Source organism: Streptomyces triticagri (assembly GCF_003429565.1).
GTDB classification, from domain to species: Bacteria; Actinomycetota; Actinomycetes; order Streptomycetales; family Streptomycetaceae; genus Streptomyces; species Streptomyces triticagri.
In genome coordinates this window covers 1-55,279 of sequence record NZ_QUAK01000051.1, presented here as the reverse complement: position 1 = coordinate 55,279, position 55,279 = coordinate 1, and the positions used below count along the sequence as shown (strand labels likewise).

General features: G+C 72.1%; 54 protein-coding genes, 2 pseudogenes and 1 riboswitch (1 of these 57 cut by a window edge). Of the genes and pseudogenes, 25 read left to right on the top strand and 31 right to left on the bottom strand.

Annotated elements, in window-relative coordinates:
* The 3 genes from DY218_RS09720 to DY218_RS09710 all read left to right on the top strand — a co-directional run.
* A protein-coding gene (locus DY218_RS09720) for a glucosyl-3-phosphoglycerate synthase (RefSeq protein ID WP_128555526.1) crosses the window boundary here: on the top strand, positions 1 to 810 show its 3' portion. Its footprint begins 156 nt before the window's first position; the window shows 810 of its 966 coding nt (coding positions 157-966); its start codon lies beyond the left edge, outside the window; it ends in the stop codon at positions 808 to 810.
* Positions 811 to 848: 38 nt separating this feature from the next.
* Positions 849 to 2,999, top strand: a complete 2,151-nt coding sequence (locus DY218_RS09715; RefSeq protein WP_128555525.1) for a DUF7927 domain-containing protein — start codon at positions 849 to 851, stop codon at positions 2,997 to 2,999.
* 104 nt (positions 3,000 to 3,103) lie between these two features.
* Positions 3,104 to 4,510 carry an alpha,alpha-trehalose-phosphate synthase (UDP-forming) gene (locus DY218_RS09710; protein ID WP_128555524.1) on the top strand — a complete coding sequence of 469 codons (1,407 nt, stop codon included), beginning with the start codon at positions 3,104 to 3,106 and terminating at the stop codon, positions 4,508 to 4,510.
* Here the strand turns inward: DY218_RS09710 and DY218_RS09705 are convergent.
* From DY218_RS09705 to DY218_RS09680, 6 genes are read right to left on the bottom strand one after another with little or no spacing between them, the layout of a single operon-like run.
* Entirely contained in the window at positions 4,482 to 5,567 is a 1,086-nt protein-coding gene (locus tag DY218_RS09705; protein ID WP_128555523.1) for an LLM class flavin-dependent oxidoreductase, read from the bottom strand. The genes DY218_RS09710 and DY218_RS09705 overlap by 29 nt on opposite strands.
* 12 nt (positions 5,568 to 5,579) lie before the next feature.
* The gene (locus DY218_RS09700; protein ID WP_128555522.1) at positions 5,580 to 6,455 is read right to left on the bottom strand and encodes an ABC transporter substrate-binding protein; all 876 of its coding nucleotides are present in this window, start codon (positions 6,453 to 6,455) and stop codon (positions 5,580 to 5,582) included.
* A complete protein-coding gene (locus DY218_RS09695; protein ID WP_233521451.1) occupies positions 6,456 to 7,244 on the bottom strand; it encodes an ABC transporter ATP-binding protein in 789 nt (262 codons plus the stop codon).
* Positions 7,241 to 8,122 (bottom strand): ABC transporter permease, encoded by an 882-nt coding sequence (locus DY218_RS09690; RefSeq protein ID WP_128555521.1) that lies wholly within the window; start codon positions 8,120 to 8,122, stop codon positions 7,241 to 7,243. The genes DY218_RS09695 and DY218_RS09690 overlap by 4 nt, the downstream gene beginning before the upstream one ends.
* On the bottom strand, positions 8,122 to 9,144 hold the full coding sequence (locus DY218_RS09685; protein WP_128555520.1) for an NrtA/SsuA/CpmA family ABC transporter substrate-binding protein: 1,023 nt from the start codon (positions 9,142 to 9,144) through the stop codon (positions 8,122 to 8,124). The genes DY218_RS09690 and DY218_RS09685 overlap by 1 nt, the downstream gene beginning before the upstream one ends.
* A gap of 8 nt (positions 9,145 to 9,152) precedes the next feature.
* The gene (locus DY218_RS09680; RefSeq protein ID WP_128555519.1) at positions 9,153 to 10,250 is read right to left on the bottom strand and encodes an ABC transporter substrate-binding protein; all 1,098 of its coding nucleotides are present in this window, start codon (positions 10,248 to 10,250) and stop codon (positions 9,153 to 9,155) included.
* 650 nt (positions 10,251 to 10,900) lie between these two features.
* Between DY218_RS09680 and DY218_RS09675 the strand changes: the two genes are divergently transcribed.
* The gene (locus tag DY218_RS09675; protein WP_128555518.1) at positions 10,901 to 11,683 is read left to right on the top strand and encodes an IclR family transcriptional regulator; all 783 of its coding nucleotides are present in this window, start codon (positions 10,901 to 10,903) and stop codon (positions 11,681 to 11,683) included.
* Between the two features lie 46 nt (positions 11,684 to 11,729).
* Here the strand turns inward: DY218_RS09675 and otsB are convergent, their stop codons facing one another.
* Positions 11,730 to 12,614: a trehalose-phosphatase gene (gene otsB / locus DY218_RS09670; RefSeq protein ID WP_128555517.1), complete on the bottom strand. Its 885-nt coding sequence runs from the start codon at positions 12,612 to 12,614 to the stop codon at positions 11,730 to 11,732.
* Between the two features lie 47 nt (positions 12,615 to 12,661).
* Here otsB and DY218_RS09665 point away from each other — a divergent pair, with 47 nt between their 5' ends.
* Positions 12,662 to 12,919 carry a DUF3263 domain-containing protein gene (locus DY218_RS09665; RefSeq protein WP_128555516.1) on the top strand — a complete coding sequence of 86 codons (258 nt, stop codon included), beginning with the start codon at positions 12,662 to 12,664 and terminating at the stop codon, positions 12,917 to 12,919.
* Positions 12,920 to 13,252: 333 nt separating this feature from the next.
* On the opposite strand, the gene DY218_RS09660 is transcribed toward DY218_RS09665, so the two are convergent.
* Positions 13,253 to 14,548 carry an ABC transporter substrate-binding protein gene (locus tag DY218_RS09660; RefSeq protein ID WP_407703592.1) on the bottom strand — a complete coding sequence of 432 codons (1,296 nt, stop codon included), beginning with the start codon at positions 14,546 to 14,548 and terminating at the stop codon, positions 13,253 to 13,255.
* A gap of 182 nt (positions 14,549 to 14,730) precedes the next feature.
* Here DY218_RS09660 and DY218_RS09655 point away from each other — a divergent pair, with 182 nt between their 5' ends.
* The 4 genes from DY218_RS09655 (at position 14,731) to DY218_RS09640 (ending at position 17,320) form a co-directional block, all read left to right on the top strand.
* Positions 14,731 to 15,624 carry an SIS domain-containing protein gene (locus DY218_RS09655; RefSeq protein WP_128555514.1) on the top strand — a complete coding sequence of 298 codons (894 nt, stop codon included), beginning with the start codon at positions 14,731 to 14,733 and terminating at the stop codon, positions 15,622 to 15,624.
* Positions 15,625 to 15,828: 204 nt separating this feature from the next.
* Entirely contained in the window at positions 15,829 to 16,257 is a 429-nt protein-coding gene (gene arfB, locus DY218_RS09650; protein WP_128555513.1) for an alternative ribosome rescue aminoacyl-tRNA hydrolase ArfB, read from the top strand.
* Between the two features lie 8 nt (positions 16,258 to 16,265).
* Positions 16,266 to 16,733: a GNAT family N-acetyltransferase gene (locus tag DY218_RS09645; protein ID WP_128555512.1), complete on the top strand. Its 468-nt coding sequence runs from the start codon at positions 16,266 to 16,268 to the stop codon at positions 16,731 to 16,733.
* A complete protein-coding gene (locus DY218_RS09640; protein ID WP_128555511.1) occupies positions 16,730 to 17,320 on the top strand; it encodes a hypothetical protein in 591 nt (196 codons plus the stop codon). The genes DY218_RS09645 and DY218_RS09640 overlap by 4 nt, the downstream gene beginning before the upstream one ends.
* Here the strand turns inward: DY218_RS09640 and DY218_RS09635 are convergent.
* On the bottom strand, positions 17,310 to 17,894 hold the full coding sequence (locus tag DY218_RS09635; protein ID WP_128555510.1) for an ATP-binding protein: 585 nt from the start codon (positions 17,892 to 17,894) through the stop codon (positions 17,310 to 17,312). The genes DY218_RS09640 and DY218_RS09635 overlap by 11 nt on opposite strands.
* A gap of 281 nt (positions 17,895 to 18,175) precedes the next feature.
* Here DY218_RS09635 and DY218_RS09630 point away from each other — a divergent pair, with 281 nt between their 5' ends.
* The 5 genes from DY218_RS09630 to DY218_RS09610 all read left to right on the top strand — a co-directional run bounded on the left by DY218_RS09630 (position 18,176) and on the right by DY218_RS09610 (position 20,650).
* Positions 18,176 to 19,027 (top strand): helix-turn-helix domain-containing protein, encoded by an 852-nt coding sequence (locus DY218_RS09630; RefSeq protein WP_128555509.1) that lies wholly within the window; start codon positions 18,176 to 18,178, stop codon positions 19,025 to 19,027.
* Between the two features lie 9 nt (positions 19,028 to 19,036).
* Positions 19,037 to 19,228: a hypothetical protein gene (locus DY218_RS09625; RefSeq protein ID WP_128555508.1), complete on the top strand. Its 192-nt coding sequence runs from the start codon at positions 19,037 to 19,039 to the stop codon at positions 19,226 to 19,228.
* Between the two features lie 176 nt (positions 19,229 to 19,404).
* Positions 19,405 to 19,596 carry a hypothetical protein gene (locus tag DY218_RS09620; protein ID WP_128555507.1) on the top strand — a complete coding sequence of 64 codons (192 nt, stop codon included), beginning with the start codon at positions 19,405 to 19,407 and terminating at the stop codon, positions 19,594 to 19,596.
* 41 nt (positions 19,597 to 19,637) lie between these two features.
* Entirely contained in the window at positions 19,638 to 19,991 is a 354-nt protein-coding gene (locus DY218_RS09615; RefSeq protein ID WP_128555506.1) for a transcriptional regulator, read from the top strand.
* Complete coding sequence (locus DY218_RS09610) at positions 19,988 to 20,650, top strand: nucleotidyl transferase AbiEii/AbiGii toxin family protein (protein ID WP_128555505.1); 663 nt, start codon at positions 19,988 to 19,990, stop codon at positions 20,648 to 20,650. The genes DY218_RS09615 and DY218_RS09610 overlap by 4 nt, the downstream gene beginning before the upstream one ends.
* A gap of 25 nt (positions 20,651 to 20,675) precedes the next feature.
* On the opposite strand, the gene DY218_RS09605 is transcribed toward DY218_RS09610, so the two are convergent.
* Positions 20,676 to 21,197, bottom strand: a complete 522-nt coding sequence (locus tag DY218_RS09605) for a flavin reductase family protein (protein ID WP_128555564.1) — start codon at positions 21,195 to 21,197, stop codon at positions 20,676 to 20,678.
* Positions 21,198 to 21,765: 568 nt separating this feature from the next.
* Between DY218_RS09605 and cdgB the strand changes: the two genes are divergently transcribed.
* Both cdgB and DY218_RS09595 read left to right on the top strand, forming a co-directional pair.
* Positions 21,766 to 23,439 carry a diguanylate cyclase CdgB gene (gene cdgB / locus DY218_RS09600; RefSeq protein WP_128555504.1) on the top strand — a complete coding sequence of 558 codons (1,674 nt, stop codon included), beginning with the start codon at positions 21,766 to 21,768 and terminating at the stop codon, positions 23,437 to 23,439.
* Between the two features lie 195 nt (positions 23,440 to 23,634).
* On the top strand, positions 23,635 to 24,615 hold the full coding sequence (locus DY218_RS09595; protein ID WP_128555503.1) for a carbohydrate-binding protein: 981 nt from the start codon (positions 23,635 to 23,637) through the stop codon (positions 24,613 to 24,615).
* 18 nt (positions 24,616 to 24,633) lie between these two features.
* On the opposite strand, the gene DY218_RS09590 is transcribed toward DY218_RS09595, so the two are convergent.
* From DY218_RS09590 to DY218_RS09575, 4 genes are all read right to left on the bottom strand, one after another.
* Positions 24,634 to 25,485 carry a class II fructose-bisphosphate aldolase gene (locus DY218_RS09590; RefSeq protein ID WP_128555502.1) on the bottom strand — a complete coding sequence of 284 codons (852 nt, stop codon included), beginning with the start codon at positions 25,483 to 25,485 and terminating at the stop codon, positions 24,634 to 24,636.
* Between the two features lie 54 nt (positions 25,486 to 25,539).
* Positions 25,540 to 26,514, bottom strand: a complete 975-nt coding sequence (locus DY218_RS09585) for a 1-phosphofructokinase family hexose kinase (RefSeq protein ID WP_128555501.1) — start codon at positions 26,512 to 26,514, stop codon at positions 25,540 to 25,542.
* A gap of 305 nt (positions 26,515 to 26,819) precedes the next feature.
* Positions 26,820 to 27,974, bottom strand: a complete 1,155-nt coding sequence (gene nagA / locus DY218_RS09580) for an N-acetylglucosamine-6-phosphate deacetylase (protein WP_128555500.1) — start codon at positions 27,972 to 27,974, stop codon at positions 26,820 to 26,822.
* On the bottom strand, positions 27,974 to 28,963 hold the full coding sequence (locus DY218_RS09575; protein WP_128555499.1) for an ROK family protein: 990 nt from the start codon (positions 28,961 to 28,963) through the stop codon (positions 27,974 to 27,976). The genes nagA and DY218_RS09575 overlap by 1 nt, the downstream gene beginning before the upstream one ends.
* A 248-nt stretch (positions 28,964 to 29,211) precedes the next feature.
* Between DY218_RS09575 and DY218_RS09570 the strand changes: the two genes are divergently transcribed.
* Entirely contained in the window at positions 29,212 to 29,787 is a 576-nt protein-coding gene (locus DY218_RS09570) for a TerD family protein (protein ID WP_128555498.1), read from the top strand.
* A 72-nt stretch (positions 29,788 to 29,859) separates the two neighbouring features.
* Here the strand turns inward: DY218_RS09570 and DY218_RS09565 are convergent, their stop codons facing one another.
* The 4 genes from DY218_RS09565 to nshR form a co-directional block, all read right to left on the bottom strand.
* On the bottom strand, positions 29,860 to 31,359 hold the full coding sequence (locus tag DY218_RS09565; RefSeq protein ID WP_128555497.1) for a M1 family metallopeptidase: 1,500 nt from the start codon (positions 31,357 to 31,359) through the stop codon (positions 29,860 to 29,862).
* A gap of 61 nt (positions 31,360 to 31,420) precedes the next feature.
* Positions 31,421 to 32,632, bottom strand: a complete 1,212-nt coding sequence (locus DY218_RS09560) for a YncE family protein (protein ID WP_128555496.1) — start codon at positions 32,630 to 32,632, stop codon at positions 31,421 to 31,423.
* A gap of 116 nt (positions 32,633 to 32,748) precedes the next feature.
* Entirely contained in the window at positions 32,749 to 33,306 is a 558-nt protein-coding gene (locus tag DY218_RS09555; protein ID WP_128555495.1) for a GlcG/HbpS family heme-binding protein, read from the bottom strand.
* A 293-nt stretch (positions 33,307 to 33,599) separates the two neighbouring features.
* Positions 33,600 to 34,406, bottom strand: coding sequence for an NshR/TsnR family 23S rRNA methyltransferase (gene nshR, locus DY218_RS09550; protein ID WP_128555494.1), 807 nt, complete (start codon positions 34,404 to 34,406; stop codon positions 33,600 to 33,602).
* Between the two features lie 329 nt (positions 34,407 to 34,735).
* On the opposite strand from nshR, the gene DY218_RS09545 reads away from it, so the two are divergent.
* The 3 genes from DY218_RS09545 (at position 34,736) to DY218_RS09535 (ending at position 37,538) form a co-directional block, all read left to right on the top strand.
* Positions 34,736 to 36,079, top strand: coding sequence for a sensor histidine kinase (locus DY218_RS09545; protein WP_128555563.1), 1,344 nt, complete (start codon positions 34,736 to 34,738; stop codon positions 36,077 to 36,079).
* A gap of 95 nt (positions 36,080 to 36,174) precedes the next feature.
* Positions 36,175 to 36,786, top strand: a complete 612-nt coding sequence (locus DY218_RS09540; protein WP_128555562.1) for a response regulator — start codon at positions 36,175 to 36,177, stop codon at positions 36,784 to 36,786.
* Positions 36,787 to 37,040: 254 nt separating this feature from the next.
* On the top strand, positions 37,041 to 37,538 hold the full coding sequence (locus DY218_RS09535; RefSeq protein WP_128555493.1) for a hypothetical protein: 498 nt from the start codon (positions 37,041 to 37,043) through the stop codon (positions 37,536 to 37,538).
* Positions 37,539 to 37,569: 31 nt separating this feature from the next.
* Here the strand turns inward: DY218_RS09535 and DY218_RS09530 are convergent, their stop codons facing one another.
* Both DY218_RS09530 and DY218_RS09525 read right to left on the bottom strand, forming a co-directional pair.
* Complete coding sequence (locus DY218_RS09530; protein ID WP_233521450.1) at positions 37,570 to 38,262, bottom strand: pentapeptide repeat-containing protein; 693 nt, start codon at positions 38,260 to 38,262, stop codon at positions 37,570 to 37,572.
* Between the two features lie 93 nt (positions 38,263 to 38,355).
* Positions 38,356 to 39,243 (bottom strand): LysR family transcriptional regulator, encoded by an 888-nt coding sequence (locus tag DY218_RS09525; RefSeq protein WP_128555491.1) that lies wholly within the window; start codon positions 39,241 to 39,243, stop codon positions 38,356 to 38,358.
* Positions 39,244 to 39,447: 204 nt separating this feature from the next.
* Here DY218_RS09525 and DY218_RS09520 point away from each other — a divergent pair, with 204 nt between their 5' ends.
* The 3 genes from DY218_RS09520 to DY218_RS09510 all read left to right on the top strand — a co-directional run bounded on the left by DY218_RS09520 (position 39,448) and on the right by DY218_RS09510 (position 42,463).
* Positions 39,448 to 39,954, top strand: a complete 507-nt coding sequence (locus DY218_RS09520; RefSeq protein WP_128555490.1) for a nuclear transport factor 2 family protein — start codon at positions 39,448 to 39,450, stop codon at positions 39,952 to 39,954.
* A 198-nt stretch (positions 39,955 to 40,152) separates the two neighbouring features.
* Entirely contained in the window at positions 40,153 to 41,316 is a 1,164-nt protein-coding gene (locus tag DY218_RS09515) for an FAD-dependent oxidoreductase (protein WP_128555489.1), read from the top strand.
* A gap of 142 nt (positions 41,317 to 41,458) precedes the next feature.
* Positions 41,459 to 42,463 (top strand): zinc-binding dehydrogenase, encoded by a 1,005-nt coding sequence (locus tag DY218_RS09510; RefSeq protein WP_128555488.1) that lies wholly within the window; start codon positions 41,459 to 41,461, stop codon positions 42,461 to 42,463.
* Positions 42,464 to 42,473: 10 nt separating this feature from the next.
* Here the strand turns inward: DY218_RS09510 and DY218_RS09505 are convergent.
* The 5 genes and pseudogenes from DY218_RS09505 to DY218_RS09480 all read right to left on the bottom strand — a co-directional run bounded on the left by DY218_RS09505 (position 42,474) and on the right by DY218_RS09480 (position 45,288).
* Positions 42,474 to 42,720: pseudogene (locus DY218_RS09505) on the bottom strand (hypothetical protein).
* 339 nt (positions 42,721 to 43,059) lie between these two features.
* Entirely contained in the window at positions 43,060 to 43,590 is a 531-nt protein-coding gene (locus DY218_RS09495) for a hypothetical protein (RefSeq protein ID WP_128555486.1), read from the bottom strand.
* Positions 43,591 to 43,704: 114 nt separating this feature from the next.
* Positions 43,705 to 44,604 carry an aminoglycoside phosphotransferase family protein gene (locus tag DY218_RS09490; protein WP_407703593.1) on the bottom strand — a complete coding sequence of 300 codons (900 nt, stop codon included), beginning with the start codon at positions 44,602 to 44,604 and terminating at the stop codon, positions 43,705 to 43,707.
* 24 nt (positions 44,605 to 44,628) lie between these two features.
* Positions 44,629 to 44,943 carry a DMT family transporter gene (locus tag DY218_RS09485; protein ID WP_128555484.1) on the bottom strand — a complete coding sequence of 105 codons (315 nt, stop codon included), beginning with the start codon at positions 44,941 to 44,943 and terminating at the stop codon, positions 44,629 to 44,631.
* 10 nt (positions 44,944 to 44,953) lie between these two features.
* Positions 44,954 to 45,021, bottom strand: a riboswitch (guanidine-III (ykkC-III) riboswitch).
* A 60-nt stretch (positions 45,022 to 45,081) separates the two neighbouring features.
* Positions 45,082 to 45,288 carry a hypothetical protein gene (locus DY218_RS09480; protein ID WP_128555483.1) on the bottom strand — a complete coding sequence of 69 codons (207 nt, stop codon included), beginning with the start codon at positions 45,286 to 45,288 and terminating at the stop codon, positions 45,082 to 45,084.
* 135 nt (positions 45,289 to 45,423) lie between these two features.
* Here DY218_RS09480 and DY218_RS09475 point away from each other — a divergent pair, with 135 nt between their 5' ends.
* Complete coding sequence (locus tag DY218_RS09475) at positions 45,424 to 46,590, top strand: sensor histidine kinase (RefSeq protein ID WP_233521449.1); 1,167 nt, start codon at positions 45,424 to 45,426, stop codon at positions 46,588 to 46,590.
* A gap of 10 nt (positions 46,591 to 46,600) precedes the next feature.
* Positions 46,601 to 47,223, top strand: a pseudogene (locus DY218_RS09470) (response regulator transcription factor).
* Positions 47,224 to 47,251: 28 nt separating this feature from the next.
* Here the strand turns inward: DY218_RS09470 and DY218_RS09465 are convergent.
* The 6 genes from DY218_RS09465 to DY218_RS09440 form a co-directional block, all read right to left on the bottom strand.
* Positions 47,252 to 48,286, bottom strand: coding sequence for a glycoside hydrolase family protein (locus DY218_RS09465; protein WP_128555482.1), 1,035 nt, complete (start codon positions 48,284 to 48,286; stop codon positions 47,252 to 47,254).
* A gap of 64 nt (positions 48,287 to 48,350) precedes the next feature.
* Complete coding sequence (locus DY218_RS09460) at positions 48,351 to 49,631, bottom strand: TRAP transporter large permease subunit (protein WP_128555481.1); 1,281 nt, start codon at positions 49,629 to 49,631, stop codon at positions 48,351 to 48,353.
* Between the two features lie 4 nt (positions 49,632 to 49,635).
* Entirely contained in the window at positions 49,636 to 50,256 is a 621-nt protein-coding gene (locus tag DY218_RS09455; RefSeq protein ID WP_407703591.1) for a hypothetical protein, read from the bottom strand.
* Entirely contained in the window at positions 50,253 to 52,382 is a 2,130-nt protein-coding gene (locus DY218_RS09450) for a hydantoinase/oxoprolinase family protein (RefSeq protein WP_128555480.1), read from the bottom strand. The genes DY218_RS09455 and DY218_RS09450 overlap by 4 nt, the downstream gene beginning before the upstream one ends.
* A 136-nt stretch (positions 52,383 to 52,518) precedes the next feature.
* A complete protein-coding gene (locus DY218_RS09445; protein ID WP_128555479.1) occupies positions 52,519 to 54,129 on the bottom strand; it encodes an FAD-dependent oxidoreductase in 1,611 nt (536 codons plus the stop codon).
* Between the two features lie 76 nt (positions 54,130 to 54,205).
* The coding region (locus DY218_RS09440) for a LacI family DNA-binding transcriptional regulator (protein WP_233521448.1) at positions 54,206 to 55,279 on the bottom strand (1,074 nt) is incomplete at its 5' end.

Genomic DNA, 55,279 nt, shown 5'->3' with positions numbered 1-55,279 from the left:
TCGGCGGTCCGGCGCGAGCTGATGAGCCCGGCCGTGCCGCTGGTCGACGAGCTGGTGGTCGTCGACTCCGGTTCCACCGACCGTACGGCCGAGGTCGCGGCCGCGGCGGGCGCGCGAGTGGTGCACCGGGACGCGATCCTGCCGCGGATCCCCGCGCTGCCCGGCAAGGGCGAGGTGCTCTGGCGCTCACTCCTGGTGACCGGCGGCGACATCGTGTGCTTCGTGGACGCGGACCTCAGGGAATTCTCCGGCGACTTCGTGCGCGGCATCGTCGGTCCGCTGCTCACCGACCCGGACGTGCAGTTCGTGAAGGCGATGTACGACCGGCCGCTGGGCTCGGCCGCCGACGAGATCGACGGCGCCGGGCAGGGCGGCCGGGTGACCGAGCTGGTGGCCCGGCCGCTGCTCAATCTGCACTGGCCGCAGCTGGCCGGTTTCGTGCAGCCGCTCGGCGGCGAGTACGCGGTCCGGCGCTCGCTGCTCGAACAGCTCCCCTTCCCCGTCGGCTACGGCGTGGAGCTCGGCCTGCTCGTCGACGCGCTGCACACCGTGGGCCTGGACGCGCTGGCCCAGGTCGACGTCGGCGTACGCAAGCACCGGCACCAGGACAGCCGGGCGCTCGGCCGGATGGCCGCCGCGATCTACCGCACCGCGCAGCTGCGGCTCGCCCGCGGGCATCTGGTCCGGCCACGGCTCACCCAGTTCGAGCGGGGACCGGGCGGATTCGAGCCGCGCACCCGTCCGGTCGACACCGAGGAGCGCCCTCCGATGGGAAATGTCGCCGAGTACCAGGCGCGACGTGTGGCGTAGCCGCTGATTACTGCGTTTATTGCATAAATTCCGCCTTTATGTGGTTCAAACGGACAAATGGAAAGCGGCCGGGAGTCGCCGCACGCTTCACCGGGGCCCTGGCCGCCTCGGCCACCGCCGCGACGGCGCTCGTCGGCGCGGCTGCCTCGCCCGCATCCGCGGACGTGATCGAACCCTTCGCCAAGCGCTACGACGAATCCCTCTACGGCGATTTCAAGACCATCGGCAACACGGTCATGGGCTGCCCGACGACCCCCGCCGACATGGCGGCGCGCTGCGCCGTCGCGGCGAGCGGCGAGGGCTCCGACAACAACAACACCTTCGACATGCAGCGCGTCGACACCGCGGGCACCACCGCAGGATTCGGCTCCAGCACCGGCCAGGTCGAGATCCCGCCCGGCGCGGAGGTGGCGTACGCCCGGCTCTTCTGGGGCGGCAACGACGGCACGTACAAATTCGGCCGGAACCAGCTGCAGCGCTGCGACGTGTCGGGCGCGAACGTCGAGCGCTCGCCCGGCGACCCGCTCGCCGCGGTGCCCGAGGTGGGCGTCGCGGGCGGCGCCTCCGCCAAGGTCTCCCCGGAGAACCTGGTGCAGGACCCGACGACCACCAACGGCCCGCACTACTACACCGGCGAGGCCGATGTGACCTCGCTGTTCAGCGGCGTCACCGGCACCGGAGCGCCCGTCCCGGTCGCCGTCGGCGGCATCTGGGCCCCGAACGGCAAGGGCTGTGTGGCCGGCTGGTCGATGACGGTCGTCTACAAGTACGACGGCCCGAACGAGCAGTACGCGCCGGACCGCCGCAACGTCTATGTGTACGGCGGCCATGTGCTGCAGCGCTCCACCTCTCCGGCCACCACGGTGCGCGTCGACGGCTTCTACCGGACGGCGGGCAAACCGCGGGCGAGCGTCACGGCGTACGAGGGCGACTGGAACACGCCGGGCGACCGCTTCCTGGTCGACGGCGAGAACGTCACCGAGTCGCACACCGGCAACACCAACAACTTCTTCATCAGCGAGGACGACGGCTCGGTCGACCCCAGGTACCGCAACAACCTGAGCATCGACGCCAAGGAGTTCGACGTCCCCGAGGGCGCGATCCCCGAGGGCGCCACGGACGCCGATCTGACCTTCGAGACCAAGGGCGACACCTACGTCCCGTCCGCGCTGGCCTTCTCCGTGCCCGTGCCGGACCTGGAGGTCACCAAGACGGCGAGCCCGGCGAAGGTGCACCCGGGCGACACCGTGACGTACACGGTGAAGGCCAAGAATGTCAGCCGACTCCCGTACCCCAACGCCAAGTTGACCGACGACCTGACCGACACGCTGGACGACGCGACGTACAACAACGACGCGAAGGCCAGCATCGGGCAGATCAGCTACGCCGAGCCGAAGCTCTCCTACGTCGGGGACATCCCGGCCGGCGAGACCGCGACCCTCACCTACTCGGCGACGGTCGACGACCCGATGCGCGGCGACGGAAAGCTGCGCAACGACGTCGACGTGCTGACCCCGCGCTCCAACTGCGACGAGGACAGCACGGACCCGTCCTGCGGCGCGGCGCCCGAGGTCGACCCGTCGCCGCGTCCGGTGCCGGAGCTGACGGTGGAGAGCAGCCCGGAGGACGGCGAGATCCCGCCGTGCACCTCGACCACGAACACCGTGAAGATCAGCAACGAGAGTGCGGACCCCAGGATCGGCGCGGCCTTCGAGTGGCCGGTGCGCAAGGGCGGCAAGCCCGAGGCGAGCAGCGGCGAGATCGTCCGCGAGGGCGCGAAGTACGTGTGGCGCGGCGATGTCGCGGCGAAGAGCACGGTGACGATCACGCAGGAGGTCGAGGCGTCCTGCACCGCCGGCGAGAAGGTCGTGATCCCGGTGACGTCGCGGGTCGAGAAGACCAACTGCCCGTCCGCGGCGAAGCGCCCCGGGAGGGGCGCGGGGGCCTGCACGTCGGTGATCGTCACCGAGCGCGAGCAGCACCGTCCGCCGCCGGCGTCGGAGTCGCCTTCACCTTCGCCTTCGCTTTCTCCTGGTGACGGGCACCACGACGGTGGCGGGCACCACGACGGCGGCGGGCACCTTGCCGCTACCGGTTCCGGTGACAGCACGCTGCTGTACGGCGGGCTCGCCGTGGTGCTCACGGCCCTCGGAGCGTTGACCTTGGCGGTCGGCCGGCGCTCAAAATGAGCCCGTCCGGCGATTGAGGACGAGGCCGCCAGGCCGATGCCTGGAACCGGAGATCGACGCGAACGGACGTTTGCACCCGGCCCGCACCGGCTAGGTAACGCCACATGTCCGATCAAGCAGCGAAGCTGCTCGTAGCGTCGAACCGGGGCCCCGTCTCGTACCGGCTCACCGACACCCACCCCCGCACGCTGGAAGCAAAGCGCGGCGGGGGTGGACTCGTCTCCGGACTCTCCGCGATCGGCTCCGACGCCGCCGCCCTGTGGGTGTGCGCCGCGCTCGGCGACGGCGACCGCGAGGCCGTGGCCCGCGGCGTCGGCGAGCCCGGCGTGCGGATGATCGCGATCGACCCCGAGGTGCAGGCCGACGCGTACAACGGCATCGCGAACTCGGTCCTGTGGTTCGTGCACCACATGCTCTACCAGACGCCGCTGGAGCCGTCGTTCGGCCCGGAGTTCCGCCGCCAGTGGGCGCACTACGAGGCGTACAACCAGGCGTTCGCCGAGACCCTGGCCGCCGAGGCCGCCCCGGGTGCGGCGGTGATCGTGCAGGACTACCACCTCTCGCTCGTCCCCGGCCTGCTGCGCGAACTCCGCGGCGATCTCAGGATCGGCCACTTCTCGCACACCCCGTGGGCGCCCACCGACTACTTCCGGCTGCTCCCCGACGACGTGGCGCGGCAGCTCCTGCGGGGCATGCTCGGCGCGGACCGGCTCGGCTTCCTGACCCGCCGCTGGGCCGATGCCTTCACCGCCTGCTGTACGGACCTGCTGGGCCCGGACGCGCTCGACGGCACCGAGACCGGAGTGCACGGGCTCGGCGCGGACGCCGGCTTCCTGCGCGAGCGCGCACACCGCCCCGACGTCGACGAGCGGATCGCCGCCCTGCGCGAGCAGATCGGCGGCCCCGACCGGCGCACCGTCGTCCGCGTCGACCGCACCGAACTCTCCAAGAACATCGTCCGCGGCCTCCAGGCGTACCGGCTCCTCCTGGAGACCCGCCCCGAGTGGCGCGAGCGCGTCGTGCACCTCGCCTTCGCCTACCCGTCCCGCCAGGACCTGGCCGTCTACCGCGACTACATGACCGAGGTCTCCCGGGTCGCCGATGAGATCAACTCCACGTACGGGACACCCGGTTGGACCCCGGTGGTGCTGCATCTGGAGGACGACTTCGCCCGCTCCCTGGCCTCGTACCGCATCGCGGACGTCGCCCTGGTCAATCCGGTCCGGGACGGCATGAACCTGGTCGCGAAGGAGGTCCCGGTGCTCTCCGACGACGGCTGCGCCCTGGTCCTGTCCCGGGAGGCCGGCGCCGCGGCGGAGCTCTCGGACGACGCGCTCATGGTCAATCCGTACGACATCTCCGCCACGGCCGAGGCCCTCCACCAGGCCCTCTCGATGCCGGCCGCGGAGCGCACGGCCCGCACCGAACGCCTCGCGGCCGCGGCGACGTCCCTGCCTCCGCAGCGCTGGTTCCTGGACCAGCTCAACGCACTGCGCGGTCCCGCGACCTGAGCGCGGGCAGTACCGTCTCGGCCACTCGGTGCGCCTCCTCCAGGAGTGGATTGCCGGACAGGATGAAGGTGTCCACGCCCAAGTCCTGGTACTCCGCGAGGCGTTCGACGACCTGGGCGGTGGAGCCGACGACGGCCGTGCCGGGGCCCGGCCGGAACAAGCTCATCCCGGGCCACAGATTGGGATGCTCCTCCAGTTCCCGGGCGTGCGCGGGCACCTTGCCGCCGTGCTGGCGGAACTGCCGCTGCCAGCCGACCCCGTCCTCGTCCGCCCGCTCGCCGAGCTGCCGGGCGTACGTCTCGTGGCTGGTGACGTCGAGCAGTCGATCGGCCGCCCCCCAGGCCTCCTCCTCGGTGTCGCGGACGATCAGGTGGAGCCGCAGGCCGACGCGCAGGGTGCGACCGTACGCGGCTGCCCGATCGCGGACCCGGTCGAGCTTCTCCTTGAGCAGGTGCGGGGGTTCGCCCCAGGTCAGATACACGTCGACGTGTTCCGCCGCCATCTCGATGCCGGGGGCTGAGGAGCCGCCGAACCAGAGCGGGATGTGCGGCTCCTGCACCGGCCTCAGGTCGCGGAAGGAGGCCCCGGCGTCCTTGAGGTCGTAGAACTCGCCCTTGTGGTCGAAGACTTCACCGGCTGTGAGCCGCTTCACGATCGACCAGTACTCGGCGCTGAGTTCGTAGCGTCGGTCGTGCTCGACCTGGAGGCCGTACTCGCGCAGGGTGCGGGTCGAGCCGTTGACCACGTTGAACCGCAGGCGGCCACCGAAGAGGGTGTCGAAGCTCAGCGCCATCTTGGCCAGCAGCGTCGGCGAGATCAGGCCCGGGTGGACGGCGAGGAGCGGCTTGAAGCGGGTGCTGGTGGACGCTGCGAGCGCGCTGCCGAGCGGCCACACGTCGTAGAGATCGGTGGCGAGGAGCGCGCCGGTGAAGCCCAGGCGCTCGACGGAACCGGCGAGTTGCTGGAGATAGCCCAGGTCGACGGGTCTGCGTCCGGCCGGCTCCCAGGGATAGGCGCCCTCGCGCGGAATGATGTACCAGAGGAATTCGGAAGCCATGTCCGTCCTCCCTCAGCCCTTCGCGGCGGCGGACTGCGCGACCGCATGCGCCACGGTCACCGGGCGGTCGATGAAGCCGGTGCGGACGAATATGTCGGCCGCCTCCTGCTGCTCGGCGAGGAACTCCGCGTCGACCTCCTCGATGCGCCACGGCAGGGCCCGCAGCGCCTCCTCCCAGTCGTCGACCGTGCCGAGCTGGTGATCGGCTGCCAACTGTGCTGCCTCTCGGGTGTGTTCGGCAGCCCAGGCGTCGGCGCGGGCCAGCGCCCGGGTGAGCGCCTCGACGACATCGGGCCGCTGTTCGGCCAGGTCACGGCGGGTGAAGAACACCGAGCGGTCGCTGATCACCTCACCGGTGGGCACCAGGACCCGCAGCCCGCCGGCCCGGCGCGCGGCCGCCAGTTGCGGCCCCTGCGCGACCCAGGCGGCGATCTCGCCCTCGCGCAGCAGCTGTTCGCTGCCCGCGTCGCTGCGGACGGCGGTGATGTCGGAGGCGTAGGAGAGTCCGGCGTCGTCCAGGGCCTTGGCGATCAGATGCGTCTGCCAGGAGCCGATCGCCAGGTGCACGGTGGCGCCCTTGAGGTCGGCGACGGTACGCACGGGACCGCCCTCGGCGACGAGGAGGGCGCCGTGGTCGGGGCGCGGCGCCGAGACCGCGGTGTACACGAGGTCGTGACCGGCCGCCTGCGCGGTGACGGGCGGGGTCGAGCCGGTGCCCCCGAAGTCGATGACGCCCTGGCTGAGCAGCTCGCCGGTGCGGACGCCGTTGGTGTACGGGTGGAAGGCGGCCGTCTCGCCGACGGTGGCGAGTTCTTCGGCGGCGAAGTCGAGGTGGGAGAGGTGGGAGAGGGTCGGGTTGCTGTGGTGCACACCGATGGTGACGGTCATTCAGATCACTCCGGATTCGAGGGGTTCGGCGGGTTCTGCGGGTTCGGCGGAGGCTGCGGGTGCTGCTGCGGATCGAGCAGGTTCTACAGGTGGAGCAGCGACCTCCACCCCCAGGTCGCCGAGCAGTCGTCTGCGCAGCGCGGCGAAGTCCGGGTCCCCGGGATCGCGCGGCCGGGGCACGGTGACGCGCTCGTCGGTGACGAGGCGGCCGTCGCGCAGCACGCACACCCGGTCGGCGAGCCGTACGGCCTCCTCCACGTCGTGCGTGACCAGCAGTACGGCAGGCCGATGCGCCCGGCACAGCTCACCCACCAGGTCCTGCATGCGCAGGCGCGTCAGTGCGTCGAGTGCGGCGAACGGCTCGTCGAGGAGCAGTAGTTCGGGCTCCCGCACCAGCGCGCGGGCGAGCGCGACACGCTGTGCCTCACCCCCCGACAGGGTGGCCGGCCAGGCGTCCGCGTGCCGCTCGAGACCCACCTCGGCGAGCGCCCTGCGGCCGTGCCCGGCCCGGCCGCGCGGCAGGGCGACGGTCACATTGGCGAGCACCCGCTTGGAGGGCACGAGCCGCGGCTCCTGGAAGACGATGGTGCGCGCCTCCGGGACGAGCACCTCTCCCCCGTCGGCACCGTCGAGCGCACCGAGAATCCGCAGCAGCGTCGTCTTCCCGCTGCCACTGGCCCCGAGCAGCGCCACGAACTCGCCCCTGCGGATGGTCAGATCGAGCCCGTCCAGCACGGCCCGCTCCCCGAACACCCTGCGCAGACCCCGTACTTGTACGGCGGTACTCATCGGCCCGCCCCCGCTCCGGGACCCGCTGAGCGCCACGGCATCAGCACCCGTTCCAGGAACCGCACGATCCCGTCGGCCGCCAGGCCGAGCAGCCCGTACACCAGGATGCAGACGGCGAGGATGTCGGTGCGGGCGTAACTCTGTGCCTGGGACATCAGGTAGCCGATCCCCGCGGTGGCGTTGATCTCCTCGGCGGCGATCAGCGCGATCACGCTCAACGTCATCGAAAGGCGCAGACCGGCGAGCAGCGAAGGCAGCGCACCCGGCAGCACGACCTCGCGCACGATGCCGATCCGGCCGACCCCGAAGCTGCGCATCGCCTCGACCAGTTTGCGGTCGGTGTTGCGGACGCCGCCGGCCGTGGAGACGTACATCGGGAAGGTGGTGGCGACCGCGATCAGCAGGATCTTCGCGATCTCGTTGATGCCGAACCAGACCATGAACAGCGGGACGAGCGCCAGGAACGGGATGGTCCGCAGGGTCTGCAGCGAGGAGTCGAGCAGCTCGTCGCCGAGCCGCGTGAAGCCGGTGACGACGCCGAGGGTTAGGCCGGCGGCGAGGCCGATGAGCAGGCCGATCCCGGAGCGGGTCAGCGAGGTGGCGAGCGCGTCGGGCAGCTGGCCGTTGCCCCACAGCTCGCCGGTGGCCCGTACCACGTCGGCCGGCGAGGCCAGCACATCGGGAGTGAGCACCCCGGTCGCCGACGCCACCCACCACAGGGCGAGCAGTGCCAGCGGACCGAGGGCGCGCACGGTCACGGCGTACGTACGGGAACGGGCCCTGTGGGCGGGCGGACGCGGGGCAACCAGGCCGGCGGTGTCCGCAGCGGGCCCTTGCGCCTTGTGCCCTTCCCGGTACGGGAGTCGGGTCGCCGCCATCAGAGCTTCCCGATGTCGAGGACGTGATCGGCGACGGCGACCTCGGTCCTGGTGACCTTCTGCTCGGCGTAGAACTCGGCCGCCTCCTCGAAGCGTGCGATGTCCTTGCCGGTGATCGGCTCGACGGTGCCGCCCCGCCGGGTGAAGTCGATCTGTACGGACTTGGCCTTGCCGGTGAGTGCCTGCGGGCCGGCGTCGGTGTTGACGTTCAGATAGGCCGCCGGGTCCTTCTTCTGCTTGATGCTGGCCGCGTGCAGATATCGGTAGAGGGCCTTGACGACCTCGGGGTGCTGCTTCGCGAACTCGGTGCGCACGGCGGTGAGGCTGTAGTTGTCCGAGCCGACCGACTTGCCGTCGGTGACGAAGTGTGCCTTGCCGGTGCCGAGTTCGGCCACCGAGTAGGCGGCCCAGACCGCCCAGGCGTCGACCTTCCCGGTGTTGAAGACGGACGCGGTCTGGTCGGGCCGCAGGTACACGCGCTCCACCTTGCCGGCGGGGATGCCCTCCTCGGCCAGGGCCTTCAGGAGCAGGTACTCGCCGGTGCCGCCCTTGTTGACCGCGACCTTGCGGCCGACCAGGTCCTTCACCGAGTCGATGCCGGAGCCCTTGCGGGCCAGGATGCCCTCGCCCGCGCCGTCGGGCGCGGTGGCGGTGAAGAACTTGAAGCCGGGTGTCTGGACCAGCGAGGTGATGCCGGAGGTGATGGATCCGGTGGCGATGTCGAGCTGGTCGGCGTTCATGGCCTGCGCGGCCGGTTCGAAGGGGCCCGCGCTGCCCGTCCAGGCGACCTTGGCGTTCACCTTGCCGAGTGCCTTGTCGAGCGATCCGTCCTTCTTGCCGACGGCGAGCACCCCTGCGTTTCCGGGATCGGGGATGCGTACCGTGACCTGCTTGCCGTCCGCGCCGGAGGACGAGTCGGCCGCCGAGGTCCCGCAGGCGGTCAGGGAGGCGAGCGCGGCGACGGACGCGAGGGCGGCGACCGCGGTACGGGGAGCGCGTACGGGGATGTTGGGGATGCGCATGGGAGTCCTCAGGTGTCCTGGCGGGGCGGGGTCAGGGGATGGAGCAGAGGCCGGCCGGGAGTTCCGGCGTCCTGCAGCCGGGACGCGGCCGCCCGGCTCAGCGGCCCGGGATCCACCCACTCGTGCACGTCGACCGGCTCGGGCAGGAAGCCGTGGGCGCGCAGCGCCGCCTCCTGGCGGGCGAGCAGGGCGATCCGGTCCGGCGCGAGACCGGGGTGCAGCGTGCGATGGGTACCGGGACGGTAGGCGGCGAGCACACCGGCCGAACCGGCTCCGGTCTCGGCGCCGAGGATGCGGTTGACCTCGTCCGGGCGGTCCGCGGCCCAGTCGGCCGCGCGCAGCAGCACCGCGAGGAAGCGGTCGACGAGATCGGGGCGTTCGTCGAGCAGGTCCTGGTGGACGGTGATGGGGCGGGGCGTCCCGTTGTTCACGCGGTGTACGGGGTCGGGGAGCAGGTCGAGCTCGACGGCCACCTCGGCGCCGGCGTCGCGGGCCGCCTCGACGGCCAGGGCACCCTTCACGTAGACCGCGTCGACCTCGCCGCGGCGCAGGGCATCCAGTTCGGCCGTCCACTGGCCGGTGCGCCGGCCGGCCGGCACGTCGACCCGCACGGCGTCCTCGAGGCCGAGCCCGGCGGAGGCGAGCGCCCCCTCGAAGCCGCGCAGCGCCATGGCCTGCCAGAAGTCGATGTCCAGGTCGTGCCGCGGGATCGCGAGGCGTCGTCCGCGCAGGGCGCCGGCGCCGCGTATTGCGGAGCCCGGGGCGACGAGCACCGTCTGCCGCTCCTCGATCCAGGTCAGACCGACGAGCCGGGTCCGCTCCCCGCGTGAACGGGCCCACAGAGCAGGCACGTTGCCGCCTTCGCGGAAGAGTCCGGGCAGAGAGTGTGTGTAGTGGGTACGGCGGACGGCCGCGTCCACATCGGGGCCGACGTCCTGGAGGGATCGTACGGCGATGCCGTCGGCGGCGAACTCGTCGGCGAGCAGGTGCCGGTCGGCGGCGATACCGGTCGCGGTCGGGACGGGACAGCGGGTGTACCAGAGCGTTTCGGGGGATGCGGGGGTGGTACGGGGTGCGGAGTCGCGGGGTGCGGGGGCGATCGGCATGGGGCTTCCCGGGGGTTGGGTTGGGGGTGGGCTTCGGCTGCGCGGCCCACGGGTCGGTGGCCGCAGGGCCGGAGCGGGACGGGGTCCGGCGGGGCCGTTGGATCCAGGGGGGCGGTCGCGGGCTCGTCCCGGCGCAGGGGGTGTCGCCCGGTCCTGCCGGTACCGGGCCTGCGGCTGTGGGGCGAGGGCGGCGATCGGTCGGGCGTGACCGGTCGGGTGGCGGCGGTCACGCGGACGCAGTCACGTGTACGGCCCCGCGAGCGGGGCGCGGGCCGTAGAACGCTGAGGAGGCTCGCGGATCAGCGACAGCAGGCGCTGCAGACCCTGCCCAGGTCGATGTGGCGGCGCAGAGTGAGCCCGTACGGAGGGGGCGCGGGCGCGAGCGCGACGGAGACGATGACGGACAACGCGCTGCTCCCTTCGGCCTGCGACACCGGGCGACCGTCGGCCGGCGGCGATGGACGCAGCCTGGCACGGCCGCGGAAACCCGGCAAGCATCTTCCCATGATGTGGGATCGACTGTGAACTCAGTGTGTACTAGCGGGATATGGACCGGATTTCGCTGCCGTAATGTGGGATCGACCGTATGAGATCGACGCCGGGCCGTGACCGACGTCCGCGCACCGACCGGAAGGCCACAGGTGACACCCGTGAGACAGGCCGAGGCCGGGCAACCGCCCGCCGGAGCACAGGCGGTGCGCCGCGCCCTCGACATCCTGCACTGCTTCCACAACAACGCCCCCGACCTGAGCGCATCGGAACTCGCCGGCCGGCTCGGGCTCTCGACCTCGACCGCGCACCGCCTGGCCAGGACCCTGCTCGGCGCCGGATTCCTGGAGCAGGACGCCCGGACCGCGCGCTATCGACTCGGGCCCGCGGTCACCGAGTTGGGCCGTCTCTCGTACCACCAGCGCGGTCTGCACCTGGCCGCACCGGAGCTCACCGAACTCGCCGGGCGCACGGCCGCCACCGTCGACCTGGCGATCCGCAGCGGGCCGCACGCCGTGATCGTGGCCGGGGGCTCGGTCACCCCGAAGGTGGGGCTGCGCCGGCCGCTGCACTCCACGGCCCTGGGCAAGGTGCTGCTCGCCTGGCCCCGGCCGGGCGACGACGGCCCTGAAGCGCTGCCTCCGCTGCGTGCGTTCACCGATCGGACCATCGTGGACGTCGAGGCGTTCACCGCGGAGTTGGAGCAGGTACGGCAGAACTTCTACGCCCTCAACGACGGCGAGTCCGCCCACGGGGTACGCACCCTCGCCGTCCCCGTACTCGACCGCGGCGGCTCCGCCCGCTTCGCGCTCGCCGTCCGGGCGACGCCCGAGGTGATCACCGACGAACGGATGCCCTGGTTCGTCGACCAGGCCCGCATCTGCAGCCGCGCCCTGGAAGTCCTCCTGCTGCCGCCCTCCGAGCGCGGCCCCGCACCCGGCTGAGCACGCCCGCACAGGGCTCACGCAGGCGGGCGACGACCGCGGTTCCTCAGGGGAGTCGGGCGGCTGACTGTCCGGGGAGTCGGGCGGCCAGTTCGGTGAGGAGTGCTGCTACTCCGGGCGGGCCCGGGACCACCAGGTCGGCGCGGGTGGCCAGTTCGGTGACCTCGGTGCTGCCGCTGCAGACGAGGAGGCCGGTGCGGCCCGTACCGTCCGCGCGGAATCGCTCGACCGCGGCGAAGGCAGGCAGGTCGCCGAGGTCGTCGCCCGCGTAGAGGACGCTGCGGGCGTCGTACCGGCGCAGATGGTCGGTGAGGGCGACGCCCTTGTCCATGCCGGGCGGGCGCAGTTCGAGTACGTACCGGCCCGGTTCGACGATCAGGCCGTGGCGGGTCGCGAGCGCGTCCAGCGGGGTGCGCAGCGCGTCGAAGGCGGCCGCGGGGTCGGACGCCCGGCGGGTGTGCACGGCGACCGCCCGGCCCTTCTCCTCGATCCAGCTGTCCTCGCGTCGACCCAACTCGTCCAGTACGGAGGGGAGTTCGGCGAGGGACGCGGCGACGCCCGGGTGCGGGGCGGGGGCCTGGACGGTGCGGGTGACCGCGTCCCAGCGCTCGGCCCCGTAGTGGCCGAGGACCACCAGGTGCTCGAGTCCCGGCGTGCGGTCGAAGCCGCCGTACTCGACGGCCACGGCGGCGGGGCGTCCCGTCACCACGACGACGGAGGCGACCTTGGGGGCGAGCGCGGTCAGCGCCGTGCGGGCGTCGGGGTGGGCGCGGGCGTCCTCCGGGTTCGGCACGATCTCTGCGAGGGTGCCGTCGAAGTCCAGGGCGACGACGGTGCGGTGCGGTTCTTCGCGGACGGACCGCAGGGCCTCGCGTCCGGCGTCGGTGGAGGGTTCGGGCAGCGCGGCGCCGCCGTGCGTCTGGGTCCCCATGCGGGCGACCCTACGCCTCCGGGCGCGGCCGGCGTTAGCGTGGACGCATGGGTGAGGAGCAGGGGCCGCGGTCGCGGCCTGCGGGGTTGTCGGAGCGGGATCTGGCCGTGCTGGCCATGGAGCGGCGGGAGTGGCCTTCGGCCGGGGTGAAGGAGCGGGCGATCCGCGAGGAGCTCGACATGTCGCCCGCGCGGTACTACCAGCGGCTGGGTGCGCTGCTCGACGACGTACGGGCGGTGGCTCATGACCCTGTGACGGTCAACCGCCTCCGCCGCGTACGCGACATCCGTCGCGAAGCGAGGTAGGTCTACTGCAGCCCTTCCGGCATCCCCCAGCCCGTCCGGCGATTGAGGACATCTCTTGTCCAGCGGGTCAGGAACCCGCATCCCTCGGCCCGACGCGCACCCCCAGCCCGTCCGGCGATTGAGGACATCCTTTGGGCCGCGGGCCCACCGACCGGCACCCCCAGCCCGTCCGGCGATTGAGGACATCTTTTGGGCCGCGGGCCCACTGACGTGCGCGTCAAAGGATGTCCTCAAACGCCGGACAGGCTGAAATTTCCGGCCCCCTGCCCCGCGGGGCAAGAGATGTCCTCAAACGCCGGACGGGCTGGGGGATGCCGGACGCCGGATCCCGTACTACTCCGCGGCCTCCGCCGCGGACGCGTACGTCTGCAAGGAGCCGAGGACAGACCCCGGACTCCCCGAACGGGACACCGCTCCGCCGATCCGCTTCTTGATCTCCGCGCTGACCTGCGCCCAGGACGTCTTACCCACCGGGTAGAGCCGCGAGGAGCCCAGCTCCTCGATGAACGGCTTCAGCGCCTTGTGCGAGGAATCCGCAGCCATCGCATCGGACGCCGACGTGGTCACCGGCAGGATGTTGTAGCGCTCGGAGAACTCGACGACGTTCTTCTCGCTGTACACGAAGTCGAGGAACTGACCGATCTCGTCCCGGTGCCCGTTCTGCTTGAAGCCCATCATCCAGTCCGCGACACCCATCGTCGCGCTCGTCTTGCCGTCCGGCCCCGGCATCGGCACCATCCCGAAGTCGATGCCCTTCGCCCGCGCCTGCTTCATCAGCGTCGGATGGCCGTTGAGCATCCCGACCTCGCCGCGCGTGAACGCGTCGAAGGCGTCCTGCCGGTTCAGGTCCGCGGGCGCCACCGGGCCCGTGAGTCCGGGGGTGACCAGCTTGTTCTTCAGCCAGTCGAAGGTCTTCACGTTCTGCTCGTCGTCGAGCGTGTACGAGCCGGCCGTGTCCGTGTAGCCGGCGCCGCCACTGAGCATCCAGATCAGCGTCTCGGCCGGCGCCTCCTCCGCGCCGAGCGGCAGCGCGAAGGGATACTTCACCCCGCGCGCCTTCAGCGTCCCCGCGTCCTGGGCGAGCTGCGACCAGGTCTTCGGCGGGGTGAGCGAGGCGTTCTTGAACAGCTTCTTGTTGTAGAAGAGCAGCCGCGTCGAGGATGCGAACGGCAGACCGTACTGCACCCGCTTCAGCTCGCCCGCCTCGGTCAGCGAGGGCAGGAAGTCCGACTGCACCGGCACCGAGAGCAGCTCGTCGGCGCTGTAGAGCTTGCCGGCCGCCGCGTAGTCGGCGTACGCGCCGATCTGGGCCATGTCCGGGGCCTCGCCCTTGCGGACCATCGCCGCGACCTTCGCGTCCACGTCCTTCCAGGAGTAGACGTCGACGTCGACCTTGATCCCGGAGTGCTCGGCCTCGAAGTCCTCGACCAGGGCGTCCCAGTACTTCTGCGAGCTGTTGCCCTTGTTCTCGCCGTAGTCGGCCGCGACCAGCTTGAGGGTGACCTCGTCCGAGCCGGAGGTCATCCCGCAGCCCGCGAGCACAGCCGTCATCCCCAGCGCGGCCGCCACCGCCGTCAGAACAGTCCTACGCCGCTGCACCGCTTTGCCCACCCTCGTGTGTTGCCGCATTCCGCTGTCGGACCGCTCGCGCCTGCGCGCGGACCGCCCCATAGGTCTACACCACCTAGGTCTCGCTTCGGCAACGGCCGTGCGGCCTCTGCAACGCGGGGCCACCGTTGCCCGCGCCCCCTCCCACCTGCTATGCACGTCCCGTCCCCCGCTGTCCTGCCTGCTCGAGGAGCCGCACGCGCATGTCACGTACCGCAGCAGAAATAGCAACCCAGCCGAGCTGCTGGCGCCGCGCGGCCGAGGCCGCCGACGCCTTCGACGGCCTGCCGCGGGCGGGCGAGCGGGTCGCGGTGACGGGCTGCGGCACCTCCTGGTTCATGGCGATCGCCTATGCGGCGCTGCGGGAGGCCGCGGGGCAGGGCGAGACGGACGCCTTCGCGTCCTCGGAGTTCCCGGCCGGGCGGCGCTACGACCGGGTGGTGGCGATCACCCGGTCCGGCACCACGACCGAGGTGCTCGACCTGCTCGGCGAACTGCGCGGCACCGTACCGACGTCGGCGCTGACCGCCGATCCGAAGACGCCCGTGATGGAGGCCGCGGACGCCGTCGCCGTACTGGACTTCGCGGACGAGGAGTCCGTCGTACAGACCCGCTTCGCGACCACGGCCCTGGCGTTCCTGCGGGCCGGCCTCGGGGACGTCCCCGGGGTGAAGCCGGTGGCGGAGGCGGCGGTCGACGCGGAGCTCGCGGTGACCGAGCCGCTGCCGGAGGCGGTGCTCGGCGCGGAGCAGTGGACGTTCCTCGGCCGCGGCTGGACGTACGGGCTCGCGCTCGAGGCGGGCCTGAAGATGCGGGAGGCCGCGGGCGCGTGGACGGAGGCGTACCCGGCGATGGAGTACCGGCACGGGCCGATCTCGATCACGGGGCCGGGGCGGGTGGCCTGGATGTTCGGGAACCTGCCGGAGGGCCTCGCCGGCGACGTCGCCCGCGTCGGCGGCCACCTCGTCGCCCGCCAGGACGCGGACCCGCTGGCGGACCTGATCCGCGCCCAGCGCCTGGCCGTCGCCCTCGCCGAATCCAAGGGCCACGACCCCGACCGCCCCCGCAACCTCTCCCGAAGCGTGATCCTCCCCTGACCCTGACCATCACCCCGACCGGCATCGATCCAGCCCGACCGGCATCGATCCAGCCCGTCCGGCGTTTGAGGACATCTGTTCAGCCCGTCCGGCGCTTGAGGACAAGGGGGCCCAGGGGCGCACAGCCCCGGTTTCGGGAAGGGGCGGGCCCGGGGCAAAAAAACCAGCGTGACGCGCAGCGACGAACCGGGGACCATAGGGGCCATGTCCGGCCCCTATGTGATCCGCGGAGACGTCACCCTGCCCCAGGCGGAGCTGACGTGGCGCTTCACCCGCTCCTCCGGCCCCGGCGGCCAGCACGTGAACACCAGCGACTCCCGCGTCGAGCTCAGCTTCGACCTCGCGAAGACCGAGGCCCTGCCGGACGTCTGGAAGGAGCGCGCCCTGGAGCGCCTCGCCTCCCGCCTCGTCGACGGCGTGATCACCGTACGGGCTTCCGAGCACCGCTCCCAGTGGCGCAACCGCGACATGGCCGCGACCCGCCTCGCCGCGCTCCTCGCCGAAGCGACGGCCCCACCACCCCGCCCCCGCCGCAAGACCAAGATCCCCCGCGGCATCAACGAACGCCGCCTCCGCCAGAAGAAGGCCCGCAGCGAGACCAAGCGCGGCCGCTCCGGCCGGAACTGGACCTGACGAACCCCATGCACCACTGGCACCTCCGCCCCGCCACGGCCCACGACGTGGAACCCATCGCCGAGCTCCGCGCCGTCGTACTCCGCCCGGACCTGGAACGCCTCGGCCGCTACGACCCCCACCGCGTACGCCAGCGCCTCCGCGACGGCTTCGACCCCTCCCACACCCAAGTCATCGAGTACGACGACGAGTTCGCCGGCTGCGTGGCCCTGCGCCCGACCCCCGACGCCCACTGGCTCGAGCACTTCTACCTCGCCCCGCACCTCCAGGGCTCCGGCATCGGCACAGCCGTCCTGCGCGAACTCCTCGCCCGCTGCGACCACGACGCCGTCCCCCTCGTCCGCCTGAACGTCCTCCACGGCAGCCCGGCCCGCCACCTCTACGAACGCCACGCCTTCACCCTCGACTCGGAGGACCCGGTGGACGTCTTCATGTCCCGGGTCCCTGCACGACCTCGTGGCGGCCTGCCCACGTGAAGTTCACAGCCAGGACCCTCGCCGCAGGAGTGGCCTTCGGAGCAGCCGCGTCGCTCACCAATGCGTTGTCGTCGCCGTACGTGGCGCCGGGGCGGGGGATCGACGGCACCGTGTGGGCCAGTTGCGCCAAAGTGCTGAGCCTGCTTCTGGATGCCGGCTGGGCGTGGGCCGCGCTGGCCGTGGCCATGGGGTTTCTGGCCGGGGCTGTCGGACGTGGCGCGCTTTCCGGTGCGACGGCCCTAATCGCGGCAACTTCCGCGTACTACACGGTGGATGTTCTCGGCTGGGGTGCGGGCACGGATGCGGTGGACTGGCTCGTGGCAGGCGTGCCGCTGGGACTGCTGCTCGGCATGGTCGGGGCCGCCGCCCGACGGCCTGGCGTCGTGGGGCTGGTCGCCGCCCTGACGGTGCCGGTCGGTGCCGCGGTGCAGATGCTGCTTCTTCCGCCTCGGCCGTATCCGAGGGTGACGGCGACCGTCGTGGTCGCGGAGGTCGCCGTATGGGCAGGATGCGCGCTGGGGGCAGGGTGGGCCGTCCACCGGTTCTGGGCGGGCCGGGCGCGGTACGCGGGAGGCGTCACCAGGTAGCAGCAGGGCCGGAGTTGGAGATCGTGGCCCAGGTACGGGTGCCGCCACCGGGCTCCGGGGAGGCACCGAAACCCCACGTGCCGTGACAGGCCTCGACGACCGCGGCGAGCACGCGCAGGGCGGTACGGCGGCGGGCATCACAGAGGGCGCCGAGGTGGGGTGAAGTATGGGGCGGGTGGCCGTCGTAGGCGATCAGGCGGAGTGTGCCTGGGCCCGGTGGATCGACGTCGGCGGCGCAGGCCTCTTCGCGGTAGCGGAGCGAGACGTAGATGTCCGGGGAGGGCGTGAAGTGCGTTGCCGCCACGACGAGTTCGCTGACCAGGAGGACGGCCGGGAAGAGCAGTGACGTCAGGCCGTGCGCATCGAGGGTGGTACGGATCGCCGCGCGGGCGACACCGGCGGACGGCGGGGCGGCGGGGAGCGTGAGACTGTACGCGAACGGGCCCAGTCCGGACGGCAGTTGCCCGGACGACGGGGCGGGCGTCACAGGGCCGGCCGCGCTGCAGGGCACGGGGCCCGATTCCGGGAGGCCTTCGCTGAGACTGGAAAGGGCTCTGGGATCGACGATGTACATGGTGAACTCCCTGACAGTGAGGGTTCGTTGAGATCGCGCAGGCGCGCGGTCACGCCGGCGAACGGTGGCCTGTCTCCCTGACGCGAACCCAGCCCTTCCCAGGGCAGGAAGAAATGGGCAGGCTCGCGCGATGCGCTTCCGACTCCGGCGTGTGGTTGGTGCGTTACGAAGAGTAGAGCATGCTCGGGGTAACTTTGGCCCGCGAAAACCGCAACTTCACCCCGTTGACGGTCGATTCGGGGCCCACAGGGCACACTTGAGCCACCCCACGAAGGAGCGACATGTCAGCGAGGACAGCACCCACGGAGCGTCAACGACGCCTGGGCGCCGAGATTCGCAGGATGCGGGCAGCGGCCGGAGTGACCGCCGAATTCGCGGCGGGCCTACTGGGCGTGGACCGAGGCAAGATCTCCAACATCGAGTCCGGCTCCCGCGCCATCAGCCCGGAACGTGTACGCACGCTCGCATGCAACTGCGGCCGCACGGACAAGGAGTACGTCGAGGCGCTCGCGGCCATGGCCGCCCCTCGACCTCGCGGATGGTGGGAGCAATACCGCGGTGCGCTTCCGCAAGGGCTGCTGGAAATCGCGGAGTTGGAGGCCGCGGCGACCGCAATGCGGGGTGCGTATTCCATGCACATGCCTGGGCTCCTCCAGACGTCGGACCACGCCTTGGCCATCTTCCGGGTCGTCGTACCCGAACTTCCGGAGCACGAGATCGCCCTGCGGCTCGCCCTCCGGATCGAACGACAGCACGTCCTGGACGCCGACCGGGGCATCCCCTACACGGCGCTGATCCATGAGGCGGCGCTTCGCATGCAGTTCGGCGGGAGGGCCGCGGCCCGTGCACAGCTCGAACACCTCATGGCCAAGTCCGAGCAGCCCAACATCACGCTACGCGTGATCCCTTTCGAGGCGGGCGCCTTCCCCGGCGCCGGGCAGACGGTCATCCTGGCCCAAGGCGCGGTCCCGGAGCTGGACACCGTGCAGATCGACAACACGCACGGCCCCGACTTCCTGTATGCGCAAGGACAGTTGGAGAAGTACCGGGCCCACTTGGACTGGATGGAGAGGATCGCGCTTACCGCGGATGAGTCCCGGTCCGCCATCCGTACAATCGCAGCACAACTCTGAGGAGGAATCGTGTCTGCAATCGATTGGGAAGACCCGTTCTGCGGCGAAGGCAACTCCTGCTTCCGCCTCGGCACCGACCAGGCCGGCAACGGCTACATCGCCGTCGCCGGCGACGAGGCCCACCCCATCACCGACTCCCGCGACGCCCTCCGCCAACTGATCCTCGACATCAAGTCCGGCAAGGCCGACCATCTCCTCTGACCGCCGCCGCACGAGCGCAGGTCGACAGTGCCCACGGTCCGGAATTCCTGGACGCAGAGGCGCAGTTGACCAAGTACCGGTCACTGCTCGACCTAGTCGAGAAGCTCGCCCTACCCGCCCCGCAGTCACGCGAATTCATCCGGACGCTCGCACATCGACTCTGAGGAGACACAGCCATGCCGGACATCACCTGGGAAGCGCCCTACTGCGCGGAGGGCAACGCCTGCTTCCGCCTCGGCACCGACCAGGCCGGCAACGGCTACATCGCCGTCGCCGGCGACGAGGCCCACCCCATCACCGACTCCCGCGACGCCCTCCGTCAACTGATCCTCGACATCAAGTCCGGCAAGGCCGACCACCTCCTCTGAGCGCCGCCCTCACCGGACGGGTGATAGGTGATAATCGACCCATGTCGCACACTGACGAAATGAGCGAGGCGGAGCAGCACCGGGTGAAATTCGCCCGACGCCTGCCTGCCTCGCTGGCGGAGCTGACCGGCCCGACCAGTGGCACCGTCGAGCTGCCCCTCCACGTCGTCTGGTCCGGCCTGAACACCTTCGACCTCGCCAATCCGCGCCAGCGCATGGGCCTGTACCGCACCGTCCTCGCAGAAGGCATGCGCGAGGACCTGTGCCGCCACCTCAACCAGGACCTGCTCCTCTCGCTGTGGCCGACGCTGCGCACCCTCATCGGCCGCAGCGTGCGCGACGTCTGGGAGGACGCCTTCCCGCAGCTGCGCCGGGCCGCCCAGGCCGCTGCATGACGATGCCCGACCTGCACGCCCGCCTCCTGGCCGACGTGGTCGCGATCGGTGCGCCCTTCCCGCTGGTGCTGACCGGCGGCTACGGCGTCCAGGCCCACGAACTGCTCGAGCGCACCAGCAACGACCTGGACGTGGCGACCCAGACTTCCCTGCCCATGACCGAGGTCGCCGCGACCCTCGACTCGGGCCTCGCGGAGCGCGGCTGGCAGGTGGAGGTCATCGAGATTGCGCCGCTGTCCGCTCGGTTCCACGTCACCGCCCCAGCGCTGGGCACCGGGTGTGAAGTCGACGTCCTGAAGGAGACCTTCACCCGGCCGATCGCGCACAGCAAGTACGGCCCGGTCCTCGCGGAAGAGGATCTCCTCGGGACGAAGGTCCGTGCTCTCGCCGACCGGGGCGCGGCCCGAGACCTGTTGGACTGCTTCGCCGCGAGCCGCCGCTGGACGAACACCGACCTGGAGGAGCTCGGCCGCCGTCACGCCCGCGAGGTCTTCGACCTCGAAGACCTGCAACTGCGGCTCGCGGGCGCCGACTGGATCGACGATGCCGAGTTCGCCGGCTACGGGCTGGACGAGGCGGCGGTGAGTGCGCTGCGCTCCTGGGCGCAGCAGTGGAGCGACGACCTCGCCCGTCGGCTCCACCGCGACGACCCGGCCTGAGGGCCGGACGGCCGCCGCGGTCCTATCACCCCAACTGCCGATACTTCCCCCGGAAGTACGCCAGCGGCCCGCCCGAGCCCGATGGCAGGGAAGCCGTCAGGACGCGGCCGATGACGAGGGTGTGGTCGCCGGCGACGACGCGTTGTTCCGTACGGCATTCCAGGGTGGCGAGGGCGCCGCCGACCAAGGGGGCGTAGGAGTACTCGCCGCGGGTGTACGCGATGTCGTCGAAGAGGAGGCGGTCGCTGATGCGGCCCTTCATCGCGAAGCGGCCCGCGATGTGCCGCTGGCTCTCGGAGAGCACCGAGACGCCCCACAGCGGCTGTTCGTCGAGCAGGTCGTCCATCCGGGAGCCGTTGCGGAGGCTGACGAGGACCAGCGGCGGGTCGAGCGAGACCGACATGAAGGCCGTCGCGGTCATCCCCACGTCCTCGCCGCGCGTGATGTCGTGCCGGGCGGCGGGCGGTCCGGCGGCCGCGGGCGGGTCCTCGCCGAGGGGCGGTTCACAGGCCGTCACCAGGACCACGCCGGCTGCGAGCCGGGACATGGCGGCGCGGAACTCGTCGTTGCTCACCCCCTCAGCATGCACAGCGGGGCGCGGTACGGGTGGGACGACAGCGGACTCGAGCACGGGACACGACCTTCGGACCTTCAGGCGAGGGGTACGCCTCCGACGCTAATCCCGTCCGCGGCGCGGCACATCGGGCCGCAGTCCTAAGCCCTTCCCGACGTCCGACCGAGTCCCTCCCGAGCCCCTTGGTCCAGACCTCTGGTCGCTCGCCACCTGCGCGAAGGCCCGCTTTGCGTTCCAGAAGGGCGGGCAGCCGGGCGGACGGGTACTGTCGCCCATGCACCATCTCGCGCCGCACCCTTGTGACTTGAGTCACAGCAGTCAGAATTTGTTGACCCTGTGTACCGGCCGTACAGCTCACTGTGATTCAGTGGCGGAGGCCACGAGGCACTGAGTGCTGACCGAGTACTGACCGAGTGCCGGCCGCGTACGAAAGGCGAGTACGAAAGACACGACCCGCAAGGCCTCCGCCCGGGGCGGAGGAGGCAGACGGGCGGGCGATGCGAATCCTGGAGTTGCTGTCGAGGTCTCGGGGAGAGCGAGCATGGAGACCGAGTCGGAGCCCTACGTCCGTCTTGCGACCCTGCGGCAGCTGCACCAGGCCGTCGCGGAGCTGAACACCGCCCGGAGCCTGGCAGACACCCTGCAGACCGTCGCGGACGGCATCGTGACCGGCCTCGGCTACGGACTGGCGTGCGTGAACCTCGTACGGCCCGACGGAGACCTGGTCATCGCCGCCTTCGCGGGCGATCCGGCCGCAGAGGCCCTGATCACCGGCCGGGTCGGCTCCCGCGCCTCCTGGGACCGCCGCCTGACCATGGGCGAGGCCTGGGGCGACCTGCGGTTCATCTCGCACACCGAGGGCTGGGTGCTCGACGAGGACGACGTGCCCCAGTGGCACACCGACGGCCCGGCCCCCCGCTTCGAGGACGAGTGGCATCCCGCCGACCGCCTCTTCGCCCCGATGTACTCGCCGACGGCCGGGCGCGAGCTCCTCGGCGTCATCTCCGTGGACCGGCCGCGCAACGGCCGGCTGCCCGGCGCCTGGGCCCGCGAGGCGCTGCAGATGTACGCCTTCCAGGCCGCGATTGCAATCAGCAATGCCCGGCTCAGAGCAAACATGCAGCGCGCCCTGGTCCGCCTCGAGCGCGAACAGCAGGCACTGCGTGCCAGCGAGGAGTCCTTCCGGCAGGCCTTCGAGTACGCACCCTCCGGGATGGCCATCGCGGAGATGGGCGGCGACCAGCACGGGCGGATCCTGAGGTCCAACGACGCGCTGTGCCGCCTCCTCGGCCGCAACGCCTCGGCGATGCGCCGCTACTCGTTCTCCGATCTGGTGCACCCCGAGGACGTCGGCACACTCCTTCGTACGTCTGCGGAGGGCGGCCGCGCCGAGCTGCGCCTGGTCCGCCGCGACGGCACGTATCTATGGGTCTCGCTGCGCAATTCGGTGGTCGCCGACGCCGCCGACGGTCCGCGCTTCCTGCTCACCCACGTCGAGGACATAGAAGAGCGCAAGCGCCGCGAACTGCAGCTCGCGCACCGCGCCTCGCACGACTCGCTCACCGGCCTGCCCAACTCGGCCGAGCTCCGCTCCCGCCTCGCCGCCCGGCTGTGCAACATGCCGATGTCGGTCCAGCCGACCGCCGTGGACGCCCTCGACGCCGCGTACGGCGGCCCGGCCGGGTACGACTCCGGATACGACCCCGTGCAGGACAGCGGCGGCCACACCTTTCACTTCGACGCTCCCCCGCCGCCGCTCGGCGCCTACGACCACCATGTGCACGTGATCGCTCCGGAGGGGCCGACCGACGACGGCACCAAGGGCCTCGCGGTGCTCTTCTGCGACCTCGACGGCTTCAAGTCGATCAACGACCGCTTCGGGCACCACACCGGCGACGCCGTACTCATCGAGGTGGCCCGCCGCCTCACCGGAGGCGTACGGGACGGGGACACGGTGGCCCGGCTCGGCGGCGACGAGTTCGTGGTGCTCGCGGACGGGCTCGGGCGCGCGGACGCCGCCGATCTCGCGGTCCGGCTGCGCTCCGCGATCATCCCGCCGATCCGGGTGGACGGACGGGCCGTACGGGTCGGGGCCAGCTTCGGCATCGGCTGGGCGCACTGCGGGATGACCGCGGAGGAAGTCCTGCAGTCGGCCGACCAGCGGATGTACATCGAGAAACGATCGCGTGCCAAACAGCACAGGCGAGCCGGATAAGCCCAGGTCAGAAGAGTGTCAGGGCCATCGACCCCCGTGCCGCCCGACGGGAGCGGGTAGGCTCGGCGGATTGAAGAGCGACGAGCCGTCGACAGCGCCTGCACAGAGCATCAACAGAGCATCAGAGGCTGCACGGAGCACCACGGCGTCGCGCTGCCGACGCTGTACTCGACCTGCATGAGGAGTGACCAAGGGATGACGCCCGGGAACAACGGCGCGAGCACGCCCGAGGACGACGACCCCTTCGGCTACCTGTACGCGGACGGGCAGGCCGCGGGAGCGACCCCGCCCAGCGGCGGCTACGGCTACCCGGGCCCCAGCCGCTCGTACGGCCAGGTCCGCACGGTCGGCGAGCGCCAGTACGGTGCGCCGCAGCCTCCACAGCCGCAGGCGCAGATCCCTCAGCAGCAGTCGCCGGCCTACGGCGCGAACCACTACGCGGCCCCGGAGACGTTCGCCGGCGCCGACGGTGCCCGGCAGGGGCCGCCGCCCGCGCAGTACGGGCACGGTGCGCCGGGCGGCCGCGGCCGCGGCGGTCCCAATACGAAGGGGCTGCTGATCGGCGCGATCGCGGTCGTCGCCGCGGTCCTCGTCGGTATCGGTGTGGCGATCGCGACGGGCGACGAGGGCGAGGGCGACAAGGGCGGCCAGGCCTCGGACTCCCAGGGGCAGAACGAGAAGCCGGCCGGGAACGACAAGCCCGACGACGCCGACAAGGGCAAGGACGAGGACAAGCCCGAGGCGGAGCTGCCGAAGGACGACGCCAAGTCACTGACTCTGGCAAACGGCACGACGACGGCGAACGAGTACGAGGGCGCCGAGTCCGCGGGCGGGGTGTACGTCGCGGGGCTCAACAACCCCGGCGCATCCGCGACCTGGACCGTCAACGACATCGCCGCGGAGGGCAAGTACACCCTCTACGTCCGCTACAGCGTGCCCGGCAAGGACGCCTCCACCACCCTCACGGTCAACGGCAAGTCCCAGACCCGCCCGCTGAACATGAAGAACTTCAGCGGCGCGAAGGAGGGCGACTGGGAGAAGGGCTGGACCCGCACCTACGCGAACGTCATGCTCAGCGAGGGCACCAACACCCTGAAGATCTCCTGCGAGCCGGGCGACAAGTGCGAGGCCGACCTGGACCAGGTGTGGCTCGTGAAGGGCTGGCCGGAGAGCTGAGCCCGGTCCGCCCGGCGGTCATCCGCCGAGCAGCCCCAGGAAGTGGGCCACCGTCCCGGCCATCGCCTCGCGGGCCGGGACGAGGTACTTGCGGGGATCGACGGTCGTGGGGTGGGCGGCGAGATACTCCCGTACCGCCCCGGTGAAGGCCGTGTTGAGGGCCGTGCCCACATTGATCTTGACCATGCCGGCGGCGACCGCGCGGCGGATCTCCGCGTCCGGGACGCCGCTCGAGCCGTGCAGCACCAGCGGCACGGGGACGGCGTCGCGCAGCGCCGCGATCAACTCGTGGTCCAGGGCGGCTGTCCGCTCGGTCATCGCGTGCGAGGAGCCGACCGCGACGGCGAGGGCGTCGACGCCGGTCGCGGCGACATAGGCGGCGGCCTCGGCGGGGTCGGTGCGGACGCCGGGGGTGTGCGCGTCGAGGGCCGGTTCGCCCTCCTTGCCGCCGACCCGGCCGAGTTCGGCCTCGATCCACACTCCGCGCTCGTGGCCGCGGCGTACGGCGTCGGCGGTGGCCCGTACGTTGTCCGCGTAGCCGAGCTTCGAGGCGTCGACCATGACCGAGCCGTAGCCCGCTTCGAGCGCGGCGGTCAGCAGGTCCGCGGAGACCACGTGGTCCAGGTGCAGGGCGAGCCGGGCCGACGAGGTCCGGGCGACGGCGGCGGTGGCGGCGGTGACCGCGGCGAGCGAACCGCCGTGGAACTTCACCGCGTTCTCGGATATCTGCAGGATCGCGGGAGCGCCGGCCTGCTCCGCGCCGGCCGCGACGGCCTCGGCGTGCTCCAGGGTGATGACGTTGAAGGCGGCGACGGCGGTGTGCTTCTCGCGGGCCTCGTCGATGAGTTCGGCGGTGGGCGTCTGCGGCATGGATCCTGCGCTTTCCGGGCTGGGTGGCGGCCCTCGAGGGATCGGTGGCGCCCCTCAGGGGCCCGAGGGTCCGGAGGGCGGCCGGGTGGCCACCTCCGTGACGGTGACTTTCGGGTACAGCTCCGCGTACGTGGACGGGTCGAACTCGCCCGCCACCGGGGCCGCCACGGTGGCCGCCGAGAGGGCGACCGCGCTGCTCAGGCGGGCGGGCCAGTCGTCTCCTGCGGCGATGCCGGCGAGCAGTCCCGCGACCGCGGAGTCGCCCGCTCCGGTGGGGTTTCCCCTTACGGGGGCGGGAGGTTGGGCGCGCCAGCCGCCGTCGGGGGTCATGGCGAGCAGGCCGTCCGCGCCGAGTGAGGCGACGACTCCGTGGGCGCCTCGCCTGCGGGCCTCCCGGGCGGCGCGCAACGGCTCCTGGAATCCGGTGAGTTCGGCCAGCTCGGCGGCGTTCGGCTTGACCAGGTCGGGGCGGGCGGCGATGCCGCGGCGCAGTGGTTCGCCGCTGGTGTCGAGGAGGACCGGGACGTCCGCGGCGCGGGCGGCGCGCACGAGTTGGGCGTACGCGCCGACCGGGACGCCCGGCGGGAGGCTGCCGCAGAGGGCGACGGCGGAGGCGCTGGGCAGCAGGTCGCGGCAGACACCGAGGAGGGTGTGCCACTCGGTGCCGGAGATCAGCGGGCCGGGCTCGTTGAGCTGGGTGGTGTCGCCGGTGGCGTCGTCGACGACCGCGAGGGTGCGGCGGGTTGTGCCGGAGACGGGGACGAGGGCGTCGGTGGGAGTGGGGTCGGCGGTGTCGGGGCCGTCGGGCCTGGCCGTGAGGAGGGTGCGCAGGGTGGCGCCGGTGGCGCCGCCCGCGAAGCCGGTGACGGTCACCTCGTGGCCGAGTGCGGCCAGTACGCGGGCCACGTTGAGGCCCTTGCCGCCGGGGCGTTCGGTGACGGCGGTGACGCGGTGGGTGGCGTGCGGGGTCAGCCGCGGTACGCGATAGGTGACGTCGAGGGCGGTGTTCAGTGTGACCGTGAGGATCACGGGTGCCACCCCCGGTAGGACGTCTGTGCGTGTGTCGATGCGCGTATGCGGTCCTGATCATGCCAAACGCGGGCCGCGCGGCCCACCCCCTGGGAGCCCAACCACCGTGGGTTACGTACCTCTTGGGGTGGTTCGGACGGGATGTCCGGTGAGTGGATCGGGGTGGATCGGCGGCGGGCCGGAGGCGGATCGGTCGCGGGCTGGTCGCGAATCGGGAACCGATCCGCGTCGAGCGGTGTACAAGCAGCATGAGCGCACAGACGACATCACGGACGAAGTCCCGGCCGGCGGCCGGGACCCGACGATCACGGCCGGGCGGCCGCCGGCTGCACGATCCACTCGCCCTTGCGCATCACGCCCTTGACGTCGTACGCCTCGTCGAGGACGACCAGGTCCGCGTCCTTGCCCGCCTCCAGGGAGCCCACGCGGTCGTAGGCGCCGAGCAGCCTGGCCGGGTTCTCCGAGACGGCGCGGACGACGTCGATCACGGGGATCTTGTCGATCGTCACCGCCCGCTTGAAGGCACGGTCGAGGGTCAGCGTCGAGCCGGCGATGGAGCCGCCCTCCACCAGGCGCGCGACGCTGTCCTTCACCTCGACCTCCAGCGGGCCGAGCATGTAGCGCCCGTCGCCGAACCCGGCCGCGTCCATGGCGTCCGTGATGAAGGCGACCCGGTCGGGGCCCGCGTGGTGGAAGGCGAGTTCGAGGGCGGCGCGATGCAGATGCGTACCGTCGTTGATCAGCTCCACCGTCACCCGCTCGTCCTCGAGCAGGGCGACGATCGGCCCGGGTTCACGGTGGCCGAGCGGCGGCATCGCGTTGAAGAGGTGGGTGGCCACGGTGGCGCCCGCGTCGATCGCCTCGACGGTCTGCTCGTACGTCGCGTCCGTGTGCCCGATCGCGGCGATCACGCCGTGCTCGGCGAGCAGCCGTACGGAGTCGATCCCGCCGGTCATCTCGGGGGCGAGGGTGACCATACGGGCCGCGCCGCGCGCCGCGTCGAGCAGCTTCCTGACCTCGGCCGGGTCGGGGTCGCGCAGCAGCTCCTCGCTGTGTGCACCCTTGCGGCACGGCGAGATGAACGGTCCCTCGAAGTGGATGCCGGCGATCTCGCCCTGCTCGGTCAGCTCCGACAGGAAGCCCGCCCGCTGGGCGAGGAAGTCCATGTCCCCGGTGACGGTGGAGGCGACGACGGTGGTGGTGCCGTGCTCGCGGTGGGTGCGCACCCCGGTGAGCACCTCGTCCACGGTGCCGGAGGTGAAGGAGGCGCCGCCGCCGCCGTGATTGTGGATGTCCACGAAGCCGGGGACGATCCAGTGGCCCGACAGGTCGAGGGCGGGGGCTCCCTCCGCGGCGTGCCCGGCGATGCGGCCCGTGTCGTCGACGATCACGCGTCCGTCCGTGACCGTGCCGGTGGGCAGCACCACGCGGGCGCCGGTGAGTACCTTGCGTGGGGCCATCAGGTGGAAACCTCCGTGGACTGTCGTGGGTCGGTGCCGGGCCGGGCGGTGGGTAGGGACTCCAGGTCGCCCTCCGCGGCGAGCAGGTCCCAGGCGAGCAGGCCCGCGCCCAGGCAGCCGGCGGTGTCCCCGAGGGCGGCGGGGACGATGCCGGGCCGCGGCTGGAAGGTGATGCGCTCGTCGACGGCGGCCCGCAGCGGTAGGAACAAGGTTTCCCCCGCTTCGGCCAGTCCGCCACCGATGATCAGCGTCCGGGGGTCGAGCAGGGTGAGCGCGGTGACGAGCCCGTCGGCGAGCGCGCCGACCGCCTGCTGCCATACGGCGACGGCGCGCGGGTCGCCCGATTCGACGGCCTTGGCGCAGTCCGCCGCGTCCGCGTCCGGGTCGCCGCTCGCCGCGGCCCAGGCCTCGGTGACGGCTGATGCGGAGGCGAGACGCTCCAGACAGCCCCGCTGCCCGCAGCCGCAGGGCGGCCCGTCGGGGCGTACGACGATGTGGCCGATCTCGCCCGCCGAGCCGTGCGCCCCCGGCTCGACCCGGCCGTCGATGCCGATCGCGCCCGCTATGCCGGTGCCGAGGGCGAGGAACAGGAAGCGGTCCGCGCCCCGGCCGGCGCCCAGCCGTCCTTCGGCGAGGCCTCCGGTGCGTACGTCGTGTCCGAGGGCGACCGGGGCCCCGAGGCGCTCGGAGAGGAGTTGGCGCAGCGGGACGTCGCGCCAGCCGAGGTTGGCGGCGAAGACGGCGATCCCGTGCTCGGCGTCGATGATGCCGGGCACCGCCACTCCGGCCGCCTCGGCCGGGACGCCGAACCGCTCCTCGCCGACGCGGCGCAGATCGGCCGCGAAGTCGAGGATGTTCCGCACGACGGCGTCCGCGCCGTGCTCGCGTCCGGTCGCCCGGCGGGCCTCGTGCAGCAGTGCGCCGTCCGCCCCGACCAGGGCGGCCTTCATCCCGGTGCCGCCCACATCAAGGGCGATGACGTGTCTCACGGGGACAGTGTCCGCGACAACCGACGAAAGGTCTAGTCCACTTACGGAGCAAGTTGCTACTACTTACCGAGTACTCACCAACCACTCACCGAGCACGCACCGAGCCCGCACCGAGAAAGAAGGCAAAGAAAGTAAAGACGGCCGGAACCTGTCGACCCCTCCTCGGCGTTAGGGAGAGTGACGGTAGCTTCGTCCTCAGCACGGAGCTCACGCGACACCTACGCGACACCTCAGGGGAAGGGACTTCCATGGCTGTAAGCCTGTCCAAGGGCGGCAACGTCTCACTCACCAAGGAGGCACCCGGCCTCACCGCCGTCACGGTCGGCCTCGGCTGGGACGTCCGCACCACCACCGGCACGGACTTCGACCTCGACGCCTCCGCCATCGCGGTCAAGGAGGACAGCAAGGTCTTCTCCGACGGCCACTTCGTCTTCTTCAACAACAAGTCGACGCCGGACCAGACCATCGTCCACACCGGCGACAACCGCACCGGTGAGGGCGACGGCGACGACGAGGCGATCAACGTCAACTTGGCGGGCCTCCCCGCCGAGGTCGACAAGATCGTCTTCCCGGTCTCGATCTACGACGCCGAGACCCGCAGCCAGAACTTCGGCCAGGTGCGCAACGCCTACATCCGCATCGTCAACCAGGCCGGCGGCGAGGAGATCGCCCGCTACGACCTGAGCGAGGACGCCGCCACGGAGACCGCCATGGTCTTCGGCGAGCTGTACCGCAACGGCGCGGAGTGGAAGTTCCGCGCGGTCGGCCAGGGTTACGCCTCCGGCCTCTCGGGCATCGCCCAGGACTTCGGCGTCAACATCTGAGCCGTCGCCCGACGTGTCACCGAGGAACCCCGGCCGCCGCGGCCGGGGTTCTTCGCGTGGTCGCCCGGAGCCCTACGGATTCGCCGGTCTGCCGTCGCCGTACAGCCAGGTCTTCCAGACCGATCGGAGTGCGGCCCGGTGGCCGGCGCCCGCCTGCTGCTCGACGTATGCGGTGAAGTCGCCGGTGTCGGCGTTCGCGTGGCTGCGGCTCGACGCCCAGCCGCGGAGCAGCGCACGGAACTCCTTGTCGCCGACGATCCCCCGCACCTTGTGCAGCACCATCGCCCCGCGCTGATAGACCGGGGTCTCGAAGAGCCGCTCCCCGGACGGGGGTTGGGCCGGCGGGAAGGCCCACAGCTCCTGCCGCTCGTCGGGGTCGTCGGTGAAGTCGCCCGAGTAGAGCGAGTCGAAGGTCTGCTGCGCGGAGTCGCCGCCGTGCTCCTCCTCCCACAGCCACTCGGCGTAGGTGGCGAAGCCCTCGTTCAGCCACAGGTCGCGCCAGGTCTTCGGCGTCACGGAGTTGCCGTACCACTGGTGCGCCATCTCGTGGATCACCAACTCGGTCTCCGGCGGCCCCGGATAGACCGGCCGGGTCTGCGTCTCCAGGGCGTACCCCAGATCCTGCGCCCGCCCGACCACGGCGCCCGCCGAGCCGAACGGATACGGACCGAACAGCTCCTCCTGCCAGCGCACGATCTCCTCGAGCCTGCCCAACGCCCTGCGGCTCGCGGCGGCCCCTGAGCGTTCGACCGCGGTGTACACCGGCAGCCGGGACGGCTGCCGCGCGCCGTCCGAGTCCCGCTTCCCGCCCGGCCGTTCGATCACGTACTGCTTCGTCTCGAAGTCGCCCACGGCCACGGTGGCGAGATAGCTCGCCATCGGCTCGGCGCTCCGCCAGGTGAAGGTGGTGCGGCCGCGGCGGGTCCGCTCGCCCTTCAACTCCCCGTTCGACACTGCCGTCAGGCCCTTCGGGACGGTCAGGGCGATGTCGTAGGTGGCCTTGTCGGACGGGTGGTGGTTGCCGGGGAACCAGGTCATCGAGCCGGTGGGTTCGCCGAGCGCCAGGGCGCCGCCCTCGGTCGCCAGCCAGCCCTCCTGCGAACCGTCGTCGTCGGTGACCGTCCGCGGCTCGCCCTCGTAGTCGACCTTCGTGACGAACGTCGTCCCGTCCTTCAGGTCGTCCGCCGGGCGCACGGTGAGTTCGTGGCCGGTGCGGTTCACGGCCGCCCGCTCGCCGTCGACGGTGACCGAGCGGACGGTCAGGCCGAGCAGATCCAGATTGAAGGCGCTCAGATCCTGGGTGGCCCGCGCCGTGACCTCGGCCCTCCCCTCGAGCCGCCCCGAGTCGGGGTCGTAGTCGAGCGCGAGATCGTAGTGCCGTACGTCGTAGCCGCCATTGCCGAGCCGCGGGAAGTACGGGTCGTCCGCGCCCGCGGCCCCCGGTCTCCCCTCGACCCCGTGCCCACCGCAGCCGGCGAGCAGGAGCGTGCAGGCCAGGGCGAGGACGAAGCCGGTACGGGTCGTGGAGGCCTTGCGGGTCGTGGAGGTCTTGCGGATCGTGCGGATCGGCATCCCGTGATCGTAGGTCCGGTACGAGTGCGCCGCCCCCTACCGGACCGGGCGAGCCCGCAGGTCAGGAGGGCGCCCCGGTGGGGTCCGCCGGCGGGCCGAGAACCGCCGCGCCCAGCGGGCGGTGGCCGGCCGGGAGGCGGCGGGTGTCTCCGCTGTCCAGGTCGACGACGGTGACGCCGTCCCAGAAGCCGTCCCGGGTGAAGCCGCCCGTCACATAGGCCGTATCGCCGTCCGGGGAGACCGCCACGTCCTCGTGCGGGCCGTCCAGCGGGATGACTCGCTCGTCGCCGTCGGGGCTCCGCACGGTGAGGGACGGGCCCTCGTCCTCGGCGGGGTCGATGGGTCCGGTGCCGACCGCGAGGAGGGTGCCGTCCGGGGTGAGCCGGGCGCCGTGCTGGTGGGTGTCGGCCGTCATGCGCTCGATGTCCACGTCGCCGGTGCGCGGGTCGAGTACGGCGAGGCGTTCGCCCTCGAACGGCAGCAGTAGCCGGCCGTCCTCGCGCACCTCCGCATAGTGCGGCTTGAGCCACGAGCCGAGTCCGCCCTCGGTGCCGTACGGCGCGACCTCGAAGCGGCGCGTCTTCAGGGTGTCGGTGCGCACCGCGGTGACGTCGAAGGAGTCGTGATTGGTCGCGTAGACCTCGGAGCCGTCGCGGGAGACGTCCACGTCGAAGGGGCGGCGGCCGGTGCCGACGGTGTCGGTGACCTCGCGGGTTTCGGTGTCGATGATCTCCAACGTGCCGTTGCCGCCTGGGACGTTGACCCCGACATAGACGTGCTTGCCGTCCGGCGCGAGCGCGATGCCCATGCCGCCGCCGCGGTACTCGCCCGTGGTGACGGGGCCGGTCTCGGTCTCGTACGGGATGAGGGCGAGACGTTCGCGCTTCGCGGTGTCGACGACCGCGACGCCCTCGGCGGTCGCCACCCAGGCTCGCCCGTCGTCGCCGACGGCGAGCCCGTACGGGGCGGTGCCCACCTCGACGGTGTCGAAGGCGCCCTTTCCGCCCTCGGCCGGGTCGGCGAAGGTGACCGTGTCCGAGCCGAAGTCGGTGAGCAGCAGGGTGTCTTCGGGGGTGCGGGCGGGGCCGCCGGTGGGGCGTTCGGGGGCGCGTTCGGCAGCCTGGGAGCTGCCGTCCGTGCCGGCCGAACTGCCCGTACCGCCCGTGCCGTTGGCGCTGTCCGCACCGTCCGCACCTGTCGAGCAGCCGACCGCGGCCAGCAGGGCCAGGGTGACGATCCCGGCGGCCCTGACCGCTCCCGTCGTCGTACGCATGATCGTCACCGTGGCCCTCCTGTGTGCCGTGTGCTGCCGTCGTACTGCCGTGGTGCTGCTGTGTGGTGCCGCGTCGTGCTCCCGGCCTTGCTCACCCGCCGCCGCAGGTGATCGCCTTACTTGCCGAGTGCCGCGACGCCCGCCTGGGCGAACTTCTCGTCCAGGTCGCCGCTGGGCGCACCGGCGACACCGATGCCCGCGATCGGGGCGTCCTTCGCGGTGACCGGGGCGCCGCCGCCGAGGAAGAGGGTGCCCGGGATGTCCTTCAGGGTCGGGGCGTCCTCGAGGCGCTTGACCAGCTCGGAGGTCGGGGCGTTCCAGGAGACGGCGGTGAAGGCCTTCTTCTCGGCGGCCTCGTAGGCCTGCGGGCCCGCGCCGTCGCCGCGGACGGTCAGGATGGTGTTGCCGTTGCGGTCCACGACGGCGACGGAGACGCGCTGGTTCTCCTTCTTCGCGGCGTCGAGAGTGGCCTGCGCGGCCTTCTGCGCGGCGGCGGCCGTCAGGTGGGTGGACTGCTGCAGGTTCTGGTCCGAGGAATCCGACCGGACGGCGGCGGGGGCCGCGGCCTCGGGGGCGGAGGCGTTCGCCGAGACGGCGCCGAAGGTGCCGGCCCCGAGGGCGGCGACGGCGACGGTACCGGTGATGACACGGGTGCGCAGAGACAGCTTCTTCACGGTGGAACTCCTGGATCTGAGTGGGTCGGCGGTGATTCCGGCCGAGCGGTTTCTTGCTCTGCCTCAATGCTCGGCCCGCCACCGGGCCCGACCCGTCGACGTACCGGCTGCGCTCCGCGCGCGACTCGGTGGACGGGAGGGTCATCCGATCGGTTGATGCGGGCGCACCGTGATGGCGCCACGACCTGCTGCTGTCCCCGGGAGAACGGCGGTCACCCGCCGCGTACCACTGCCTGCGTACTGCGTAACCGGTACTGCGTAACCAGTACTGCGTAACCGGTACTGCGTACCGCCTACCGGGCGGGCAGGTTCCGGTGCGCGCGCTCGTGCAGTGCGATCGCCGCGGACACCGAGACGTTGAGTGACTCGGCCGCGGGGTTGATCGGGATGGAGACCGAGTCGGCCGCGAGGCCCTCGAAGTCGTCCGACATACCCGTCTTCTCGCTGCCGAAGAGCAGCGCGAGCCGTCCGTCGGCGTCGTGCAGATCCCGTACGGAGAGAGCGCCGTCGGCCCGGAACGACACCAGCCGCGTGCCCGCCTCGCGCAGCGCGGCCACCGCCTCGTCGCGCGTCGCGAGGACGACGGGCAGCGAGAACACGTACCCGCGGCTCGCCCGGACCAGGCGGCGGTCGGCCACGGTGGCGAGGTCGCTGTCGACCAGCACGATGCCGCCGGCGCCGAGGGCGAAGGCGGTGCGCACGATGGCGCCGATGTTCCCGACGATCTTCACGCCGTCGAGGACGATCAGGTCACCGGTCGTCTCGGCCAGATCGGCGAAGCCGCGGGGCTTCGGGACGCGGACGATGCCGAAGGCCTTGGGCTTCTTGTCGCCCTTGAAGATCTGGTTGACCACGGCGGTGCCGATCAGCCGGACCGGGATGTTCCGCTCCTGGCAGGCGTCGAGCAGCTCGGCCGGCAGCGGGGTGGTCTCCAGGCCGTACACCTCGATGAAGCCGAGACCCGCGCGGATGCTCTGCAGCAGCGGCTCCGGGTCCTCGATCAGCGCGGTCTTGACCACCGAACGCGAGGGCTTCGTGACGTCCACGATCCGCTGCACGGCGGGGTCGGACCGGTCGGTGATGACGTCGAGGCTGGCCATGGCCCGCACCCTACCGCCGATCGCACGGGCCCCCGAATCGGCGCGGACGGCCCTTCCCGGAGGCGCCCGGCCCCGGTCGGCGCCTCCTCCTGCGCCGCGGACAACGCCTCCGGGAGACACTGGGAACGGCGATCTCCGGCCCCCGGCGGGCGCCCGCCCCGTACGCCGAGGCCCGTACCGCCGAGAGGTCCCGTACCGCCGAGAGGTCCCGTACCACCGAGAGGATGCGCCATGGAGTTGTCCGGCCGGGCCGGTGACGCGTGGTGAGTGCGTCACCCGGCGCCGAGCACACCGACGCGCCCGCCGACCCGCGCTGGCTGACCGCCGTCATGCACACGGCGTTCTTTCTGCTGCTCGCCGCCTCGCTGGGCCGCTATCTGATCCGGCACCCCGGCGCCCCGGCCACCGGCTGGGTGATCATCGTCTCGACGGTCCTGGCGATGCTGTACGTGCTCGGGCCCGCTCTCGGGAACGGGCCGTCGCGGCGCCGTCTCGTCTGGCTCGGTGCCGTCGTCGGCGCCTGGGTGATCCTGGTGCTGCTCGCGCCGAGCTTCGCCTGGTGTGCGGTGCCGCTGTTCTACTCCGGGCTGCGCACGCTGCCGCGGCGTGCGGCGCTCGTCCTGGTCGTCGTACTCACCGCGTTCGTGGTCGGTGCACAGGTCCGGCTCTCCGGCTTCGATCTGAATCTGGTGGTCGCGCCGCCCGCGGTGGCCGCGATCGCCATGGCGGTCTTCGTGCACACCGAGCGCCAGTCCGAACGCATCGCCGCGACCGAACGCCGCGAGGGGACCCTCGCCGAACGCCAGCGCCTCGCCATGGAGATCCACGACTCGCTTGCGCAGGGCCTGTCCAGCCAGCAGATGCTGCTGCAGGCCGCCGACCGGATGTGGGACAGCGATCCGGACAAGGCCCGCGCCCATGTCCGTACGGCGGAGTCCTTCGCCGAGCGCAACCTCGCCGAGGCCCGCCGCTTCGTCCACGACCTGGCGCCCGCGGATCTGGCCGAGGGCGGCGGCCTCGAGGCGGCGCTGCGCGCGCTCGCCGAGCGCGAGTCGGCGACCGTGGGCGCCGCGGGGGCGGTGCCGCTGACCGTCCAGGTGCGGGTGGACGGCGCGCCCGTCGCGCTGCCCGAGCGTGTGCAGTCGGCGCTGCTGCGGATCGCGCAGGGCGCGCTTGCGAACGTACGGGAGCACGCGGGCGCCCGGTTCGCGGCGCTGACCCTCAGCTATCTGGACGACCAGGTGATCCTCGACATCGCCGACGACGGCCGCGGCTTCGAGCCCGGCCCCGAGACCGAGGCGGCGTCCGCCGCCCGGTCCGATGCCACCCGTGGGCACGGTCTGCCGGCGATGCGCGCCCGGGTCCGGCAGCTGGGCGGCGCGCTGACCGTCGAATCCCGCCCGGGTGAGGGGACGTTCGTCTCGGCGACGGTGCCCTGCGCCCCTGGCTCCACCCCGGCCGCACCGGAGCAACCCACCGCATCCGAGGCCCCTCGACCACCACAGCCACCTACGGCCAGCACGCCACCGGACCACCCTCAGCCACTCGAGCCACACCGCGACCCGCGCGCCGACGCCGCGTCGCCGGACGCACCCCCGGCGCGACCCGGCAGCACCCCGTCCGAACCCGACGCCTCGTCCGACCCCGCCGCCTCGTCCAAGGAGACCCAGTGACCGCCACCCCGGACCCGGACCCGCAGCCGGACTCGCAGCCGCAGCCGCAGCCGCAGGCCGAGTCCACCACACCCCCCGGCGCCCCCGCGCCGACCGTGCGGCTGCTGCTCTGTGACGATCACGTGGTCGTACGGGCCGGGCTGCTCGCGCTGCTCGGCAGTGCGCCGGGGATCGAGATCGTCGGTGAGGCCGGTACCGGTGAGGAGGCCGTGGCCCTCGCCGCGAAGCTCTCCCCCGATGTGGTGCTCATGGACCTCCAACTCGGCGCCGGGATCGACGGGGTGGAGGCCACCCGCCGGATCGCCGGCACCGGCGTGCACGTCCTGGTCCTCACCACGTACGACACAGACGCCGACATCACCCGGGCGATCGAGGCGGGCGCGACGGGCTATCTCCTGAAGGCGGAGCGGCCCGAAGAGCTGTTCGCCGCGATCCACGCCGCCGCCGAGGGCCGCACCACGCTCTCCCCGCCGGTCGCCAGCCGCGTGATGGCGCGGATGCGCAGCCCCCGGCCGTCGCTCACCGACCGCGAACGGGACATCCTCGCCCAGCTGGCGCAGGGCCTCGGCAACCGCGACATCGCCCGCGCCCTCTTCATCAGCGAGGCCACCGTGAAGACCCATCTCGGCCGGATCTACGACAAGCTCGGCGTCGACACCCGCGCCGGCGCCGTCGCCGTGGCCAAGGAACAGCGCCTGCTGTCCTGACCGACCGACAACGACGGACAACGGCTTGCGGCTGACGGGGAACGCGCGAGGTCTTCGAGGCCGTGCAGGGCGATCGGTCGGACGAGGCCGCCTCGGCCGTGAACGACCTGTTGCGCATCTCCAGCGCCCGGCCAGCGGGCACACCGTGGGGCACCGAACGAAGCGGCGGGTCGTAGGGCGCCGGAACGAGCAATGGCCATCGGCACCGAACGGACCGGCGAGCCGCGGACGCGGCCCGTGGCACCATCGCCTACGTGCTCGACATCGGCTACGCCCTCTCCAACCGCTTCCCCGACCCCCCGCAGACCGACTACCGGCAGGCGGACGTACGGGCCCTGCGGCACGACCTGTTCTGCGGGGACGTGTATCTGGCCGACACGGAGGCGGACCGGGAGCTGTCCACAGCCTGGGGATGGGTGCCGGTGCTCGACTTCGCCTGGGCGCTGTGCGACATCGCCGAGCGGCTCGACCGCGATCCGCTCGGCAGCCGCGACTCCCGCCCCCAGCACGCCGAGCTCGACTTCACCGAGTCGGCGGACCGGATGCTGTTCACCCGCCGCTTCGGCTGGGTCGACATCGAGGCGGACTGGATGCCCGCCGACGAGGCGCCGCTCGCCTTCGCCCACGCCGAACTGCGGCGCGAGGCACGGGACTTCCTGCACGATCTCGTGGACGACCTGACCGACCTGCACGACGACCTCGGGGACAACCCCGCCCTGTGGACCCTCAGGGCCCGCTTCCCCCGCATCTGACCGGGACCCCCAACCACCGGGCCCCGACCGCTCACCCCGCCTCCACCCGTACCCCCAACTGCGCCGCGAACGCCGGTGCCAGATCCATCAGTTGGGCAGGGGTCACCACCGCACCCGCCAGCCGGTCCACCCCTCTCGCGATGTCGATCCGCGCCGCGTACCGCAGATCCACCTCGCTGAGCCGGACGCCGGAGAGATCGGCGCCGCTCAGCGTGCAGTCCGGGAACTCGACCCGCTCCAGGCTCGCCCCACCGAAGTCCGGCTCGGCCAGCACACAGCCCTCGAAGACCACGTCCTTCAACGTGGCCGAGCGCAAGTTGAGAAAGTCGATCTTCCCGCCCCTGATCACCACCCGCTCCAGCACGGCTCCGTGCAGCTGGACCCCGCCGAGCCGCGCGTCGATCACCTCCACGTCCCGCAGCGCGGCGCCCGCCAGATCCGTGCCGACCCCGCGGACGCCGGAGAGCCGGGAGTCGATCAGGCGGGCGTTCCCCAGCTCCGTCTCGTCGAGGGAGCAGCCGTCGAGCACGCAGTCCAGGAAACGGGAGCCGGCCCCCCGCTGCCCCGCGAGATCCGTCCCCGCGAACTCCCGCCCGTCGTAGTCCCCGTCCGGCTCAAGACCTCCCTCGTACGCAACCAGCGGCGGAAGCCTCAACTCCGGCCGCCGCGCCCGCCGCACCGGCCTCGCCCGCTCCTCACCGCTCGTCCGCCCTCGCGTCACCATGCTCCCCATCTTGAACCCCACCACTGACAACGGACCGCAACGGACCGCGACGGACCGCCGACGAAGGCGTGCACCGGGCCGGTCCGGTCCGGGTCACTCGACCAGACTCAGCGCCGCCTCGCCGAAGGCCCGCACCCGCGCCGACGCACCGCCCTCGAGCCGGACGAGACCCCACTCCACCGGTTCGGCGTCCGCGAAGGGCACGTAGGCGACGTCCGGCCGCGCGAAGTAGCGCCGCGCATGCGCACCGACGGCGCAGACGCCTTCGCCCGCGCCGACGAGCGTCAGCATCTCGTTGAGGGTCATCGCCGACGGGCCGGGCGTGACGGTCCGGCCTGCGGGTGTGCGCGGCGGCGTACAGTCCTCGCGCAGAGACCTCGGCAGCGCCTCGGGCAGCTGCAGCACGGTGACCCGGGCCAGATCCTCGACCGAGACGGTCGCCCGCCGGGCGAAGGGATGCCCGACGGGCACCGCGAGCATCCGCGCCTCACGCACCAGGACGGGCCCCGTCACGATGCCCGCCTCCCGCATCGGAAGACAGGTCAGCGCCATGTCGGCCTCGCCGGCACGCAGCCACGGCAGCACGTCCGCCAGGCGCGCCTCGCTGATCCGGACCTCGCAGTCGGGGTGCCGTTCGCGGAACACCTGGGTGGCGCCGACCAGGAGCTGGCCCGCCGCCGGCCCGGTGAAGGCCACCCGCAGCAGCCCGGTCACCCCGCGTCCGGCGTCCACGGCCCGCTCGACGGCGTCGGTGATCAGCGACCGGGCAGGCCGCAGCTCCTCTTCCAACTGCCGTCCCACCGGCGTGAGTTCGACCCGCCGGCTGGTGCGGTGGAACAGCGGGACACCGATCCGCCGCTCCAGTTTCGCGATGGTCTGGCTGACCCGGGCCGTGGAGACGTGCAGCCGCTCGGCCGTCCGGCCGAAGTGCAGCTCCTCGGCGAGCGTCAGGAACGCGTCCAGCTCGTGCCGCTCCAGCACGCCGTCCACCTCCTCCTTCGATCGTTGAGCGGGGCTTCCTTCGATCGTTGAGCGGGGCTTCACGACCGTTGCGCAGGTGCGCGTTGATGGCCCCTCGGGCTCCCAGCATGATCGTCACCGGACACGGAGGTACGGGCCGCCCGGACCGCAGCCCGACCCGAACTGAACCGGCCCGACCGCACCCGACCTGCACAGGAGACCATCATGTACGTCACGCTCGACCGCGCCCTGACGACCCCCGCCGACGCCCCGGCCGCGGCCCTCGCCGAGCTCCGGGACCGTACGGAGATCACCGACGCGCTGCTCCGCTTCGCCCTGGGCCAGGACCTCGAGGACCGGGAGCTGTTCGCCTCGGCCTTCACGGCCGACGCCGAGCTGGACTTCCGTCCGGCCGCCGCCCGCTGGGGCGCGGAGCCGCCGCTGATGGTCGGGCGCGACACGATCGTCACCACCATCCTGGCCATGTTCACCGGCCGGGTGGACACCACCCACCAGGTCACCAACCCGCGGATCTCCATCGACGGTGACACCGCACGGCTCACCGCCCTGGTCGAGGCCCAGCACCTGCTCGTAGCCGACCGCCGTACGCACGCACTCCTGAAGAACCCCTACGACGTGGACCTGGTCCGCGACGGCGACCGCTGGCTCATCCGCCGCCTGCGCATCGACAACACCTGGTACACCGGCGATCCCACCGCCATCTTCGGCTGACCCCGCCGCCCGCCGTCCTCGCCGCCCGGCCGGCCCGTGTCACATCCGCACCCCCTTCGCCCGTCACATCTCCGTACGCCGTTCCGTACGTCATCGGGGCATGCCCGTACGTCCTCCGGGTGTCCCCGGGCATCGGCCGGGCGTCTCGTACAACGGCCAGGCGTCCGTACGCCAACGAGCGACCGCTAGGAGCGCAGAATGCACCGCATCACCGTCATCGGCGGCGGTTTCGCCGGGCTCACGGCGGCCGTCACGGCCGCCGAAGCGGGTGCCCGGGTCACCCTTTACGAGAGCCATCACACCCTGGGCGGCCGCGGCCGCACCTCGCAGGCGGGCCCGTACCGCACCAACGAGGGGCCGCACGCGCTCTACAACGGCGGCCCGCACTGGACCTGGCTTCACAAGCGCGACCTGATCGGCCCGCTGGCGCCGGTACCGCCGCTCGAGGGCACCCGCTTCCGGCTGCGGCACGGCGGCCGGCTGCGGCGCACGCCCCCGTTCGCGATGCTGCGGCTGCTCCGGCATCCCGCCACCCGCGCGCCCGTGGACCAGGACTTCCACAGCTGGGCGTCCGGTCTGGTGGGTGAGGAAGGGGCCGTGGCCGCGGCGCACTTCGTGGCCGTCGCGGTGTTCCACCACGACCCCGGCTCGTTGTCCGCGGCCTTCGTGCAGGAGCGGCTGCGCCGGGCCGCGAAGCTGCCGCCGGAGGCGCACTACCCGCGCGGGGGCTGGAGTTCGTTCCTTGAGCGTCTCGCGGACCGGGCCTGGACGCTCGGCGTACGGGTGGAGACCTCGGCGCGCGTCGACCGGCTGCCCGAGGACGGGCCCGTCATTGTTGCCACACATCTGGAGACCGCCCGCCGCCTCCTCGCCGACGACACCCTGCGCTGGACCAGCGGCCGCACGGCGCTCGTGGATCTGTCGCTACGCGCGCGTGGCGGCGATTCCTTCGTCGTCTCCGACCTGGACGCGCCGGGCTGGATCGAGCGCTTCAGCGCCGCCGACCCGACGCTCGCACCGGCCGGCGAGCAGCTCCTGCAGGGCCAGATCCCGATCGCGCCCGACGAGTCCAAGGCCGACGGGCTCCGCCGCGCCGAGCCCCTCCTCGACCTGGGCTTCCCCGGCTGGCGCGAGCGCACGGCCTGGCGCCGGGACGCCGTCGCGAACGGCCGCACCGGCGCCGTCGACCCGCCCGGCACGACCTGGCGCGACCGCCCGGCCATCGACCGCGGGAACGGCGTCTTCCTGGCCGGCGACCAGGTCGCGGCCCCGGGCGTCCTGTCCGAGGTCTCCTTCACCAGCGCCCTGCAGGCCGCCGAACTGGCCCTGTCGGCAGCCAAACGGGAGGTACGCACGAGCTGATCGGGTCCGGTGCCCGTGGTCCCGCCTCGGCCACTCCTTGACCTCAATCGCACTTGAGGTACGAGGCTCGGTCTCGCGGCCGGACCCCGTGTCCGGCCCGCCGCCCCGATACCGAGCTCGACGTCGACTTCGAGGAGTCACCGTGTACGCCATCCGTCTGCACTCGTACGGCCCGGCCGAGAATCTGCTGCACGAGCAGGTCGAGGACCCCGTGCCGGGCCCCGGCCAGGTCCGTATCGCCGTCGCGGCCGCCGGCGTGCACCTGCTCGACGCCGCGCTCCGCGAGGGCATGCAGGGACCCGCGCCCGAGCCGACGCCGCTGCCCACGATCCCCGGCCGCGAGGTCGCCGGCACGGTGGATTCGGTCGGCGAAGGCACCGATCCGGCCTGGCTCGGCCGCCGGGTCGTGGCACACATCGGCTTCAAGCCCGGCGGCTATGCCGAGCTCGTCGTCACCGAGGCGGACCGCCTGCACGAGATTCCCGAGTCCCTCGACGCCGCCGAGGCCGTCGCCCTGATCGGCACGGGCCGTACGACGACGGGGATCCTGAAGTTCGCCGAGCTCACCCCCGACTCGGTGGCCCTGATCCCCGCCGCGGCGGGCGGCATCGGCACCCTGCTCGTGCAGTACGCCAAGCACGCGGGCGCCACCGTCGTCGGGCTCGCGGGCGGACCCGCGAAGGTCGCCGCGGTCCGTGCGAACGGCGCCGACCTGGCCGTCGACTACACGCAGCCCGGCTGGCCGGACGAGGTACGCGCCTTCCTCGGCGAACGCCACGCCACCGTCCTCTTCGACGGCGTCGGCGGCGACGTCACCCGCGCCTGCCTCGACCTGCTCGGTCCGGGCGGCGAGCACCTCGTCTTCGGCTGGTCCGCCGAGGGCGTACAGACCGGCGAGGCCCTGCTGCTCCCGCAGGAAGAACTGGACCGCCGCAAGATCACCCAGACCGAGGTGCTCGGCCCGCCGATGCTGGCGAAGGCGGGCGGCGACAACCCCGTCCGCACCCTGGAACTGGCCACCCTCGCGGCGGCCGCCGACGGCATCCTGCGCCCCGCCGTCCAGCGCTTCCCGCTCGCCGAGGCCGCCGCGGCGCACCGGGCCCTGGAGAACCGGGGCACGACCGGCAAGGTCGTCCTGGAACCCTGAACGGCCCGCCTCAGGCGGCCCGCTGCTTCCCGAGCTCCGCGAGCGCGTCATCCGTCAGCCGGTACACCTGCCACTCGTCCTGCGGCCGGGCGCCCAGCGATTCGGTGCGCATACGCGGCGGGCCGCTCCCCGAACAGCGCCGCACTCAACTGCTCGGGAGTGGCCCTGACCTCGTCCAACGACTTCTCGTGCTCGGCCAGTTCACAGATCATGGCGTGAATCTCGGCGACATCTGCGGCAACCGCGGTACGGATCATGCCCGGCACGTCAATACGCGGCGCCGGCCTGGAGATCGTCGGGCAGCAGTCGGAACGCGATACAGGAGCGCCGCCCGCAGCCGAGGCTGCGGGCGGCCCTTGTGCTTCTGTGTGGCAGTTCGGTCACCGGATGCGACTCAGTGTGAATTGCCCCGCAGGCGCATGTAGCGCCGGCCGAAGTGGACAATTCCCACCGCTCCGGCGACAGCGCCGACGACGCACAATACGGTTGCCCATGCGGCCAATCCCTGTGTCATCCACAGGAGACTGACCACGACCAGCGCGACGGCGAACAGCGTTCGCTCTCCATCTCCCGGTCCACGGCTCGCCATGATTTCCTCAGTCCCTGATTGCGGTGCAGCTGTACTTGACGCCCTTCATGGTGATGGTGCGCCATCCGGCCATCGTTCCGACAGAGGCGGAATTCGCCGGGGCGACGTCCGTCCCGCCACCGCCGCCTCCGCCTTCCTTGCGGCAGTAGTAGCCGAGTGCGTCGAGCTTCTTCAGTGCGCTCATGGCCTGGTACTTCTTGTACGACTTGAGCATGGCGGCCCGCTTCTGCGCGGGCGTCGCCTCCTTCGCCTTGGTGTAGGCGTAGCACCCGATGCTGGCGCCGATACCGACCCACGAGGCGCCCTTGGCCAGGGCCTTCGTCAGGCCGGCCGCGCCGCTGCCGATGCCGAGGACGGCACAGATCTCGTCCGCGCCCGCCTGCGCCTGGGGATCCCCCGCGGCATTCGACCGCGCTGATGCGGATATCGCATTCCCCTCGCCGGACGAGGCGCCGGGCGACGAAGCCGCCTGTGCGGTACCGCCCGCCACCCCCGTCAAGGCGCAGGCAATCATCACGGACATCGCTTTGTTGCGCATCTTCACGAAGTTGTTCCCCCAACTTCCCGGAACTGCCTGGTCATTGCAGTTCTTACGGCTATTACGGTCGTGCGCCCGGGACGCTACCAGCGACCACTCCAGGCACGCTACGACTCAACTGCCCCATCGGCCGAGGAACATTCGGGCGATCGCCAATTGCTCCGTATCCAGCGGGTCTTCGTCCTCGATGTTCCAGAGAAGGTTCTGCAGGGCGCGGCCGAGAGTCCAGGCCTTGGCACGCTCACGGTCGAGCCCGAGAGTCTCGGTCATCAAGTCGAAACGCCACCGGACCTCGGAGAGCGAGAAATCATTGGCGAGCGCCGGCATCAGGTCGAATCCGGGGTCTCCGGCGAGCGGCTTGGGGTCGATGGCGAGCCACGGCTCGCGGTCGGCGGCGAGCACGTTGTCGTAGTGCAGATCCCAGTGCAGCAGCCGGTCGCCGGGTTCGTCCGCGACCTCCCGTACGGCGGCCGCGCAGTCGGCGATCACCGCGCGGGCCTCGCGGTCGGCGACCCGCGCGAGCGCGGCGGGCAGCCGCTCCTGCATGCCGCGGGCCGCGGCGCCGAGGGTGCGCAGTCCCGGCGGTGCGGGTACGGCGGTGAGCCGGGCGAGCAGTTCGGCGAGGATACGGACGGCGTCGCGGGAGTCGTCGAGCGCGGAGAGGTGACGGGTCTCGTCGAGCCGTTCCAGGAGCAGGGTGTTGGTGGGTGCGTCGTGCGCGAGGAGCCGGACCGCACCGTCACCGCCCCACCGGCGCAGCGCGACCGGCTCCCCCTCGCTCTCCGCGTCGAGCACCTGCAACTTCAGCGCGGCACGACTCCCGTCCGCCCGCACCACCGGCAGCACGAGCGCGGCGACCCCGTGCATCGCGGGCCCGGTCACCCGCAGCCCCCACCGCTCGCAGAACTCCCGTGCTTGCAGAGGAAGTTGCCGGACGAACGCCCGCCCCGCGTCCCCGTTGTACTTGACCTGCGCCGCAGCGAATTCTTCCGGAACGTGGATCACGGGGCCGATGTTAGGCCGCCGCGGCCCGGGGCCTCAGTGGGCGAGCTTCAGGCCGATGACGCTGGCGACGATCAGGGTCAGGAAGAGGATCTTCAGCGGGGAGGCCGCCTCCGACCCCGTGGCCATCGCGTACACGATGGTGAGCACCGCTCCGATGCCGACCCACACCGCGTACGCCGTACCGACCGGCAGATCACGCATCGCGTAGGCGAGTCCGGCCATGCTCGCGCCGAGGCCGGCGACGAAGACCAGGGACGGCCCGAGCCGCGAGAACCCCTCGGACTTGCCGAGCGCGGTGGCCCACACCGCTTCCATGAGTCCGGACAGAGTAAGAATCAGCCATGCCATGACAGCCCTCCACGGGCCGTCTTGTCGCACACCGGGTACGGCACCCCTCGTCCGGAAGCCCCTGGTCGGGGGCTCCCCACCAAGGTCTCACACCCCGCGCGGGAGCGGCAATCACGCCCAGCAGCCCGCCCCCGGCCGTCAGGAAGCAGGCGCCCTGGACGCCGCCGCGGCGAGCGCCGCGCCGAGGACGAGGAGGGTGAGGCTGATGAAGATCTCGTAGCCGTCGGCGTAGAGGAAGCGGAGGAAGCCCATGAAGGGGATCCAGACGTCGAATGCCTCGTGGACGATGCCCTGCAGGCCGCCGAAGAGGAGCAGGAAGCTGAGGAAGCCCAGGATGCCTTTCATGCCGTCAGGCTAGGAAGGCCAGGTCGGGGGCGCTGTCGTCCATCGGTCTACGGTCGGCGGGCGGGTGTCGTCCGAAAGTATCGGCCCGGGGTGCGGGCGCGGTCCCGGGGGCCGGGCGGGACGTAGGTTCGTCCCATGTGGACCCCTGCCATGCGGACCCCGCGGACGCGCCGCGACTGGTACGCCGATATCGGGTTCTTTCTCTTCGCGGCCGCCTTCGCGGTGCTCTCGGCGGACTCGGTGCATCTCGACGAGGACATGTCGCGCCAGGCCCTGGTCGTCGACCAGGTGGTGGGGGCGCTGGGGTGTGCCGCGGTGTTCCTGCGGCGGCGGTGGCCCGTGCAACTGGCCCTCGCGCTGCTGGTGTTGGGGAATCCGTTCCACTTCATGGGCGGCGCGACGGTGGTGGCGATGTTCACCGTGGCCGCGCACCGGCCGCTGCGGTCGACGGCGTGGGTCTCGGCGGCGGTCGCCGTGCCGTTCGTCCTGTTCCTCGCGCGGAACCCGCAGACGGACGACCCGCGGACCGGCTCCGCCCTGACGTACTTCGCGCTGATCGCGGGCTCGATCGGCTGGGGCCTGTACGTACGCAAGCGCCGGCAGCTGATCGCCTCGGTCGAGGAGCGGGCCGCCGCCGAGGCGGGTCGCCTGGCCCGCGAGGAGATCGCCCGCGAGATGCACGATGTGCTGGCCCACCGGCTCTCGCTGCTGAGCGTGCACGCAGGGGCGCTCGAGTTCAATCAGGACGCGTCCAAGGCGGAGGTACGGCAGGCGGCCGGGGTGATCCGCGACAGCGCGCACCGGGCGCTGCAGGACCTGCGCGAGGTGATCGGGGTGCTGAGGGCGCCGTCCGTCGGGGGAGCCGGCGGGACGGGCCGGCCGCAGCCGACGCTGCGGGACATCGACCGCCTGGTCGCCGAGTCCCGGGAGGCCGGCGCGGACGTCACGTACCGCGGCCCGGAGTGCGGCACCGGCACGCTCGCGGCCGCAGCCGAGCGCGCCGCGTACCGCGTCGTCCAAGAGGGCCTGACCAACGCCCGCAAGCACGCCCCCGGCGAGCGGGTCACGGTCACCGTGTCCGGCGGCCCCGGCGAGGGCCTGACGGTGGAGGTGGCCAATCCCGTGGCCGACGGCTCCGGCGCCGGCATCCCCGGCGCCGGGCAGGGCCTGATCGGGCTCGGCGAGCGCGCCGCGCTGGCCGGCGGGCAGCTGCAACACGGCCCGGAGGACGGGACGTTCGTACTGCGCGCCCGGCTGCCCTGGGACGGTGCGCCGGCGGACGCCCCGGACGAGAGCGCATGACGTGACCGCGATGATCCGCGTACTCCTGGTCGACGACGACCCGCTCGTCCGCTCCGGGCTGCGCCTGATGCTCGCCGGTGCGCCGGACATCGAGGTCGTGGCGGAGGCGGGCGACGGCGCCGAGGTGGGGCCGCTGGTGGCCCGGCACTCCCCCGACGTCGTCCTGATGGACATCCGGATGCCCGGCGTGGACGGCCTCGCCGCCGCCGAGGCGCTGCGCGCGGGAGCCGCGGGCTTCGTGGTGAAGGACATGCCCCCGCAGGAGATCGTGACGGCGGTACGGAGGGTCGCGGCCGGCGATCCGGTGCTCTCGCCGGAGGTGACCCGGCAGCTCATCGACCAGGTGGCCGCGGGGGCGGGCCGCAGCAGAAGCGCGCGGGCCGACCACGCCCGTGAGCGGCTCGCGCGGCTCGGCGACCGCGAGCGCGAGGTGGCCGTGGCGGTCGCGAGCGCGAGGTGGCCGTGGCGGTCACGGGCGGCGGCTCGAACGCGCAGATCGCCGCGGACCTCCACCTGTCGGTCCCGACCGTCAAGACGCACATCTCCCGCGTCCTGGCCAAACTGGACCTGACCAGCCGGGTGCAGATCGCGCTGCTCGTGCAGGAGGCCGGGGAGGTGCCGGGGCGACCCTGACCCCGGCCCTCCGCGACGCCGGGCGCCCCTACTTCCCGCGCGCCAGCGCGATCGCCCCGCTCAAGCGCTCGCCCGCCTCGTAGACCATGTACGGCACGCCGTCCTCGGTGCCGAAGCTGGGTGCCGCGGAGCGGCCGTCGTCCGGGTCCTCGTCCATGGACTCGTGGAGGATGCCGAGGTGCTCGCGGCGGGAGAAGTCGGCGCCGACCTCGGTGATGAGGATGTTGCCGCCACTGCCCTTGTCGCAGTGGTAGACGACGTACGCGGTGCCGCCCCGGGTGAGCAGGTGCGGGGCGCCGATGTCCTGGGCGCCGACGTCCGAGTGCCGCACCAGCGGGGTCTGGTCGAAGGTCCAGGACAGGCCGTCCGCGGACCAACCCCAGCCGATGTCACGGTGGTTGGAGGCGTTGTTCAGCATGAAGAGCATCACATAGCGGGCGCCGCGGTCCGGCAGGTCGTGCCGGAAGACCCGGGCGTAGGAGGTCTCCGTGGTGCCGGGCGGCTGCATGGCGGTGGTGAGGACCGTGCGGTCGTACGTGAAGTCGATGCCGTTCTTGGAGCGGGCGAGGCGGGTCGTGGTGTTCTCGCCGTGGAAGTACAGCCACATCTCCTGCGCGTCCTCGTTCCACAGCACGTGCGGGGACGAGACATGGCTGACGTCGTAGTGCGGGGACCAGACGTTGGAGACGATCGGGTTGTGCGGGTACTCGGTGAAGGGGCCCTCGAGGGAGTCGCCGTACGCCAGGCAGATGCCACCGGGGGCGTCGTGCGGCGCGTAGTAGAGGTAGTAGCGGCCGAGCGCGCCCGGGACGCGGCCCTCGGCGCCGCGGATGCACGGGAAGATGATCTCGCCGGTGGGGTTGTACTTCAGGTCGGAGGGCTTGAGCAGGGTCTTGACGTACGTGTAGTCGGGGAAGCCGCCGGGGGCGGCCGCCGCGCTCGGGGCCACGGTGGCACCGACCGCGAGGACCGTGCCGGTGGCGGCGGCGCCGCGCAGCAGGGTGCGGCGGCCGAAGGGGCGGGTGGCGCTGTGCTGGTGCTGCGGCTCGTGGTGCTCGTTCATGTCCGTTCTCCGTCCCGGGAGTTGGGGTCATGCGGGCGAGTGGATCGAGGTGGTTGCGGATCGCTCACAGATGCGCGGCCGCGGTGACGCAGAAGCCGCCGAGGGCGACCGCCCACACGTACGGCAGGGTGCGGATCATCACCTGCTGCGGGCTCACCCCCGCGTACTGGGCGCTCCACACGGTCTGCGTACTGGTCGGGTCGGCGACGCCGAAGACCTGGTTGTACGAGGCGGCGATGCCGAGCACCGCGACCGCCGGGTAGATGCCGGCCGCGATGAGGACGCCGGCGATGCCCGCGCCGAGGCCGTACACATTGAGCGGGCCGCGGTACAGGCACAGCGGCACGAGCAGGGTGAAGACCAGCACGAACAGCACCGGGTTCTGCGGGCTGACCGCCTTCACCAGCGGCTCCAACGCCTCGATGGCGCCGGGAAGTTGGACGGCGGCGAGCAGGATGCCGATGGCGATGAAGAGGGCGATCGGCGGGGCGGCCACCTCGAAGCCGCCGTACAGGGTGCGCAGCAGGCGCTTGTTCATCTCGCGCGGCCGGGTCGTGGTGATCAGTGCGTAGAGCACGCCGGCGAGGAGGGAGGGGATGATGGCGAGCTCGAAGCCGAGGGCCAGGATCAGCGGGATCACAGGGGTGATCAGCGCGTACCAGGGTGCGTCGCCGAGCCGCTCACGGCGTGAAGTCGGGGCCGCGGAGGCCGACTTGAGGGACCAGGTGTGCTCGACTCCGCGCCGCCGGGACTCGATCAGTACGTAGGCGACCGCGGCGACCAGGGCGAACGGGAACAGCTTCACCATGAAGTCGCGCACCTGCGGCACCGGCAGATCGAGCGCCGTGGAGAAGAACTGCCAGATCGGCAGCTCGAAGGGCACACCGACGGCGATGCCCATCAGGATGGTGCCGGCCGCGGTGACCTTGGGGATGCCCACGGCGATCATCGCGGGGATGCCGATGATGCCGGCGAGCATCGCGGCGGGCGCCGAGCCCGTGACCGTACCGATGAGAGCCGAGACGCCGAGTACGCCCAGAGCCACGACAGTTGGCCGGTCGCCGCCGAATTCGACGATCTTGCGGACGATGGTGCCTGCGATGCCCGTCTCGTCGAGGAGCTTGCCGAGCCAGGAACCGAGCAGCACCGCGATCATCGTCGAGGCGAGCATCGGCGAGCCCTCCTGGAGGACCGTGTCCAGGACGCTCTCCTTGCCGGTGAAGGACGCTCCGGCGACGACCGCGATGGCGACGCCGAGCAGCACCAGGGCGAAGGCGGTGGGGAGTTTGCGGGTGAGCATGGCGGCGACTCCGGCCGCCATGATGATGAGGATGACAACGCCCATGACGTCACTTCACTTCTCTTCGGGCGACCGCGTCGGCGAGCGCGGCCGTCAGGTGCAGGGGGCTGCGGCCCAGGCCGCAGACGGTGCGGGCGTACGCGTGCGCGGCGATCTCCTCGGCGCCCGCCACATGGCCGTACCGGGTGAACCGGCCGGCTCTCAGGACCACATGGCCGAGCGCGCGCCTGAGTGCGTCGCGGTCCGGGCCGTGGTGCAGCCGCTCGTGCACGGCCTCGTGGGCGAGGGCGGCGGCGCGCGGGGAGCCCGGCGGGTACCAGTGCCGCCAGCCGCGTGCGTCGATCAGTGCCTCGGCGGCGTCCAGGGTGTCGGTGAACAGCTCGACGGTGGGCCGGGGCCGCGACCGGTAGCGGGCGATCAGGCCGAGCTCGAGTCCGTCGGTGCGCTCGACGATCTCGGCGTGGAAGTCGGAGTCGAGGTCGGTGGCCGGCAGCGCGGACCCGAACTCGTCGGCGGCGTACGCCCATTGGCGCAGCAGCTCCGGGTCGCGGGCCTCGTGCGTGGGCGTGCCGGCCAGCAGCCGTACCGCGAGGTCGATGTCGTCGGCGGTGTCCAGATCGGTGCCCACCTCGTCCAGGTCGGTGCCCACCTCGCGCACCCCCGCCGTCACGACCGCACCTCGACGACCGCCACCACCGGCTCGCTGCCGAGCCGCGCGCGCAGTTCGCCGCGTGCGAGCGCGAGCAGCGGTTCCGGTTCCAGTACGCCGGAGAGGTCGGCGATCCGTGAGCCGAGCAGCAGCCGCACCGCGGGCGCCCGTACGCCGCCGTCGCCGTAGGAGGTCTTCTCCTTGACCAGGCGGGCCAGGACACTCGGCGCATCGGCGACGGTCGTGGATTCCACATGGGCGTCGGCGACGTGCAGCCGGACCACACCGTCGGCGTCCACGATCCGCACGGGGCGGCGGGTGGCCCGCATCCGGCGCCGCAGTTCGGTGCCGTAGACCGTGTGCGCCGGAGTGCCGGCGAGCACCTCGACCGCGGAGGCGTCGGTCTTCAGGCTGGCGGCGGCGGTACGCAGGCGCTCGTCGTCGTCGGCGCGGTGCGCCCGGTCCTGGGTGCGCAGCTCGGTGGCGCCGGTGGCGACCGCCCGCACCGTGCTGGTCTGCGGGTCCACGGTCACCTCGACCTCGACGCCCTCGGCCGCCGCACCCTGCGCGACGACCGCGGCCTCCGCCTCCGCCCGTACGCCGAGGATCTGCTCCTGCCCGGCACCCGGGATGATCCGCTCGATCTGCTCGCGGACCAGGGCGAGGGCCACGCCGATCGGGCTGATCACCTCGCTGTGCTTGGCGATCCGGCCCTCGACACCGCTGACCGCGGCCAGATGCGGGGTGACGGAGGCCGCGCCTCCGCCACCGCCCACAAGTACGGCGGTGTCCTTGTCGAGGCGGTAGTCGCGGACCATCGCGTCCACGACCGTGCGCACCTGCGCCGTACCCGCGTCCAGGATCTTCGCCGCGGCGTCGTCGACGTCCGTGCCGAGCTGCGCGGCGAGCGGTGCGATCGCGGCCCGCGCCACGTCCCGGTCGCAGCGGGCGAAGTCGCCCTCGGGGACCCGGCCGAGCGCGTTCGCCGCGCAGGTCATGGTGATCGCGAAGCGGCCGCCGGCGGCGTCGAGCACCGCGTAGTCGGCGGGGTCGTCCGCCATCGGCCTGATCGTGGCGACGGTGGCGTCCCGCAGATCGTCCGCGGTCGCGAAACAGGCGTACGGCAGACCGGCGATGTGCGCACTGCGCGGCCCCACCCCGGTCACCTTGCCGCCGCCGATCCGCACCATCGAGCCGCCGCCGACGCCCACGGTCCGTACGTCCAGGGCGTTCAGATACGACTTCTTGCCGAGGATCGTGGCATGTTGGACGGCGACCTTGCCGCGCCGCACCACGCTGATGTCGGTGGACGTACCGCCGGTCTCCAGGAAGACGCCCTCGCTGATCCGCTCCTGCATCAGCGCGCCCGCGACCCCGGCGGCCGGCCCGGACAGCACCGTGAGCAGCGGCCTGCGCCGCATCTCGTCCAGGGACATCACACCGCCGTCGCAGCGCATCACCATCAGCGGCGAGGTCACCCCGGCCTTGGTGATGGACGCGTCGACCAGGTCCGCGGTGGCCAGCATCCGCGGCAGGATCGCCGCGTTCACCACGGCGGTACGGGTGCGCTTGTGCAGCCCGTAGAGCGAGGTGATCTCGTGTGCCGCGGTCATCGGAAGGCCGTGCCCGCGGGCCGCCTCGCGCACCGCCTCCTCGCCCTCGGGACGGTCGACGCTGAACGGCTCGCTGGCCACCAGGACCTCGGCGCCGTCCTGGACCAGGGCATCGGCGGCGCGCTGCACGGCGGCCCGGTCGCCGGGGTCGGCGACATGTGCGTAGGCCAGCGGGAGCCGCTTGCCGGGGGTGAGTTCGAGCTTGCCGAGTGCGCCGAGGCGGCGGGTGAGGAAGGCGCTCGGTCCGGTCCCGATACCGATCAGACCGACGGTGGCGACATCGCCCTCCAGAAGGGCGTTGGTAGCCTGAGTCGTTCCGTGCGCCAGGAAGGCGACGTCCTCCGGGGCGCGGCCGGTCTCCTCCAAGAGCCGGCCGAGAGCTTCCACGATGCCGTGCGCGACGCCGTCCTCGTGGTGGTGGCTGGTGGGGACCTTCACCTGGCCGAGCAACTCCAGGGACGTGGCGTCCACAGCCACGGCGTCGGTGAAGGTTCCGCCCACGTCGATGCCGACGCGGATGCGGTGGGTGGTCATGTCAGGGCACCTCCTTGTGCGGGTGTGGCACGTGCGCGGGCGGGCCGGGTGGGACAGGTGGAGCTGTCCCACCCGGCAGCCGGCGCCGGACTGCGGGTACGGGTGGAGCCGTACCAGTGGCGTCCGGGCGCCGAATTCAGTAGCCCCGTACGTCGGGCCAGTGGCGCTGTACTCCCTCGCGGTCGAGCAGCCGGGCGAACTCCTCGAACCGCTTGTCCTCGGCCTGCACCTGGCGCGGCTCGACCGCCTCGCTCAGGCAGTGCGCGGCGAGGGCGCCCGCGACCTCGCCGATGTTCCACTCCACCGGGTGGAGCCGGTAGCAGCCGTTGGTGATGTGCGTGGTGCCGATGTTCTTGCCGGCCGGCAGCAGATTGCGGACCCGGCGCGGCACCAGGGCGCCGAGCGGGATCTCGAACGGCACCGAGCCGACATCGATGTAGTTGTCGCCGCCGGTCGACGGGTGCAGGTCGATCCGGTAGCTGCCCACGCCCACCGAGTCCCGGTAGCGGGTGCGCCCGTGCGTGCCGACCACGTCGACGGCCACGTCCTGCTCGGTGACCGTGGTGACGGCCTTGATACGGCGGGACTCGCGGACGTACGGCGCCTTCGCCAGGCCGTCCGCGGTGCCGGTGATGTCGGGGCGGATCCGCAGCCCCGGGAAGCCCTTGCCGCCGTCCTCGCGGGGCGCCTCGGTCTGCAGCCAGTACAGGACGGAGAGCGACAACTGCCGTGCCTCGGCGACCGCTTGGGCCGAGACCTCCTTGCCCGCGCCGATCAGCGGCTTCAGCCAGTAGTCGTTCAGCGGCCAGTTGACAAGCGTGATGTCCGAGTCGAAGGCGCCCGGGCGGTGCAGCTTCCTGGCCAGGATGCGGCGGAAGCCCCACAGCTCCTTGTCGCCCGCGTCCGCGCTCTGGTCGGCGTTGACGGCGAGCGGGTCGACCTCCGGGTTCGGTACGAACGTACGCGGCACGGACTCCAGGGAGCGCGGGTCGGGCGCGAGGAAGCCGAGCAGCGGCCCCGGCCAGAAGTCCGGCTGGTACGAGCGCCAGAAGTCGTAGTCCATGGGGCGCTCGATGACGTGGTTCTCGCCCTCGTGGTGGGAGAGCGCGAAGCAGACGGTGATGCCCTGCTGGTTCAGCGGCTGCGCCTCCTCGGGCGCGTGCGGCTCGCCGAACTCGGCGCGCGACTCGGCGCCCAACGCATGCTCCACGCCGCCCAGTTCGAGCAGCTCGCCGGTCTCGGTGGCGTCGATGACGTAGCGCGCGGGGATGGTGATCCGCTCGCCGTCGCGCAGGTTCTCCAGGGTGACCGAGCGGATGACATCGTTATCGGCCTCGGCGGCGACCGGTGCGTGCTCGGTCAGCAGGGTGAGCCGGCCGGACGCGCGGTGCGGGGCGAGCATGCCCTCGAGGACGGCGAGCGCGACGCGCGGCTCGTGGCAGAGCTTGCTGACGCGGCCGGCGCCCGGGTTCAGATGGTCGAGCGCCGAGGCCTCGGAACGCATCGGGTACCACTGCCGGTAGTAGTCCCGGATCGACTCGCGCATGCTGCGGTACGAGGCGGTGGTGCCGAACTGCTCGACCCAGGGGTGCTCGTCGGGCGGTACGGCCTGCGAGGTCAGCTGGCCGCCGACCCAGTCGGTCTCCTCGGTGAGGACCACGGTCCGCCCGGCCCGGCAGGCGGCGAGGGCGGCGGCGACGCCGCCGAGGCCTGCGCCGACGATGAGGATGTCAGGTTCGGGTGTCACGGGTTCGGTTCTCCTTGCGACGTGCTGTGCGGGGTGCGGGGTGAAGTGCTGTGCGAGGTGCGGGAGTTGTCGTACGTCAACGGGCTTCGGGCGGTGGTCCCGACGTGGCGCCGGGGCGATATGTGCAGGCCACCAGCGGTTCGTCGGCCTCCTCGCCGGCGACGAGGGCGGCGAGCAGCCGTACGGCGGCGGCGCCGAGCCGGGCCCGCGGGATGTCGAACCCGGTGGGCACGGGCTGCTCGCGCAGATCGGGCGGCGGGCTGCCGAGCAGGGCGAGCGACACGTCTCCGGGGCAGTCGAGGCCCGCCTTGCCGGCGGCCGCGAGCAGCGCACGCCAGACGGCGGAGGTGTCGGTCTCCTCGGCCACGAACGCGGTGACACCGTCCGCGAGCCACTCGCGCAGCCGCTCCGGCGTCAGGTCCTGCTCCGGGTCGCCGCAGCGCACCACGGCATCGGGTCCTGACGGCAGGCCCGCGCCCTCGAGGCCTTCCCTGAAGCCCTGTTCACGGTCGGTGGAGGCGGGCGCCTCGTCGTCCTCACGGACCAGGACGATCCGCCGGTGGCCCTGCTCGGCCAGCCGCTCCACCACCTCGCGGCTGGCACTGACGTAGTCGGCACCGACCCAGGGCAGGCCCTCCAACTCGTCGCGGCGGCCCAGGTGGACGACCGGGAAGCCGTCCGCGACGAGCCGGCGCAGCTCGGCGGCCGGCGCGTGCCGGCCGAGGAACAGACAGCCGTCCGCGAGCCGGGCCCGGCGCAGCGCCTGACTGCCGGCCCCGGCGCCGCCGGTGCTGGAACCGGTGAAGAGCACCAGGTCGTAGCCGCGCGCGGCCGCCTCCTGCTCCACGCCGACCAGGAACGGGTAGTACGAGTGCTGCACATCCGTGGGGAAGGTGGCGGTGAAGCTGAAGACGCCGAGCAGGTCGTTGCGCGCGGCGGCGAGGCTGCGGGCGGCCGGGTCCGGTACGTAGCCGAGGCGGCCGGCCGCGTCGAGCACCTTCTGCCGGGTCTCGTCCGAGATGGACGGGCCCTGCTTCTTGCCGCCAAGCACCAGCGAGACCGTGGTCTGCGAGACCCCGGCGAGCCGCGCGACCTCCGCCTGCCGCGGCCGCCCGGTCCGCCCCGCGGGCGCAGGCGCGCGGCCGGGCCG

What these genes read in the sequence shown, in the direction of transcription:
- DY218_RS09715 (WP_128555525.1), top strand. Translation starts at nt 849, where the DNA reads ATGTGGTTCAAACGGACAAATGGAAAGCGGCCGGGAGTCGCCGCACGC.
- DY218_RS09710 (WP_128555524.1), top strand. Translation starts at nt 3,104, where the DNA reads ATGTCCGATCAAGCAGCGAAGCTGCTCGTAGCGTCGAACCGGGGCCCC.
- DY218_RS09705 (WP_128555523.1), bottom strand. Translation starts at nt 5,567, where the DNA reads ATGGCTTCCGAATTCCTCTGGTACATCATTCCGCGCGAGGGCGCCTAT.
- DY218_RS09700 (WP_128555522.1), bottom strand. Translation starts at nt 6,455, where the DNA reads ATGACCGTCACCATCGGTGTGCACCACAGCAACCCGACCCTCTCCCAC.
- DY218_RS09695 (WP_233521451.1), bottom strand. Translation starts at nt 7,244, where the DNA reads ATGAGTACCGCCGTACAAGTACGGGGTCTGCGCAGGGTGTTCGGGGAG.
- DY218_RS09690 (WP_128555521.1), bottom strand. Translation starts at nt 8,122, where the DNA reads ATGGCGGCGACCCGACTCCCGTACCGGGAAGGGCACAAGGCGCAAGGG.
- DY218_RS09685 (WP_128555520.1), bottom strand. Translation starts at nt 9,144, where the DNA reads ATGCGCATCCCCAACATCCCCGTACGCGCTCCCCGTACCGCGGTCGCC.
- DY218_RS09680 (WP_128555519.1), bottom strand. Translation starts at nt 10,250, where the DNA reads ATGCCGATCGCCCCCGCACCCCGCGACTCCGCACCCCGTACCACCCCC.
- otsB (WP_128555517.1), bottom strand. Translation starts at nt 12,614, where the DNA reads ATGGGGACCCAGACGCACGGCGGCGCCGCGCTGCCCGAACCCTCCACC.
- DY218_RS09665 (WP_128555516.1), top strand. Translation starts at nt 12,662, where the DNA reads ATGGGTGAGGAGCAGGGGCCGCGGTCGCGGCCTGCGGGGTTGTCGGAG.
- DY218_RS09660 (WP_407703592.1), bottom strand. Translation starts at nt 14,548, where the DNA reads ATGCGGCAACACACGAGGGTGGGCAAAGCGGTGCAGCGGCGTAGGACT.
- DY218_RS09655 (WP_128555514.1), top strand. Translation starts at nt 14,731, where the DNA reads ATGTCACGTACCGCAGCAGAAATAGCAACCCAGCCGAGCTGCTGGCGC.
- arfB (WP_128555513.1), top strand. Translation starts at nt 15,829, where the DNA reads ATGTCCGGCCCCTATGTGATCCGCGGAGACGTCACCCTGCCCCAGGCG.
- DY218_RS09645 (WP_128555512.1), top strand. Translation starts at nt 16,266, where the DNA reads ATGCACCACTGGCACCTCCGCCCCGCCACGGCCCACGACGTGGAACCC.
- DY218_RS09635 (WP_128555510.1), bottom strand. Translation starts at nt 17,894, where the DNA reads ATGTACATCGTCGATCCCAGAGCCCTTTCCAGTCTCAGCGAAGGCCTC.
- DY218_RS09630 (WP_128555509.1), top strand. Translation starts at nt 18,176, where the DNA reads ATGTCAGCGAGGACAGCACCCACGGAGCGTCAACGACGCCTGGGCGCC.
- DY218_RS09620 (WP_128555507.1), top strand. Translation starts at nt 19,405, where the DNA reads ATGCCGGACATCACCTGGGAAGCGCCCTACTGCGCGGAGGGCAACGCC.
- DY218_RS09615 (WP_128555506.1), top strand. Translation starts at nt 19,638, where the DNA reads ATGTCGCACACTGACGAAATGAGCGAGGCGGAGCAGCACCGGGTGAAA.
- DY218_RS09610 (WP_128555505.1), top strand. Translation starts at nt 19,988, where the DNA reads ATGACGATGCCCGACCTGCACGCCCGCCTCCTGGCCGACGTGGTCGCG.
- DY218_RS09605 (WP_128555564.1), bottom strand. Translation starts at nt 21,197, where the DNA reads ATGTCCCGGCTCGCAGCCGGCGTGGTCCTGGTGACGGCCTGTGAACCG.
- cdgB (WP_128555504.1), top strand. Translation starts at nt 21,766, where the DNA reads ATGGAGACCGAGTCGGAGCCCTACGTCCGTCTTGCGACCCTGCGGCAG.
- DY218_RS09595 (WP_128555503.1), top strand. Translation starts at nt 23,635, where the DNA reads ATGACGCCCGGGAACAACGGCGCGAGCACGCCCGAGGACGACGACCCC.
- DY218_RS09590 (WP_128555502.1), bottom strand. Translation starts at nt 25,485, where the DNA reads ATGCCGCAGACGCCCACCGCCGAACTCATCGACGAGGCCCGCGAGAAG.
- nagA (WP_128555500.1), bottom strand. Translation starts at nt 27,974, where the DNA reads ATGGCCCCACGCAAGGTACTCACCGGCGCCCGCGTGGTGCTGCCCACC.
- DY218_RS09570 (WP_128555498.1), top strand. Translation starts at nt 29,212, where the DNA reads ATGGCTGTAAGCCTGTCCAAGGGCGGCAACGTCTCACTCACCAAGGAG.
- DY218_RS09565 (WP_128555497.1), bottom strand. Translation starts at nt 31,359, where the DNA reads ATGCCGATCCGCACGATCCGCAAGACCTCCACGACCCGCAAGGCCTCC.
- DY218_RS09560 (WP_128555496.1), bottom strand. Translation starts at nt 32,632, where the DNA reads ATGCGTACGACGACGGGAGCGGTCAGGGCCGCCGGGATCGTCACCCTG.
- nshR (WP_128555494.1), bottom strand. Translation starts at nt 34,406, where the DNA reads ATGGCCAGCCTCGACGTCATCACCGACCGGTCCGACCCCGCCGTGCAG.
- DY218_RS09545 (WP_128555563.1), top strand. Translation starts at nt 34,736, where the DNA reads ATGCACACGGCGTTCTTTCTGCTGCTCGCCGCCTCGCTGGGCCGCTAT.
- DY218_RS09530 (WP_233521450.1), bottom strand. Translation starts at nt 38,262, where the DNA reads ATGGTGACGCGAGGGCGGACGAGCGGTGAGGAGCGGGCGAGGCCGGTG.
- DY218_RS09520 (WP_128555490.1), top strand. Translation starts at nt 39,448, where the DNA reads ATGTACGTCACGCTCGACCGCGCCCTGACGACCCCCGCCGACGCCCCG.
- DY218_RS09515 (WP_128555489.1), top strand. Translation starts at nt 40,153, where the DNA reads ATGCACCGCATCACCGTCATCGGCGGCGGTTTCGCCGGGCTCACGGCG.
- DY218_RS09495 (WP_128555486.1), bottom strand. Translation starts at nt 43,590, where the DNA reads ATGCGCAACAAAGCGATGTCCGTGATGATTGCCTGCGCCTTGACGGGG.
- DY218_RS09485 (WP_128555484.1), bottom strand. Translation starts at nt 44,943, where the DNA reads ATGGCATGGCTGATTCTTACTCTGTCCGGACTCATGGAAGCGGTGTGG.
- DY218_RS09480 (WP_128555483.1), bottom strand. Translation starts at nt 45,288, where the DNA reads ATGAAAGGCATCCTGGGCTTCCTCAGCTTCCTGCTCCTCTTCGGCGGC.
- DY218_RS09475 (WP_233521449.1), top strand. Translation starts at nt 45,424, where the DNA reads ATGTGGACCCCTGCCATGCGGACCCCGCGGACGCGCCGCGACTGGTAC.
- DY218_RS09465 (WP_128555482.1), bottom strand. Translation starts at nt 48,286, where the DNA reads ATGAACGAGCACCACGAGCCGCAGCACCAGCACAGCGCCACCCGCCCC.
- DY218_RS09460 (WP_128555481.1), bottom strand. Translation starts at nt 49,631, where the DNA reads ATGGGCGTTGTCATCCTCATCATCATGGCGGCCGGAGTCGCCGCCATG.
- DY218_RS09450 (WP_128555480.1), bottom strand. Translation starts at nt 52,382, where the DNA reads ATGACCACCCACCGCATCCGCGTCGGCATCGACGTGGGCGGAACCTTC.